29 protein-coding genes and 5 pseudogenes are annotated in these 42,348 nt (G+C 62.3%); 17 read left to right on the forward strand and 17 right to left on the reverse strand.

Annotated elements, in window-relative coordinates; translation table 11 throughout:
- Window positions 1–186 precede the first annotated feature (186 nt).
- The 6 genes from kdpF (at window position 187) to ACTJKL_RS13485 (ending at window position 8,132) form a co-directional block, all read left to right on the forward strand.
- Complete coding sequence (gene kdpF / locus ACTJKL_RS13460; RefSeq protein ID WP_275600300.1) at window positions 187–273, forward strand: K(+)-transporting ATPase subunit F; 87 nt, start codon at window positions 187–189, stop codon at window positions 271–273.
- A gap of 128 nt (window positions 274–401) precedes the next feature.
- Window positions 402–2,111 (forward strand): potassium-transporting ATPase subunit KdpA, encoded by a 1,710-nt coding sequence (gene kdpA, locus ACTJKL_RS13465; protein WP_440853072.1) that lies wholly within the window; start codon window positions 402–404, stop codon window positions 2,109–2,111.
- A gap of 11 nt (window positions 2,112–2,122) precedes the next feature.
- On the forward strand, window positions 2,123–4,162 hold the full coding sequence (gene kdpB / locus ACTJKL_RS13470; RefSeq protein ID WP_275598603.1) for a potassium-transporting ATPase subunit KdpB: 2,040 nt from the start codon (window positions 2,123–2,125) through the stop codon (window positions 4,160–4,162).
- A gap of 2 nt (window positions 4,163–4,164) precedes the next feature.
- Window positions 4,165–4,734 (forward strand): potassium-transporting ATPase subunit KdpC, encoded by a 570-nt coding sequence (gene kdpC / locus ACTJKL_RS13475; RefSeq protein WP_275598602.1) that lies wholly within the window; start codon window positions 4,165–4,167, stop codon window positions 4,732–4,734.
- A gap of 18 nt (window positions 4,735–4,752) precedes the next feature.
- Entirely contained in the window at window positions 4,753–7,443 is a 2,691-nt protein-coding gene (locus ACTJKL_RS13480) for a DUF4118 domain-containing protein (RefSeq protein WP_440853073.1), read from the forward strand.
- The gene (locus tag ACTJKL_RS13485; RefSeq protein WP_100674111.1) at window positions 7,440–8,132 is read left to right on the forward strand and encodes a response regulator; all 693 of its coding nucleotides are present in this window, start codon (window positions 7,440–7,442) and stop codon (window positions 8,130–8,132) included. The genes ACTJKL_RS13480 and ACTJKL_RS13485 overlap by 4 nt, the downstream gene beginning before the upstream one ends.
- Before the next feature lie 106 nt (window positions 8,133–8,238).
- Here ACTJKL_RS13485 and ACTJKL_RS13490 read toward each other — a convergent pair whose 3' ends face one another.
- The 9 genes and pseudogenes from ACTJKL_RS13490 to ACTJKL_RS13530 all read right to left on the reverse strand — a co-directional run bounded on the left by ACTJKL_RS13490 (window position 8,239) and on the right by ACTJKL_RS13530 (window position 19,423).
- Window positions 8,239–8,679: a potassium channel family protein gene (locus tag ACTJKL_RS13490; RefSeq protein ID WP_440853074.1), complete on the reverse strand. Its 441-nt coding sequence runs from the start codon at window positions 8,677–8,679 to the stop codon at window positions 8,239–8,241.
- A 307-nt stretch (window positions 8,680–8,986) separates the two neighbouring features.
- The gene (locus ACTJKL_RS13495) at window positions 8,987–11,050 is read right to left on the reverse strand and encodes an ATP-dependent helicase (RefSeq protein ID WP_275600248.1); all 2,064 of its coding nucleotides are present in this window, start codon (window positions 11,048–11,050) and stop codon (window positions 8,987–8,989) included.
- Window positions 11,051–11,315: 265 nt separating this feature from the next.
- Window positions 11,316–11,966 (reverse strand): glutathione S-transferase family protein, encoded by a 651-nt coding sequence (locus ACTJKL_RS13500; RefSeq protein ID WP_275598600.1) that lies wholly within the window; start codon window positions 11,964–11,966, stop codon window positions 11,316–11,318.
- A 162-nt stretch (window positions 11,967–12,128) separates the two neighbouring features.
- Window positions 12,129–12,904, reverse strand: a pseudogene (locus ACTJKL_RS13505) (aminoglycoside adenylyltransferase family protein).
- A gap of 187 nt (window positions 12,905–13,091) precedes the next feature.
- Entirely contained in the window at window positions 13,092–15,125 is a 2,034-nt protein-coding gene (locus ACTJKL_RS13510) for an aldo/keto reductase (RefSeq protein ID WP_275598599.1), read from the reverse strand.
- Entirely contained in the window at window positions 15,122–16,288 is a 1,167-nt protein-coding gene (locus tag ACTJKL_RS13515) for an ABC transporter ATP-binding protein (protein WP_275598598.1), read from the reverse strand. Before ACTJKL_RS13515 ends, ACTJKL_RS13510 begins: the two co-directional genes overlap by 4 nt.
- Before the next feature lie 56 nt (window positions 16,289–16,344).
- Entirely contained in the window at window positions 16,345–17,196 is an 852-nt protein-coding gene (locus ACTJKL_RS13520) for a carbohydrate ABC transporter permease (protein ID WP_275598597.1), read from the reverse strand.
- Window positions 17,196–18,080, reverse strand: a complete 885-nt coding sequence (locus tag ACTJKL_RS13525) for a carbohydrate ABC transporter permease (protein WP_275598596.1) — start codon at window positions 18,078–18,080, stop codon at window positions 17,196–17,198. Before ACTJKL_RS13525 ends, ACTJKL_RS13520 begins: the two co-directional genes overlap by 1 nt.
- A gap of 74 nt (window positions 18,081–18,154) precedes the next feature.
- Window positions 18,155–19,423, reverse strand: a complete 1,269-nt coding sequence (locus ACTJKL_RS13530) for an ABC transporter substrate-binding protein (protein WP_440853075.1) — start codon at window positions 19,421–19,423, stop codon at window positions 18,155–18,157.
- A gap of 237 nt (window positions 19,424–19,660) precedes the next feature.
- On the opposite strand from ACTJKL_RS13530, the gene ACTJKL_RS13535 reads away from it, so the two are divergent.
- The 3 genes and pseudogenes from ACTJKL_RS13535 to ACTJKL_RS13545 all read left to right on the forward strand — a co-directional run.
- Window positions 19,661–20,830, forward strand: a complete 1,170-nt coding sequence (locus ACTJKL_RS13535; RefSeq protein ID WP_275598595.1) for an ROK family transcriptional regulator — start codon at window positions 19,661–19,663, stop codon at window positions 20,828–20,830.
- A gap of 156 nt (window positions 20,831–20,986) precedes the next feature.
- Window positions 20,987–22,267 (forward strand): GGDEF domain-containing protein, encoded by a 1,281-nt coding sequence (locus tag ACTJKL_RS13540; RefSeq protein ID WP_275598594.1) that lies wholly within the window; start codon window positions 20,987–20,989, stop codon window positions 22,265–22,267.
- Window positions 22,268–22,310: 43 nt separating this feature from the next.
- Window positions 22,311–22,565, forward strand: a pseudogene (locus tag ACTJKL_RS13545) (DUF6969 family protein); the annotation flags it as partial.
- 59 nt (window positions 22,566–22,624) lie between these two features.
- Here the strand turns inward: ACTJKL_RS13545 and ACTJKL_RS13550 are convergent.
- From ACTJKL_RS13550 to ACTJKL_RS13560, 3 genes and pseudogenes are all read right to left on the reverse strand, one after another.
- The gene (locus ACTJKL_RS13550; RefSeq protein WP_275598592.1) at window positions 22,625–23,440 is read right to left on the reverse strand and encodes an SH3 domain-containing protein; all 816 of its coding nucleotides are present in this window, start codon (window positions 23,438–23,440) and stop codon (window positions 22,625–22,627) included.
- Between the two features lie 356 nt (window positions 23,441–23,796).
- Window positions 23,797–25,501, reverse strand: a pseudogene (locus tag ACTJKL_RS13555) (peptidoglycan D,D-transpeptidase FtsI family protein).
- Between the two features lie 32 nt (window positions 25,502–25,533).
- Window positions 25,534–27,968, reverse strand: a pseudogene (locus ACTJKL_RS13560) (penicillin-binding protein 1A).
- Between the two features lie 310 nt (window positions 27,969–28,278).
- Here ACTJKL_RS13560 and ACTJKL_RS13565 point away from each other — a divergent pair.
- The gene (locus ACTJKL_RS13565; RefSeq protein WP_275598588.1) at window positions 28,279–29,163 is read left to right on the forward strand and encodes a LysR family transcriptional regulator; all 885 of its coding nucleotides are present in this window, start codon (window positions 28,279–28,281) and stop codon (window positions 29,161–29,163) included.
- Window positions 29,164–29,209: 46 nt separating this feature from the next.
- Here the strand turns inward: ACTJKL_RS13565 and ACTJKL_RS13570 are convergent, their stop codons facing one another.
- Complete coding sequence (locus tag ACTJKL_RS13570; protein ID WP_440853076.1) at window positions 29,210–30,346, reverse strand: NADH:flavin oxidoreductase; 1,137 nt, start codon at window positions 30,344–30,346, stop codon at window positions 29,210–29,212.
- A gap of 1 nt (window position 30,347) precedes the next feature.
- Window positions 30,348–30,740: a RidA family protein gene (locus ACTJKL_RS13575; RefSeq protein ID WP_440853077.1), complete on the reverse strand. Its 393-nt coding sequence runs from the start codon at window positions 30,738–30,740 to the stop codon at window positions 30,348–30,350.
- 126 nt (window positions 30,741–30,866) lie between these two features.
- Here ACTJKL_RS13575 and ACTJKL_RS13580 point away from each other — a divergent pair, with 126 nt between their 5' ends.
- Window positions 30,867–31,832, forward strand: a complete 966-nt coding sequence (locus ACTJKL_RS13580) for a LysR substrate-binding domain-containing protein (RefSeq protein ID WP_440853078.1) — start codon at window positions 30,867–30,869, stop codon at window positions 31,830–31,832.
- A gap of 19 nt (window positions 31,833–31,851) precedes the next feature.
- On the opposite strand, the gene ACTJKL_RS13585 is transcribed toward ACTJKL_RS13580, so the two are convergent.
- Window positions 31,852–33,156, reverse strand: a complete 1,305-nt coding sequence (locus ACTJKL_RS13585; RefSeq protein ID WP_440853079.1) for a PQQ-dependent sugar dehydrogenase — start codon at window positions 33,154–33,156, stop codon at window positions 31,852–31,854.
- A gap of 248 nt (window positions 33,157–33,404) precedes the next feature.
- Between ACTJKL_RS13585 and ACTJKL_RS13590 the strand changes: the two genes are divergently transcribed.
- Window positions 33,405–34,514 (forward strand): flavodoxin family protein, encoded by a 1,110-nt coding sequence (locus ACTJKL_RS13590; protein WP_440853080.1) that lies wholly within the window; start codon window positions 33,405–33,407, stop codon window positions 34,512–34,514.
- Between the two features lie 78 nt (window positions 34,515–34,592).
- Window positions 34,593–34,961, forward strand: coding sequence for a PRC-barrel domain-containing protein (locus ACTJKL_RS13595; protein ID WP_018096592.1), 369 nt, complete (start codon window positions 34,593–34,595; stop codon window positions 34,959–34,961).
- A gap of 841 nt (window positions 34,962–35,802) precedes the next feature.
- Here the strand turns inward: ACTJKL_RS13595 and ACTJKL_RS13600 are convergent.
- The gene (locus ACTJKL_RS13600; RefSeq protein ID WP_440853081.1) at window positions 35,803–37,041 is read right to left on the reverse strand and encodes a bifunctional alpha/beta hydrolase/OsmC family protein; all 1,239 of its coding nucleotides are present in this window, start codon (window positions 37,039–37,041) and stop codon (window positions 35,803–35,805) included.
- Between the two features lie 165 nt (window positions 37,042–37,206).
- Here ACTJKL_RS13600 and ACTJKL_RS13605 point away from each other — a divergent pair, with 165 nt between their 5' ends.
- Together ACTJKL_RS13605 and ACTJKL_RS13610 are read left to right on the forward strand one after the other, a co-directional pair.
- Window positions 37,207–37,620, forward strand: coding sequence for a hypothetical protein (locus ACTJKL_RS13605; protein WP_437408427.1), 414 nt, complete (start codon window positions 37,207–37,209; stop codon window positions 37,618–37,620).
- Between the two features lie 263 nt (window positions 37,621–37,883).
- Window positions 37,884–38,357, forward strand: coding sequence for a MarR family winged helix-turn-helix transcriptional regulator (locus tag ACTJKL_RS13610; RefSeq protein WP_018096595.1), 474 nt, complete (start codon window positions 37,884–37,886; stop codon window positions 38,355–38,357).
- A 195-nt stretch (window positions 38,358–38,552) separates the two neighbouring features.
- Here ACTJKL_RS13610 and ACTJKL_RS13615 read toward each other — a convergent pair whose 3' ends face one another.
- Complete coding sequence (locus ACTJKL_RS13615) at window positions 38,553–39,602, reverse strand: PRC-barrel domain-containing protein (RefSeq protein ID WP_440853082.1); 1,050 nt, start codon at window positions 39,600–39,602, stop codon at window positions 38,553–38,555.
- 426 nt (window positions 39,603–40,028) lie between these two features.
- On the opposite strand from ACTJKL_RS13615, the gene ACTJKL_RS13620 reads away from it, so the two are divergent.
- A complete protein-coding gene (locus tag ACTJKL_RS13620) occupies window positions 40,029–41,315 on the forward strand; it encodes a DUF2254 domain-containing protein (RefSeq protein ID WP_440853083.1) in 1,287 nt (428 codons plus the stop codon).
- A 190-nt stretch (window positions 41,316–41,505) separates the two neighbouring features.
- Window positions 41,506–42,252, forward strand: a pseudogene (gene istA / locus ACTJKL_RS13625) (IS21 family transposase); the annotation flags it as partial.
- Window positions 42,253–42,348: the final 96 nt, after the last annotated feature.

Here is a 42,348-nt window from a genome sequence, read left to right on the forward strand (position 1 = left end):
TCTTTTCTTTATACGGCTGCCAAACCATCCCAATCGATAATTGACGCGGCGCGGGCGCATCATCCGGATCTTGGATCAATCTGGAGAATGTCCATGTCCGATTTTCTTTTCCTTGCCGCCGGCGTTGGCGGCCTTGCCGCGCTAGCGCTTTATGCGCGCGCCCTGAGCCGGCTTTAGGAGGATCCGATGGTAGAGGCTTTGATCGGGCTCGTCGTCGGCGTCGCGCTCGCAGCCTATTTGATCGTGACGCTTGTCCGGCCGGAGCGTTTCTAGAGCGTTTCCGCTTTTCACCGATTCGCTGAAACGCTCCAGCCTTTCATTTTGCCGCAAATCCGGACGGAAAACCGCTGCGCACTTTTGCTGGAGTTGCCCGAGCGCTCCTTCACCCACGGAGACTTCTCATGTCTGTCATCGGATGGCTGCAGATCAGCCTCCTTTTTCTCGCCGTCCTTATCGTCGTGAAGCCGCTGGGGCTTTACATGGCTGCGGTTCTTTCCGGCGAACGCAATGTCTTTTCGCCAATTCTCGGACCGGTGGAGCGTGGTCTTCATGGTGCCGCCGGCATCGATCCGACACGGGAGCAGGGCTGGCTCGCCTACACGTTCTCCATGCTCGCCTTCAGCATCGCAGGCTTTGCGCTGCTCTATGCGATCCTGAGACTTCAGACATGGTTGCCCTTGAACCCGCAGGGCTTCGGCAACGTGCCGCCGGACCTCGCCTTCAACACCGCCGTCAGTTTCGTCACCAACACCAACTGGCAGAATTACGGCGGCGAGACGACACTCAGTCACTTCAGCCAGGTGATGGGGCTGACCGTGCAGAACTTCGTCTCGGCCGCGACCGGCATTTCGATCGCGCTTGCCGTTACTCGCTCCTTCGCCCGCTCAGCCATACCGACGATCGGTAACTTCTGGGTCGATCTCATCCGTTCGACACTGTACGTCCTGCTGCCGCTCGCCGTGCTGGTGGCGGTCGCCTTCGTGGCAATGGGCCTGCCGCAGACTTTCCGCGCCTCGGTAGAGGCCACGACCCTCGAGGGGGTGAAGCAGACAATCGCTCTGGGCCCGGTTGCCAGCCAGGAAGCGATCAAGCAGCTCGGCACCAACGGGGGCGGCTTCTTCAACGTGAATGCCGCACATCCGTTCGAAAATCCGACTGCGCATTCCAATTATATCAATATCTTCGCGATGCTGTCGGTTTCGGCGGCGCTGCTCTACACATTCGGGCAACTCGTCGGCAATCGCCGGCAGGGCTGGGCCTTCATCGCCGTCACCTATGCATTTCTGATCATCGGGGTCGGGATCGTCTATTGGGCCGAAGCGCAGGGAAATCCGATCCTGTCGCAGCTCGGCCTCGACCCGGCTCTCGGCAACATGGAAGGCAAGGAAGTCCGCTTCGGCCAGGCGATGACTGCGCTTTACGCAACGGTTACGACCGGCCTTTCGAATGGCGGCGTCAACGGCATGCACGGCTCGTTCACCGGCCTCGGAGGTCTCGTTCCGATGTTCCTCATGCAGCTCGGCGAGGTCCTGCCCGGCGGCGTCGGCTCGGGCCTATACGGCATGATCGTCTTCGCGATCCTCGCGGTTTTCGTCGCCGGTCTTATGGTCGGCCGCACTCCGGAACTGCTCGGCAAGAAGATCGAAGCGCGCGAGATGAAATACGCGATGCTCGCCGTGCTCATCCTGCCGCTTTCGATTCTCGGCTTCACAGCGATTTCGGCGGTCTTGCCCTCGGCCGTCGCCCGCATCGGCACGGCCGGACCGCACGGGCTCTCCGAAATCCTCTATGCCTATACGTCGGCCAGCGGCAACAACGGCTCGGCCTTCGGCGGACTTTCGGGCAACACGCCCTGGTACAATACGACGCTCGGCTTTGCGATGCTGCTCGGCCGCTTCGCCTATGCCGTGCCGGTGCTTGCCATTGCCGGCTCGCTCGCCGCCAAGACGCGCGCCTCGGCATCCAAGGGTACGTTCCCGACCGATACGCCGCTTTTCGTCGGTCTCCTTATCGGCATCATCTTCATTCTCGGCGGGCTGCAGTTCTTGCCGGCCCTCGCGCTCGGTCCCATCGTCGAGCATTTCGCCATGCTCTCCGGCCAGACCTTCTGAAGGAACCAGGCATGTCAAACAAACCCATGACCCCGAACCTTTTCGACCCGACGATACTCCTCCCGGCAGCGAAGGCCGCTTTCGTCAAGCTTGATCCGCGCCAGCTCGTCCGCAATCCGGTGATCTTCGTCACCGAAGCCGTGGCGGCATTGGTGACCCTCTTCTTCGTTCTCGATGTTGCAACCGGCGGCAGTCCGCTCTTCTCGGGCCAGATTGCCGCCTGGCTATGGTTTACCGTGCTCTTCGCCACCTTCGCCGAAGCCGTTGCCGAGGGGCGTGGCAAGGCGCAGGCCGACTTCCTCCGCCGTACCAAATCGGAGTTGAGTGCCCGCAAGCTCGTCGCACCCGAGGGCCGGGAGACCAAGGAAATACCTGCGACCATGCTGAAGGTCGGCGATCTCGTCCTCGTAGCGGCCGGCGAATTGATCCCGGGCGACGGCGAGGTCGTCGAAGGGGTCGCCTCGGTCAACGAGAGCGCTATAACGGGCGAATCGGCGCCGGTGATCCGCGAAGCGGGCGGCGATCGCTCCGCCGTCACCGGCGGTACCGAGGTGCTTTCGGACTGGGTGACAGTCCGCATCACGACCGCCCCAGGGTCCACCTTCGTCGACCGCATGATCGCCCTCATCGAGGGGGCGCAACGGCAGAAGACGCCGAACGAGGTCGCACTGTCGATCCTGCTTTCCGGTTTGACGCTGATCTTCCTGATCGCCGTGGTGACGCTCTCGGGCCTTGCCAGCTATTCGGCGACGGTGCTTTCGGTGACCGTGCTTTCCGCCCTCCTTGTCACGCTGATCCCGACGACCATCGGCGGACTGCTTTCGGCGATCGGCATCGCCGGCATGGACCGGCTGGTACGCTTCAACGTCATCGCCACCTCCGGCCGCGCCGTCGAGGCTGCGGGGGACGTGGACACGCTGCTCCTCGACAAGACCGGGACGATCACCTTCGGCAACCGCATGGCAAGCGATTTCCTGCCCGTTCCGGGCATAACCGTGGAGGAACTCGCCGATGCGGCGCTCCTCGCAAGCCTTGCCGACGAGACACCGGAAGGCCGCTCCATCGTGGCGCTCGCCACCGGCGCGTTCGGGCGCCGGGCACCCGAGGCCGGGATTGATGCGGTCGTGCCCTTTGCCGCGGAAACCCGGTTGTCCGGCGTCGACCATGGCGGCCGCCGGCTGCGCAAGGGCGCGGTCGACTCGGTCCTGAGATTTGCCGGCCTGTCCGACAGCGAGATACCCCAGGAATTCCGGCAGGCGGTCGACAAGGTCGCCCGGACCGGCGGCACGCCGCTCGCCGTCGCCAACGGCAACCGGCTGCTCGGCGTGGTCCACCTGAAGGACATCGTCAAGCCCGGGATCAAGGAGCGCTTCTCCGAATTGCGGGCCATGGGCATCCGCACGGTCATGGTGACCGGTGACAATCCGATCACTGCCGCGGCAATCGCCTCGGAGGCCGGCGTCGACGATTTCCTCGCCGAAGCGACGCCGGAAGACAAGCTCGCTTATATCCGCAAGGAACAGAAGGGCGGCCGGCTGATCGCCATGTGCGGCGACGGCACCAATGATGCGCCGGCGCTTGCCCAGGCGGATGTGGGCGTCGCCATGCAGACCGGCACGCAAGCCGCCCGCGAAGCGGCAAACATGGTGGACCTCGATTCGAGCCCGACCAAGCTGATCGAGATCGTCGAGATCGGCAAGCAGTTGCTGATGACGCGCGGGTCTCTGACGACCTTCTCGATCGCCAACGACGTGGCGAAATACTTCGCCATCATCCCGGCGCTCTTCGTCACCACCTATCCGGCGCTCGGCGTGCTGAACGTCATGGGTCTGGCGTCACCACAGTCGGCTATCCTGTCGGCCGTCATCTTCAACGCGCTGATCATCGTGGCGCTCATTCCGCTGGCGTTGAAAGGCGTGAGCTACCGTCCCGTCGGCGCGGCAGCCCTGCTTCGCCGCAATCTCCTCGTCTACGGCCTCGGCGGCCTGGTCCTGCCCTTCGCCGGGATCAAACTGATCGACCTTGCCGTCTCGAACCTCAACCTGGTGTGATCATGCTCAACCAACTCCGTCCCGCACTCGTCCTGACCTTCGCACTTACCCTCATTACCGGGCTCGGCTATCCGCTGCTGATCACCGGCGTGGCGCAAGCACTGATGCCGGCAGAGGCGAATGGCAGCCTCGTCCGCAAGGACGGTGTCCTCGTCGGATCGCAACTCATCGGCCAGAATTTCGCCTCGGAGAGATATTTCTGGCCGCGTCCCTCGGCGACCGGCCCGGAGCCCTACAATGCCGGCGCTTCGAGCGGTTCCAATCTCGGGACGACTTCCGACAAGCTGAAGGAGCGCGTCAGGGTCGATATCGAGAGGCTTCGCGCCGCGGGCATTGGGGGTGAGATCCCCGCCGATGCCGGCATGGCTTCCGGATCGGGTCTCGACCCGCATATCTCGCCCGAATACGCAAGGGTTCAAATCGCTCGGGTTGCGAAAGCACGCGGACTTCCGGAAGCGGAAGTGGGCGCGCTCGTCGACAGGGCAACGCAGGGCCGTCTGTTCGGGATCGTAGGCGAGCCGCGCGTCAATGTGCTAGAACTGAACCTTGCCTTGGACGCGCCGAGGACCTGATCGAGCTCGAGACGTTGCATGCCCGACAATGACCGCGACCTGAAGAGCCGCCCCGATCCGGACGCCCTGCTGGCGCTCGCCGAACAGGGCAGGAGAGGCAAACTAACCGTCTTTCTTGGTGCCGCACCTGGTGTCGGCAAGACCTATGCGATGCTGACGCGTGCGCGGCGCCTCAAGGAAGAAGGCGGCGATATCGTCATCGGGCTCGTCGAAACGCATGGACGCGGCGAGACCGCGGCCCTGCTCGAGGGCCTCGAAGTCCTGCCGCGTCGTCAGGTGCTCCACAACGGACGGACGCTCTACGACTTCGACCTGGACGCGGCGTTGGCGCGCCGCCCGCGCGTCATCCTGGTCGACGAGCTCGCCCATACCAATTTCGGCGAAAGCCGCCACCCCAAGCGCTACCAGGATATAGAGGAACTGGTCGATGCCGGCATAGACGTGTGGACGGCACTCAACATCCAGCACCTGGAAAGCCTCTCGGACGTGGTTGCGCAGATTGCCGGCGTGCCGGTGCGCGAGCGCGTCCCCGACACCGTTCTCAATCGCGCTGACGATGTCCTGCTGGTGGACCTGCCGCCGGCCGAACTGATCGAGCGGTTGAAGGAGGGCAAGGTCTATCTGCCCGACAGTGCCAAGCGCGCCACCGATCGCTTCTTCCGCCTGGGCAATCTGACGGCGCTGCGCGAACTCGCGCTTCGCCGGACGGCCGACCGGGTCGACGACCAGATGGTCGACTATCTCAGGCAGAACGCGATCGAGGGTCCCTGGGGGGCCGCCGAACGGCTTCTCGTCTGCATCGGTCCCGACCCTTTATCCGAAAAGGTGGTGAGGACGGCAAGCCGGCTCGCTTCGGGCCTGAATGCCGACTGGCTCGTCGTTTCGGTCGAGCGTGCGGACGGGGAGGCGGAGAGCAGCGGGGCGATGCGACAGCTCGACGAGACTTTCCGGCTCGCCGAGCAACTGGGCGCCGAGACGCGCCGTATCATCGGCAACGACTTCGTGGAAGAAATTCTGAAGCTCGCAAGGCGGGAACATGCGACGCAAATCGTCATCGGCACGCGCCGCCACCGCTTCCCGCTACGCCTCTTCCGCCGCTCCTTGCCGGATGCGCTTGCCGCGCAGGCGGCCGGTATCGCCATCCACCTCGTCACTGACGGGAGCGCACCCGCCGTAAAACCGGCGGCCAGACGCAGAAGCATGCTTCCGGAAGGGTGGGGCCGGGGGGTTGCCATCGCCGCTGCTACGGCTGCAGCCGCGACAGCACTTGGCCTGCTGATCGAGCAGTTCGTCGTCCTGCAGAATATCTCGCTTCTCTTTCTTCTGGCTGTGCTCGTCTCGGCGACCTACGCGGGCTATGTCGCTGCGATCGCGGCCGCGCTCATTTCGGTTCTCGCCTACAATTTCTGCTTCATCGAACCGGTCGGCACTTTTACGGTTGCCGAACCGCACGAAGTCTTTGCCCTCTTCGTGTTCCTCGCGGCGGCGATGCTTGCCGGGGGGCTCGCCTCCCGCGTTGGCGAGCAGGCGAAGACAGCGCGGCGGCGGGCCGCCGCCACTCAGGCGCTTTACGATTTTTCGCGCAAGCTGTCCGGTACGGCCAATGCCGAGGATGTGCTGTGGGCAGCCGTCACGCAAATCCAGGCGACCCTTCGGCGCAACGCGGCGCTGCTGTTGCCGGAGGACGGAGATGTCCGCTTGATGGCCGCCTGGCCGCCGGATACGGAGCTCGGTATTACCGACACGATGGCGGCCCGCTGGGCTTTCGAGAAGAAGGAGGCTGCCGGCAACGGTACCGGCACGCTGCCGAACAGTCCCTTCCAGTTCAGGCCGCTCATGAGTCCGCATGGGGTCGTCGGCGTCTTCGGTTTCCTGCAGGAAGACACGCCGCTGGAAATAAACGAGGAGCGAGCGCTTGCCGCGATCCTCGATCAGACCGCGATCGCCGTCGACAGAGCGCGCCTCTCGCGCGAGATCCTCGACCAGGCTGCGCAACTTGAGGGCGAGAAGTTCCTCGCCGCGCTGCTTTCGTCCATATCCCACGATCTCAGAACGCCGCTCGCAACGATCACCGGAGCTGTGACAAGTCTGCGGCAACTCGGCGAGCGGATGCCGGAGGAGAGCCGGCACGATCTCCTCAAGTCGATCGAGGAGGAGAGCGGCAGACTCACGCGCTTCGTTGCCAACCTGCTCGACATGACCCGCATTGAAGCCGGAACGGTAAACGCCAAGCGCGATTGGGTCGATGTCGCCGATGTCGTCCATTCGGCTGTGGAGCGTGCGCGGAAGTACTTCCCCGGCCGCGTCTTCGAAACCAGCATCGCTCCGGACTTGCCGTTGATCCGCGGCGATAGCGTATTGCTTGGTCAAGTGATCTTCAACCTGCTCGACAACGCCAACAGGTTTGGCGGTGACGAGCCGGTCAGCGTCTATGGGCGGCGGGAAGAAGATGAGATCGTGCTCTCGGTAACCGACCTCGGTAAAGGCATCGCCCCGGCCGACCTCGACCATGTCTTCGACAAATTCTTCCGCAAGGGAAAGCCGGACGGCCGTTCGCTTGGCACCGGTCTCGGCCTTTCCATCAGCAAGGGCTTCGTCGAGGCGATGGATGGGCGGATAAAGGCGGAGAGCCCGGCGATGAAGCGCCGCGGTACGCGCATTTCCATGCGGTTCCCGGCCGCTGAAACAGTGGAGAAGGAGCGCGGATGACGGCCGAGCGTATCCTCGTCGTGGACGACGAGCCCCAGATCCAGCGCTTCCTGCGCCCCGCGCTCGCAGCCGCCGGCTACGAGGTGATAGAGGCGGTAAACGGCGCACAGGCGCTGAAGGCGGCTGCCACGGTGGCGCCGGACGTCGTGATCCTGGATCTCGGCCTTCCCGACATGGACGGCAAGGACGTCGTGGCCAATATGCGCGCCTGGTCGAAAGTCCCTATCATCATCCTTTCGGCGCGTGACCGTGAAAGCGAGAAGATCGCTGCCCTCGATCTCGGCGCCGACGACTACATAGAGAAGCCCTTCGGAATCGGCGAGCTGACGGCCCGGATCCGCGCGGCGCTGCGCCATCGCATCCAGATGGCAGGGGGCCAGGCGCAGCTTTCGGCGGACGGTCTTTCGATCGACATGGTCAAACGCGTCGTGACGCGTGGCGGCGCGGCGCTCCGACTGACGCCGAAGGAATACGACCTCCTCGTGATGCTCGCACATCACGCCGGCCGCGTGGTCACCCACAGGACGCTGCTTACCTCCGTCTGGGGCGCCGCCCACGGGGAGGACCTGCATTATCTCAGAGTCTTCATCGGTCAGCTGCGTGGCAAGATCGAACGCGATCCCGGCAATCCGAAGATCGTCCGCACCGAACCCGGCGTCGGTTATCGCTTCGTCGGCGACGAGGATTGAGGAGGTTGTGCAACTGACCACATCACCAATTCCCGGCACGTGAATTTTCTGCAGCCTGAAGTCGCACTTCCTGATCTACTTGACGTCCGGGGTTGAGCCCCGGCCGTTACCTCCAGTCGTCGCGCCAGATGCGTTCCACAGCAATGAAAGTAAACGACGCCGACCAGGCAATCAGAACGAGCCCGTTCAACCCTTCCAGACCGGCGAGAATTCGCATGTCGCCTGTTGCGTAGACATCGCCGAAGCCCATTGTACTGTAGCAGGTCAGCGAGAAATAGAAGAAGTCTGTGGCGTTTGAGCCTGCCAGTCCTTCGAGTGAACCGAACTCGGGATGATAATGCATCCACGCAAAGGCCAGAGCGTAAAGGCCGACGCCGAAGAGGTGAGCCATAAAGGCTGACCCAAGAAAAACGACCATTTCAGCTCGTTTGGAAAGCACCTTGCGTCGACGCAGGATCGCTACGCCGGTCATGATTTCAAAATGAGTGGCGCTTGTCACGATGATGAGTGCGGCGGAAAGCAGACAGACCAACACAATCCCTGGCACTATCAACCTCGCCCTGTGCTTGCCGCAGTATGATCGGCGCTTACCTCAAACGCACCAACTCGACTCGGCGATGCTGGTACAACCACCATAGCAGGACATCGTCCGGATTGGGAGTTTCGGTCTGTTCGGCCCGTCCCAATGTGCGGTTGCCGAGGCTGACGGTGTGGACGACCGCGGGAGTACAGGATAATGCGTCTCGGGAATTCGGCGCGGTCCGTCGAGCACTTCCCTTTTTCTCCAATAGGAACCCCTGCGAAGCGCCGCCAAGAGGACAGCCAGTGCGATGACGATCACGCATTGCTGAACTCTACCGCCACATGGTGCGCATGCGGGCTGCGACATCGATACGGATCTGCTTTGCGCTACGCTCGGAGGTATTGGGGCTGGCGACGGGCCAGGTTGCACTCTCGAAGAACTGAAGCAATGTCGCGGGAATAAAGCGTGTGCGGCTCGCGTAGACATGGCGGTCACCCTGCGCGTGCTGACCGCCGGTGAAGAAGCGTTGCGGCACCATCAGCGTCAAACTGTCCTTAGCGCGCGTCATGCCGACATAGAGAAGCCGCCGCTCCTCCTCCAGCTCATGGCTCGTACCAGTGGCCAGGTCTGACGGAATGCAGCCGTCGACGACGTTGAGCATGAAGACGGAGCGCCATTCCTGCCCCTTGGCCGAATGGATGGTCGACAGGATAAGATAGTCCTCGTCGAGCAGCGGTACGCCGGCCTGGTCGCTCGTCGCGTCCGGCGGATCGAGCGTCAGCTCGGTGAGGAAGCGCTCGCGGCTCTGATAGCCTGCGGCGATCTGCTCGAGTTGCACGAGGTCGGCCCGGCGCGTTTCGGCATCCTCGTGTATTCGTTCGAGATGCGGTTCGTACCATATCCGCGCCATCTCGATTTCCGTCGGCCATGCGGGTTTGCGCAGGGCATGCAGGAGTTCGACGAGGGACAGCCAGTCCGAGCCGCTCTTCGGCGGAGCTGGGATTTCGCCAAGCGCCATCAATGGCTCGGGGTCGGCTGCGATCGTATCCAGGATCTTGCCCGCGGTCTGCGGGCCGATGCCCGGCAGCATCTGCAGGAGCCGGAAGCCTGCGACGCGGTCACGGGGGTTCTGTGCAAAGCGCAGCACAGCCAGCATGTCCTTCACGTGAGCGCTGTCGAGGAACTTCAGGCCTCCGAACTTTACGAAGGGAATGTTGTGGCGGGTCAGTTCCACCTCGAGGGGGCCGCTGTGGCTCGAGGTGCGGAACAGTACGGCCTGCTGTTTCAGAAGCATCCCGGATTCACGATTGGCAAGCACCTGCTCGACGATGCAGTTCGCCTGATCGGCCTCGTCTTTCACTGTCAGCAGCTTAGGACGTTCAGCCGACTCGCGATCCGTCCAGAGGTTTTTGGTGAACCGTTCCCGCGCCAGATCGATAACCCCGTTGGCGGCAGCGAGGATCGGCTGGGTCGAACGGTAGTTGCGGTCGAGCGTGACGATCTCGGCCGCCGGCGAGAATTGCTTCGGAAAGTCGAGGATGTTGCGGACAGTCGCCGCCCGGAACGAGTAGATCGACTGCGCGTCGTCGCCGACGACCGTCAGGCCGCGCCCGCCGGGCTTCAGAGCCAACAGCACCGAAGACTGGAGTTTGTTGGTATCCTGATATTCGTCGACGAGGACATAGTCGAACCGTTTGCCGATTTCGTCGGCCACGGAGGGCTCGCTAACCATCTGCGCCCAATAGAGAAGCAGGTCGTCGTAGTCGAGGACGTTCTGCGCCTGCTTGGCCTCGACGTAGCCGGCAAACAGCTCCTTCAACTGCTGTTCCCAGCCGGACACCCACGGGTACCAAGTGCGGAGCACTTCAGTCAGCGGCATTTCCGCATTCACGGCCCGCGAATAGATCGCCAGACACGTGCCCTTGGTCGGAAATCGGCTTTCCATCTTCGAGAAGCCGAGCTCGTGCCGCATCAGGTTCATCAAATCGGCGCTGTCCTCGCGGTCGTGAATAGTGAACTCCGCATTCAGTCCGATCTGTTCGGCATAGATTCTCAGCAGCCGTGCGCCGATACCGTGAAAGGTGCCCGCCCATGACAGGGCGTCCTTCATCATTCCGGAATTGGGGCCGAGCACCTGTGCGCAGATACGCTCGACGCGGCGCGACATCTCAGCCGCGGCCCTTCGCGAGAAGGTCATCAGGAGAATGCGGCGCGGATCGGCCCCGTTGACGATCAGGTGTGCAACGCGATGGGCCAAGGTGTTGGTCTTTCCGGAGCCCGCGCCCGCAATGATCAACAGCGGGCCCGCTTGGGCGCCTTCTTTTGCTCCGATGCCATATTCGACTGCGCAGCGCTGCCTCTCGTTCAGTTTCTCAAGATGGGCCGCCGTCGCCATTCACTTTACCTCGATGATGTCTTTGATGTCCGGCCGCGGCCTCTAGAACGGAGAGGGAACATACAAGCCCGAGAGGCCGTTGGAAAGTGGGGACGTTCCGGTTTCAAAGATGGCACGATGTATCGCCTGCGCAGATCCAGGCTATGACGACGTGTGGCGGCGCACTTCATGCCAAGCAGTACCTCCGCACCCAATGCAAGAGCCGGACGATCACTGACCGCTCGGACATTGCCGCTTGTAATCAATTGGCCGGCGCGGACCTTTGTCAGCCGGTCGATGCGGCGGTGAAAACCGCCAGTTGAGCGTCGAAAGCACGCTTGTATGCGGGCCGCACTTTGCCGCGGGCGACATAGGCGGAGAGGTTCGGATATTCGTCAAGGATGACCGATCCTTCCAATCTGCGCAGCACCGTCACCATTAGGAGGTCACCGGCGCTGAAAGCGCCGTCGAGCCAGTCGGCGTTGCCAAGTCGGCGGGAAAGTTCGCCCAGCCGCGTTCGGATGCGTTCGTCTATGAAGGGCAGGCGCTGCTCGTACCAGGTCTCGTCGCCTTCGAGGTACTCGGCGACCTCGCGATCAACGATCGGCGGCTCCACCGTGTTGAGCGCGGCAAACATCCATGTGATCGCGCGCGCGCGGGCATTCGCATCGTCCGGCAGCAGGCCCGCATGGCGCTCAGCGATATGGAACACGATCGCCCCCGACTCGAATAAAGCGAGATCGCCTTCTTCATAGGTCGGAATCTGCCCGAATGGATGAAGCGCGAGATGCGCGGGTTCCTTCATCGCCTTGAACGAAAGAAGACGAACGTCGTAAGGCTTGCCCACTTCTTCGAGCGCCCAGCGAACGCGCATGTCACGCGCCATACCCTGGCCGGCATCGGGCGACCGCTCAAAGGCGGTAATGGTAATAGTCATGCTGCTCTCCATCGCTTGTCCGTCTTGAAGACGACCGGCTGAACGCGATTCCGACACCCCATGCGCGAGATAATCCTCGCGGCCGATTCAAATACAGCACGATGGTGCGTTCCTGCCGCTGCTAAGCGGAAGAGGCTTCCTGGCAGCTTCCGCCCCAAAGCGTCATAGGAGTTCCGAGACCCGCTGGCGCAGAAATGCTGCCGTCCGCTCGGAAGCAGTCTGCCGATCTTGCCAGTCGTCCTTGACCTTGCCCAGATAGGCCTCACGCGCGTAGATCAGCATATCAGCTTCCTCGTCCGGCATCTGGCTTGCTGCCCATGTCGCTGCAGCATCCTTGGTGATGAAGTCACCGGTGGCCGATGTACGCCACATGCGCGCAAGGGTTAGCAACACGTTCCGCTCGTCCCCCTGTAAACTGTCGCCCAATGAGGGGAGTGCATCGCGCATTGCGCGGCGAATTTGTTCCGGCGGAAGCGGGGCAGAAGCTCCTTTGCATCGGGGCCGAACAGTGGAACGGCCTCTTGTCGCGCCCGGGCCAGCACAAGCGTGTTTTCCGGGTCGGACACAGGTAGGGGGAGACCTCCGCATTCAAAGGTGTCCCGCAGCCATTCGCCATAGATGAATTCAGCCCGAGCAGGAAAATTCGGTGCGGCGATATCTGCCCGCAGAAACACCATCAGTTCGATGCAGCGGGGCGCCCCGACCAGACGGGGATGGCGGCCGGACATTCGCAGCAAAGCCGCCAGAAGAACGCGACGCTGTTCGTCAGCCATGGGGCAGTCGACGATCGCGAGGAGGTCGACGTCACTCTGCGGTCGCAAGCCACCCGAAACTGCCGATCCATGCAGATAAACCGCAAGGAGCGCGTCTCGAAGGATGCTGCGGATGGTTTCTGTCGCTGCCAGTGCCTCGTCAATCTGTTGTCTGTCCGCTCGCATGGCTCGGCTCGATTTGCATGAGTACTACCAGGAGAAAGTGCGTACCGGCTTCCCGTGCGGAAATGCGCAGTTTCAGAGTGTTAGAGCGTTTCACTGGTCCAATGAACAGTGAAACGCGCTAGAATATTGCAACGAGCGTATCAAGCTCTTGAACCGATACAAGGCAGCTTTTAGTGCGAGCGGACCTTCAGGCAGCGCTCGACTGGCCCGGGTCGCCATCTCGCAGCCACCGGACGTCACCTGGGGAAAGCGCAATTGAGAAAGCGTCGAGGCTGTGGTTGAGCTCGGAAAGCGAGCGCGGGCCGATCAGCGGGATGACACGGCCCTTCTGCGCCAGAACATAGGCGAGCGCTATTTGAATCGGGTCCTTGCCGAGCTTGCGCCCGAGTGCGATCGCCCGGTCCCGCCGAGCGAAGTTGCTTTCGGAATACCAGGAGCGGGCAAGTTCCGAATCGTCCCGCTTGCCGCGGCCCGCGCGGTCGGTGAAGAAGCCGCGCGCCTGGCTCGACCAAGCGAGATTGGTGACGCCTTTCTCCTCCAGCCAGTGCATCCAGGCGTCGTCCGAAGACGAAATGCAGCCGGCCCAGACCGGCTCGACCATCTCGGCCAGTGAGAAATTGTTGGAAAGCACGCTCGGTTTCGTCTTGCCGGTACGCTCGGCATAGGCGATTGCCTCATCGAAGCGTTCGCGCGTCCAGTTCGAGCCGCCGAAGGGACCTCGGATCCGTTCGGCCTTCACCTCCGCGTCCATGGCGTCGACGAACTCGCCCACGGGGATGTCCGGACTGTCGCGGTGCATGAAATAGATGTCGACATAATCGGTGCCCATGCGCTCGAGACTGGTTGTCAGTTGCTTGCCGATCACGTCCGGATAGCAGAGCGGACTGTGCGCACCCTTGGCGATGACGACCGTTTCCTGGCGCACACCGCGGCTGCGCATCCACTCGCCGACGAGCCGGTCCTGCAGGCCATTGCCGTAGAGAAACGCAGTATCGACCAGGTTGCCGCCCGCCTCGAAAAAGGCGTCGAGTACCATGGCAGCGGATGAGAAGGTCGAAAACTCCATGAGGCCGAGCGCAGCAAGCGATATCTCCTTCTGCAGGCCGTCGATGCGGCCGCTCCGCACATGGCTGGTCTTGCGGGAAAGCTTGTCGCCGCGCACCGTTCGGGTCCGCACGGTGTGTTTCTCGCCTTCGTATTCCAGGCCGATCGCCGCACGCCACTTGTCCATGACACGCAGATTCCCGAGTGTGTCGGCCCGGCTCATGCCCGGATAGGCAAATTCCGTGCGACCTGCGCGGATCGCGTCGCCGGCGGCCTCGACCTCGAAGCTGTAGAGATGGCGTGGCTCGGCGACCGGGACTTCCTCCTGGCGGCCGTCGGCGTGGATTACGCGGATGATGTTGGTGCCTCCCCGCTTACCGCCGGCGAACCAGAAGTGACCGACCTCGATGCGGCCATTCGTGCCGAGGATCCGCAGCACGTTTTCCTGTACGAGAGAGACCGAGCAGGAAAGCTCGGCGATGATGCCGTTCGGGAAGGACAGGAGGGCAGAGGTCCACTCGTCGACGCCCGTCCGACCAAGATGGCCGAGGGCGGTCACCTCGGTCGGCTCCATCACGCCCGACGATGTGCCGATGCCCGCGATGAGGCGCGCCATGGAGGTGGTGTAGCCGCCCACGTCCAGTATGCCGCCGCCCGCCATTTCATTGGAAAAGAGCCGATGCCCCTCATCGAAGGGCAGCTTTGCAAAACCGAAACTCGACTGGATCTTGCGCACCTCGCCGACCATCCCGCTTTTCACGAGCTGGACGATCTTGGCGGTCAGCGGGTGAAGCCGGTACATGTAGGCTTCGGCCATGAAGGTGCCCGCCTTGCGGGCAGCCTCGAACATGGCGTCCGCTTCCGCCGCCGACAGACCCATCGGCTTCTCGCAGAGCACGTGCTTGCCCTTTTCGGCGGCCTTGATTGCGTATTCCGCGTGAAGCGGATGGACCGTCGCGATGTAGACCGCATCGATTTCCGGGTCGTCGAGCAGTGCATCGTAACCGGCGACGATGCGCGTGCCCGGAAAATCGTCCGCAAGGCCGGGCTTTGCCGGATTGCGGGCGCCGATTGCGACGACCTTTCCGTTGGCGGATTGCAGCGCGCCGGCGAAGAAGTCCTTCGCGATGTTGCCGGGGCCGAGAATGCCCCAGCGGATCCTGGTCAGTTCGTTCATATCGTGCCTACTTTGGTTTGGTTTGAATGGATGGCCTTGCGGACCGTCACGGTCCGCTCGCCGTCGCCGGCGAAGAGATAGGCGTCGTGCGGATCGATCGAGAGCGATACCAGGCTATCGGCGGCTATCGGCGTCACCTGGCCGATCTGCACCGTGATGTTGCCCGTGCCGCTCTCCGAACTGACGCATTGCAGGGCGCCGGCGTCGACATAGAGGATCGTTTCGCGGCCGAGATGCTCGACGAGGCGTACCTTGCCGGAGATCGCCGCCCGGGTGGCATCGCCAGCGGCGAGGCGGATGTTCTCGGGCCGGATACCGAGCGTGGCCCTGTCGCCCGATTTCAGTACTGTACCCTCGGCGAGCGATACGGCCAGGGGTGCAAGACCGGGCGCCGAGATCCCGGCCATCGCCCCGGAAACCTCGTCGATCGTCACGTCGAAGAAATTCATGCGCGGCGCGCCCAGAAACCCCGCGACAAAGAGGTTGCCGGGGTTGCGATAGAGTTCGAGCGGCGAACCGACCTGTTCGATCGCACCGCGATTCAGCACGACGATGCGGCTCGCCATCGTCATCGCCTCGACCTGGTCGTGCGTGACGTAGATCATGGTCGCGCCGAGTTCAGCATGGAGGCTCGAAAGCTCCACGCGCATCTGCGTCCGCAACGCCGCATCGAGGTTCGACAGCGGTTCGTCGAACAGGAAGACGTCCGGCGAGCGCGTGATTGCGCGTCCGATCGCGACGCGTTGGCGCTGGCCGCCGGAGAGCTGCTTTGGCCGTTTGTCGAGCTGGTCCGTGATCCGGAGGATCTTCGCTGCGCGTGCGACGGCGGCGTCAATTTCCTCCTTCGGACGCTTGGCCATGCGAAGCCCGAAGCCCATATTCTCTGCGACCGTCATGTGGGGATAGAGCGCGTAGGATTGAAAGACCATGGCGATGCCGCGATCGCCCGGTTCTTCCTTCGTCACATCCCGCCCGCTGATCAGGATCCGCCCCGAGGAGATCGTCTCGAGCCCGGCGATCGTCTTCAGGAGGGTGGACTTGCCGCAGCCGGACGGTCCGACCATGACGATGAACTCGCCGTCCTCGACGGAAAGGTCTATTCCGCGAAGGGCGTGGTAGGCGCCGTAGCTCTTCTCGATCCGGTGAAGTTCAAGGCTTTTCATGGTGTTCCGCTCGCTACGGTTCCTGGACTTGGCAAAGATCGGCGAGGAAGCTGCAGTCATCCCTTCACCGCTCCCATGGTAAGTCCTGAGATGAAGTGTTTTTGCATGAGGAAGAACATGACGACCGGCGGCACGGCGACGATGATCGTGCCGGCCGAGATCAGGTTCCAGGCGGAGACCCATTCGCCGCGCAGGTTCGCAAGTCCTGCCGTCACCGGCTTGACATTGTCGCTCACCGTCAAGACCACCGCCCAGAAGTAGTCGTTCCAGATGAAGGTGAAGAGCAGGATGGCGAGCGCCGCCAGCGCCGGCCGGACGAGGGGTACGACGACATGGTTCAGGGTCTGGAAGGGTGTCGCACCCTCGGCACGCGCGGCCTGGAACAGTTCGTCGGGCAACGCGGCGATGAAGTTGCGCATGAAGAGCGTCGCGAAGCCGGTCTGGAAGGCGACGTGAAAGATGATAAGCGCCGTGGTTGTGTCATAGAGGTTCAGCCTCACCATGAGATCGCGCACCGGGATCATCATGATCTGGTGCGGCAGGAAATTGCCGCCGACGAAGAGCGCGAAGATCAGCATATTGCCCGGGAAGCGGTACCGCGCCAGCACGAAGCCCGCCAGCGTCGAAAGGATCAGCACGCCGATCACCGAGGGAATGGTGATGACGAGGCTGTTGAGGAAATAGCGCGCCATCGGAGTCTGCGTGAAGACGGCCGTGTAGTTCTCGACGACGGCGATTTCCGTCGGCCAGCCCCAGAGATTGCCGCTCATCACGTCCGCCATCGAGCGGAACGAGGTTAGGATCACGGCGAAGAGCGGCGCAAGCCAGATGATGAGGATCGCTCCGACGAGCGTCATGTAGAGCCTGCGGCTCGCATGCGCAGTTTCGGGTATGGGACGGGGATACATCAGGCGCCCCTTTCTTCCGCGCGGATAATGCGCGTGAGATACCAGACGATGAAGACAGCCATGATCACGAAGAGCACCGAGGCGATCGCCGCGCCATAGCCGAAGCGGTAGGAAAAGATCGACTGTTCGAACATCTGGTAGGCCAGCACGGACGACGAGCCGAAGGGGCCGCCCCGCGTCATGACCGAGATCATGTCGAAAGAGCGCAGCGCACCCACCACCGTCACGGCGATTGCGATGAAGGTGACTTGCGTCAATTGCGGCAGCACGATGTGGCGCAACATGTTCCACCCGCGCGCGCCGTCGACGCGGCCGGCACCGATCAGCTCCTCGCTCAGGTTGTTGAGCCCGGCGAGGTAGAGAACCATGCAAAAGGCGATCTGCGACCAGAGGGCGGCGACGACGATGGCAAAAGTGACGAAGTGTTCGTCCGACAGCAGCGCCGGAGCGTTCGCCCCGAATGCGCGGAAGATGAGCGCCAGTAGCCCGAACTCAGGCGTGTAGACCCAGGTAAAGACCACGCCGACGGCGACCGAGGCGAGCACCAGCGGTATGAAGAACATCGATTTGATGAGGCGCATACCCTTTATCTTCTGGTTGACCAGCAGCGCGATCGCGAGCCCTATCGGCGGCGCGAGCATGAACATGACGAGCCAGATGACGTTGTTCTTGAGCGAGACGTAGAATTGTGGATCGTCCATCAACTCGCGGTAGTTACCCAGGCCGATCCAGACCATGGGACCGAAGCCGTCCCAGTCGTGCAAGCTGATCCACAAGCTTTGGATGGAGGATGCCAGGACAACCACGGCGAAGAGGATCGCGCCAGGCAGGATCAGGAGTGTCGGGGTCAGCCACCAGCGGTGGCGGCGCCAAAGGCTCGTCATGCGTGGAAGTCCCTGTGTGGGTAAGGGAAGGGCGGGACCGCAGCAGCCCAGCCCCGAGGTTATTGAGGAAGGTCTCAGAGCTTGAAGATCCGCCGGCGAGTTCCCTCCAGCCGCTGCAGGATGGCGTCCCGGCGCTCCGGTCGGGCCATGAACTCCTGGAAGCCGACAAGACCAGCCTGAGCCATGTCAGGATCTGTGTCCCGATCGTAAAATTGCGACGTGCCGGCAACTGCCTTGAGACTCTCTACGGCGGCGTTGACGAGCGGATCCTTGCTTGGCGGTAGGTCGTTGCGCGGCGGAACATTGCCGCCCGGCTCCAGATAGGCGGCCAGATTCTCCGGCTTGTAGAAATGGGTCAGGAATTCGCGCGCACCCGACTTGTTTTTGGCGTTTGTCGGAATGTGCACGGAGTTCAGCGAGAATTCCTCATACCGGCCGAGGCCATCGTCGATCACCGGGAAGGGAGCGAAGGTGAGTTGCGGCAAGTCTTGTTCGGGGAAAGCCGCCCGGACAAACGCACCGAGGTTCATTATTCCGGCCCGCTTCTGAGCGAGGAAGGCGCCTGCCTCCTGCCACCCGAAGGAGGTATGATCCGGCGTGAAGAAGCCCTGCTTTATCAATTCTTCCCAATGTTTAAAGACCGGCTTCAGCGTCTCATCCGTATAGGCCATCTCCCCGTTCATCAGTGCGAAGTGTTTGTCGAGACCATTGATACGGAGGTTCATCTGGTCGAACCATCCGGCCGCCGGCCAGAGGTCCTTCGTTCCCATGGCGACCGGCGTCAGGCTCGCACTTTTGCACTTCTCGCCGAACGCAAGGAAATCTTCCCAGGAAGCGGGGACCTTCAGCCCGTGCTCGTCGAAGACGTCCTTGCGGTAGAACATGCCCCAGAGGGTGCCGCCTGTCGGCAGGCCGTACTGCTTGCCCTCGACCGTCACCGAGCCGGCGGTAGCGCCCAGCACATCGGCATATTTCTCCTTTTGGAAGAGGTCGGAGATGTCGTCGAACAGGCCGCGTGTCACGAAGGCGCGCATGCGGTTGCCCGAAAACCAGAAGCAGACGTCCGGCGCACCGGCGACGAGATAATTGCGGATCGCCGTCTTATGGGCCTCGTGGTCCATATTGTTGACGACGACCTTGGTGCCGGCCGCCTCTTCGAAATCCGCAGCAATGCGCCGCAGGACCTCTGCCGTATTGGCGTTGCTCTCGGCGGAGATGATCGTCACCTCGCTCGATTGGGCGAGAGCGGGAATTGGAAACCCGCTCAAGGCGGTAGAAACTCCGGCGGTGCCCTTGAGGAACGTACGTCGGGACAGGCTGCGCTCAATCCAATTGAAAGTCACTCGATAATCCTCCCTGGAATGGCTCGATTAAGGCGCTTCGCCCCGTCTCCTCCCAGGGCTGGCTGCCGGCAAAAGGATCCCCGTGCCGGCAACGCATTGCGTCGCCTGCTTTCGCTGCGGGATTTCTGCATTTCAGCCGGTCGCGGATCAGGGTTGACCCGCTTGATCGGCGCGCTCAGTTATGCATAGTCGCGGAGACGAGGCAATATTAATTTACAAAATAAAATAAGGACAGACGTGAAGACGAAGGGTGACCAAAGCACGACGCGTGCGATGAACCGCCGGCTTATCCTCAACCTGCTCCGACGCGAGGGCCCCAAGAGCCGTGCCGAAATAGCCGCCACCACGGGCCTTAGTCCCGCGGCCGTTACCTTTGTGGTGGGCGACCTCATCGAGGAGGGGTTGCTCATCGAAGGTCAATCCGTTGCCGGCGCACAGGGGCGGCGTCCGATCCCGGTCGCCATCGACTATGCCGGCGGTGTGGCGCTAGGCTTCAAGCTGATGGCAGGCAGCGTCGAGTGCGTCGTCACTGATCTAGAGACGACACCGCTCGCTTCCCTGCGGCTGCCGCTGCCGGCGCATGATCCCGATACGATTGCCGATGCCCTCGCGGGAGCGGTGCCGAAGCTGATTGCACTCGCCAACCGGCCGGCCACCCGGCTCGCCGGGATTGGCATCGCCATGCCCGGGGTCATCGACAATCAGCGGGCGGTCTGTATTCGGAGCAACCGGTACGGTTGGGACAATGTACCACTGGGTGATCTCGTGGCGCGCCGAATCGGGGTACCCGTCTGGCTGGAAGACGACACCAATGCCTATGCGATCGCCCAGCAGCTTTTCGGCCTCGGACGGCATTACAAGACCATGGGTGTTCTTGCGATTGGGGTGGGGGTAGCCTGTTCTTTGGTGCTGGATGGTAAGCTTTATCGCGGCGCGCACGGCGCGGCCGGCAAGTTCGGCCATTTCCCACATGTGGAGGGCGGCAGACCCTGCGAATGCGGCAAGCGCGGCTGCCTTATGTCTTACTTCTCAGAGCCGGCAATGCTTCAAACCTGGCACGAACGCAGCGGCCGACCGGAGACGGACGGACGGGCCGAAATGGTCGCCGCGATTGCCGCCGGCGACAAGGCCGCTCATTCGGTCATGCGCGAAGCGGGTGAAACTTTGGGCCGGCACCTCGCCGGTCTGATGAACGTGATCGACCCGGAGGTAATCGTGGTCGGCGGCGAAGCAGTCGCCTACGGAGACGCGCTCTTCGGACCCTTGCGAGCGACCCTTGAACGCTTTGCATTCCGTCAAGCACCGCCTGTTCTACTAGATTGGGAGGACGATTCCTGGGCGCGGGGTGCAGCGGCGCTCGTGACTCAAAAGCTATTCGACTTCGAGACAACGGCGGGCAATGCCTGAGCGCGCCTGACCCGGAAGTCGCGACATTGCACCGCAGCCGCCACGCCTTCCAACGCTCGCGCCAACCGCCGCCACGATTTGCCGTATGGACTGCAACTCGCGAGTTCATACGCCGGTGATCTTGCCAGCAGGAGGTGCTCCCCTAGATGGGCAAGGATGGAGCTTCAGGAAAGCGCAGTTGGTGCCGGTCGCGTGAGCGCCTCTCCGGAAATGCGGTATCAGCCGCGCAATCCGGCTGTCATGGCCGAAGTCGAGCGCCTTCTCACGGGCCGCACGCGTGACATTCGTCTAAGAGGTGAGCTCGGTCGCCTGTTCCAGGAGCGTTCGTGGTCGCGTACGGCCAAGATCATTCGCGCGTGGATGATATGGGTGACCTTGCTGGACGTGCTGACGCTGGGTCTCAACGCGATCCTGCTTCCGAAGGCGGTCGTGCTCTCGATGCTTCCGCCGGCCTGCATTCTGCCGCCCGCGGCGCTGGCCACCGCCTATGTCTGGCGAAAACCGCGCGGTGTGCGGCTGCAAAGGATGTCCCTGCTTGCGGGCCTGTTCCTCATCCTCCTTTCGGTTGCGCTGGTGGGCGTGAGCGCCGGTGGGGAATTCCATGAGCGGCACCTGAACATCATGCTGTTCGTCGCCATCACCGCCATCATCATTTTCGCAGTTCCTTTGGCTTGGACGGTGGCAGTCGCCTCTTTCGCGCTCGGCCTCTACCTGATCTTTCAGTTGCAGAATCCGATGCTGGAGAGGGGCAGTGCCGTGGCTGGAACGCTGTTTTTTGCGAGCGGTATTGTTGCGACCGTCGTTGCCCGACGCACGATAACGATCCTGGCCCAGAAGACCTTCCTTCTCGAACTTCGCGACATGCGGCGGGTAGCGGAGCTGGCCGACGCCAATGCCCGGCTGGAGCGCCTCGCAAAGACCGATCCCTTGACCGGGATCGCTAACAGGCGCTGGATGATGGAAACCCTCAGCCGCCTCTGGAGCGCAGGCGCGGAGCGGCGGCCAGGCACCGCCATGCTGATGTGCGACATCGACGATTTCAAGAACCTGAATGATCGGCTCGGTCATGCCGAGGGCGATCGCTGCCTCGTCAAAGTTGCCGGGATCATTCAGAGCAGCGTCAGGCGAAACCGCGACCATGTAGCCCGTTATGGCGGTGAGGAGTTTCTCGTCGTGCTTCCGGGCGCAGATGAAGAAGCGGCGCTGGCTACGGCTGAACGAATCAGGGCGAGCGTCGAAGCTGCCTCCCTTCCTAACCCCGCATCCCGCGTATCGCCTTACGTCACTCTCAGCATTGGCGTGGCGGCGCAGGCGCCAGGTGAAGAGATCATCGCGCCGGAGAAGCTTCAGAACCAGGCTGACGCTGCACTCTACCTGGCGAAACAAGCGGGCCGTAACCGGGTGGTCCTCTATCAGCCTGACCTGCCGACCGTATAGCGCCGCGGGAGCCTGCGCCGCGGCGGCACCCAAGCTCGCGCTGGTGGTCGGCGATGACTGGCTCGGCGCGGAAGGCACGATCGCTCTTTTGCAGCGCTTCGACGTGCAGATGCCGCGGCCGTCTTATCTCGTGGACCGTTGGCTGACGGCGATTTTCACCGCCTATGAGCGCGAGATAACCGAACTGATCCGTGAGCGCGACCGCGCCTTGCTCACACACCGCCAGCCTGTAGGCGTCGAAGCGCGCCAGGACCGTGCGCTGGAGGTCACTTCAGAACCTCGAGCCCTCAGATTGTAGGTGTAGCCGACCCTTGCGGCCGATGCGCGGTGGCGGCATTTCTGCCGCCCCGGGCCACATTAGTTCGGGCAACCCGGATCGCCCGGTTGGCAGACACGTCGCTGCGGCCTGCGGCGGTCATCGTCACCACCGCTCCGGTTGCGGTTGTCGTCGCCGCGGCGGATGACGCGATTGCCATCATTGCCCCCACGTTCGAAGTTCCGGCGGTTGCGATCGCGATCGTTGCGCAGTTCACGGTCAGAGTCCCGCCGCCGATCCACATCGGGCCTGCGGTTGGGCACGCGCTCGACATCCGGAAGGCGATCTGGGCGATCGTCGAAGTCCCGGCGTCTTTCAGAGCTGCGACTAGAATCGGGCCTCCGCTCCAATCTCCGGTCAAATTCCGGACGCTGAGCCGGCCTCCGCTCGAAATCAGGTCTGCGGCTGGGCGGGCGGTCGGGTTCCACACGGCGATCCGGGCCGCGATAGAAGTCGGGCCCGCGGCGCCAGCGATCGCGGTCGCGATAAAAGTCACGGTCGCGGTAGTGACGATCCCAATAGCTGCCGAAGCTGAAGACGACGACAGGAATACCGAGGCGGCGATAATATTGAGGGCCCACATAAACCCGGCGCTGTTGATAAAGTGCCTGGATATATCGCCCGTGCACCCATCCACGGCCGTCGTAGAACTCCACGTCGCACCATGGCACGTCGGCAAGACAGCCGTAGATTTCGATAGATTCGCCAGCCGGTATTACGGTAATCGCCGGATATGCTGTGCTTGGGCCGGCGCGCATATTGACGTTCGCCGTTGCGAAGCCTTCTGCCGCCTGAGCGATCGACGGAGCAAGCAAAAGCATACCGGTCGCGGCAATTTTCAAAAGCGTGGATTTCATGTTTTCAACTCCCTGGAGGCCTGCGTCCTGCCACCGCATCCGGAACTTGCTGTACTTCGGGCTTTTCCGGTCCCGGGCATGGTCGGAGCGCTCGACAGCTTGCGTCAGGCGGCCACCATCCTCTTGTCTTTCAATGGTTTATAGCGCCTTTTGCATGAACGCAGCTTGAACACTTAGGCCGTGAGCCCCTTCCAGTCTCTTCAGCACCTGTGCCTGGCAGAAATGGGCTCTGAGCGCTCCGAGCCCTGCCAGAAGTCCAGGGGCCATCGGTAACACGCGCCTAGCGCCCATCAGTGAGGGCGGGCACGAAACCGCAGCCGCAACCAAACGACGACCGTCCCGCGATCATTCACGCGTTAATCGCTTGAGGGATCTACAGACGGTTCTCCCATCGCCACAGGAACAGCTTCGGCGCCTGGCAGCGATGGGAAAACGGGCGTGAGGAGCATCGGGAGGATGCGATGCAGAAGGGCGCCGCCGAGCGGCACGGCATTCCATCCGGAGGTGCGGTTGCCATGGGTTTCCGCCAGGCCGCGGGGCTCGTCCAGCAAGGTGAGCAGCAGGTACCGAGGATCGTCCGCCGGTACGATGCCCATGAAGGATGTGACGTTGAGAACCTTGGAATAGCGGCCCTGGACCACCTTTTCCGCCGTACCGGTCTTGCCGCCGATCACGTAGCCGGGGACAACGGCCTTCGTGGCTGAGCCGACGGCGGTGTTGAGGCGCAGGAGGTGGCGTATCGCCTCACTGGTGTTCGCGGACACGAGGTTTTCCGCCATGGTTCGTTCGGACACGGGGCTGTCCTTTATGAAGGTGGGCCTGATCAGCTTTCCGCCATTCGCCAAAGCGGCGACGGCCATGCTGGCTTGCAGGGGCGTCACGGCGACCCCGTGGCCGAAGGAAACCGTTGCCGTGGTTACCTCGCTCCAGGAGGAGGGCCGCAGCGGTGCGGCGCTCTCCGGCAGCTCGGTCGCAAGCTGAGACAAAACGCCGAAACGTCCGAGAAAAGTCCGCAACGCTTCGGGGCCGAGCGCCAACGCCATTTTCGCCATGACGATGTTCGAGGAGTGAATGAAAGCTTCCGGAATGGTGAGCGGCCTGTATTTCCCGCGATAGTCGTGGATGCGCTGCCGTCCAAAGCGCAACGGTCTGCTCGCATCCACGACGGATTGCAGATCGAACCGGCCCGACTCCAGCGCCATTGCCGTGGTCAGAGCCTTGAACGTCGATCCCATCTCGAAAACGCCGGCGGTGACGCGGTTTATCCGGTCGGGCTTGAAGGCGTCCACCGGATTGTTCGGGTCAAAGGCCGGATAGGAGGCGAGCGCCAGTATTTCGCCATTCGTGACGTCGAGCAGGAGCCCGGCACCCGCGGCAGCTGCGAATTTCGTGACGGCTTTACCGAGTTCCTGCTCCATGGCGTACTGAACGCGCAGGTCGATTGAAAGCTCGACCGGCTGGAGCTCACGCCCCTTAAGTTCGATGCCGGTGCCGCGCAGGTCCGCAAGCCAATTCGCGTCGATCCATTTTTTCGATGCCGGCGATGCCGAAATTGTCGATGTCCACGGCCCCAAGGACATGGGCAGCCAACGGACCGTTGGGATAGAGCCGTTGATTTTCGGGCCGAAAGCCGACCGCCGCCAGTCCGGAATCGATGACCGCCTGCTGTTTGTCCGGTGGTATCTGCCGCTTGATCCACGTGAAGGCATCCTTGCGTCGGAGACGGGTATGGAGTTCGCGTGCGTCGAGTTCGGGGAAGATCGAAGTGAGTTTCTCGACCACCTCGTCCAGATCGGGAATAGACCGCGGCTCGACGTAGAGTGACGCGGTCGGAATGTCGGTCGCGAGCAGCTGTCCGTTCCTGTCGACGATTGCAGGTCGTCCACCGGGAGCCCTGTCATAGGTGAGGCGGGTTTCGCGGCCAGCCTCTTCCTGCATGCCGAGTTGCACAAGTCGTATGAACGCGCCGGCGAAAATGGCGGCGAACGCTGCCATGATGCAGACGATGCGTAACCGCCTGCTGCGTGCCCTGCTCCGCAGGGCGAAGGCGTGCTTCCTCATTTCGATCCCTCGACGAGATAAGAGGCAATGGCTCAATAGAGGCCTTGGGGGGCTGCCAGAAGCTGCTCGCGCAACGCGGCAGGGAGTTCGGCTCCCTCCGCGCCGAACCCGTCTATGACGGGACAGTCCGTCAAGCACGGCCCGGTTCCCGGTTTGAAGACCTCGACAGCCGAACCGGGGTCTCCTGAAGCGGCCCGCCTGCCCGTGCGGCGGTTCACGCTCGCGAAGGTCAGGCCGTGCGGAACGGGGAAGTCCACGGCAGGTTTGCCACGCATTGCCACCTTCATGAAGTCGATGAAGATCGGGGCCGCGAGTCCGCCGCCCGTTTCGCCGTAGCCCATGGGTTTCGGTGCGTCGTATCCCATGAAGATGCCGGTCACCAGCGTCGGGGTGTAGCCGACGAACCAGACATCCTTCTCGTCGTTCGTGGTCCCGGTCTTGCCGGCGACCGGTGCGCCGAGCTGCGCCACCCGGTGCGCCGTTCCACGCTCGACCACGCCGCGCAGCATCGATGTCACCTGATAGGCCGTCATCGGATCGAGCACCTGCTTGCGGGTGTCGCGAAGCACCGGCTCTTCCTGATGCTGCCAGGTTGCGGCGTTGCATCGATCGCAGGCGCGATCGTCGTGACGGAAGATCGTACGACCGTGACGATCCTGGATGCGGTCGATCATCGAGGGCTTAACGGCGTGTCCGCCATTGGCGAGGACCGCATAGGCCGAAACGAGCCGCGTCAGCGTGGTTTCGCCGGCTCCGAGCGACATCGGCAAGTAGGGGGCGAGCTTGTCGTAGAGGCCGAAGGCGCGGCCATATTCGGCAACGACGTCCATGCCCAGATGCCGGGCGAGGCGCACCGTCATCAGGTTGCGGCTTTTCTCAAGGCCGGTGCGCAGAGTGGAAGGACCGCCGAATTTGCCGTCGTAGTTCTTCGGTTTCCAAAGACGACCCGCCCCGTCCGGCATCGAAAAGGGTGCGTCCATGACCAGCGCCGCCGGCGTGTAGCCGGTATCCAGGGCGGCGGCGTAAACGAAGGGCTTGAAGGCCGAGCCGGGCTGGCGCAAAGCCTGCGTCGCGCGATTGAAGCGTGACTGTGCAAAGGAAAAACCGCCAATGCTCGCCAGCACGCGACCCGTATTCGGGTCCATCGACACGATCGCGCCCTGCACTTCGGGTATTTGTCGCAGGAGGTAACCGTCTTCCGCCTTCTCGACATGAACAACGTCCCCCGGCGAGAGGACCTTGTCGATGGAGTCGACCTGCCTGATCCTGCCTCCGGCAGAAAGCTTCAGCGCCCACTGCATGGTATTGCTGCCGATAAAGCCCGTTTCGGGGCCGGACGGCGAGTGCTCGGGACCGGGCTTTGCACTGCGAAGTCCGATGCGTATACCCGCATCGGAACGGGAGAGCACTACGGCGATCTGCCACTCCTTCACATCCGTCAAAGTCTTCTGCTCAGCCAAGGCGGCCGTCCAGTCGGAGACATCGATATGTGCGACCGGCCCCCGAAAACCCCGCGCCTGGTCGTACTCGACGAGGCCGGCCCGAAGCGCCTTCAGCGCAGCCGCCTGAAGGGTTGGATCAAGCGTCGTGCGCACCGAAAGCCCGGCATTATAGAGAGCCGCCTCGCCATATTGCCCGGCGACTTCCCGGCGCACTTCCTCGGCGAAATAGTTTGCCTCCGCCATCAAGGGGGTTTCCGCCCGAGGCTTAACGCCGAGAGGTCTCGCCATCATGCTGCTTGCCTCCGCGGCGCTGACGAAGCCGTTGCGTTGCATCTGGCCGATCACCCAGTTGCGCCGGCTGACCGCGCGTTCGGGATGCCGGTGCGGGTTGTAGTTGTTGGGTCCCTTCGGCAGAGCAGCGAGATACGCTGCCTCGGCAACGGTCAATTCGCTGACGGACTTGTCGAAATAGGTCAGCGCACCGGCGGCAATGCCGTAGGCCCCGAGCCCCAGGTAGATGTCGTTCAGATAGAGTTCGAGAATTCTGTCTTTGCTGAGCGAGTGCTCGATGCGGATCGAAAGCACCGCCTCCTTGATCTTGCGTTCAAGGGTGCGATCCGAAGAAAGCAGAAAGTTCTTGGCAAGTTGCTGGGTGATCGTCGAGGCTCCGATCATCCGTTGCCGGAGCCCAGATTCACGGCATTGGACCAGGCAGCCTTGACGATGCTCAAGGCATCGATTCCGGAATGGGTATAGAAGCTCTTGTCTTCCGCCGAGACAAAGGCTGCCTTCACGCGCTGCGGGATCGCGGCGATAGGCAGATACAGACGCCTTTCCTTGGCGTATTCGGCAATCGGCGTTCCGTCATACGCGTAAAACCGCGTCATGAGCGCCGGCTCCCATTCTGCAAGCTTGCGGTGATCCGGCAGATCCTTCGCGATTCCCGACAGATAAACGGCGCCCGTGCCGAAGATAGCCAGCAATGCAGCCGAGGCGATGCCGAATATATAACCGATGACCTTCATGCCGATACCAGTGGCTCCGACCAGACAAAAACTTGACACAGGAGTAGATGCCGCCTGTGGCGGATGCCGCGACGGTCGTGATTGAATGCCTGGAGCGGGATGAGGAAAGTGTGTGCGGCTTTCCGCCCGCATCCCTCTCTAACTTGTTGGAATCGTTCACGTTCGTGATTTTTGGTCGACTCGACCAGAAATCGTCGTGATCTTGTACTGCCTTGAACTGCGGGGAGAATGGCAGAAGCAAGAGCACTCGACAAACGAGCAATCTTGCGGGTAGGCATGAATCAAACTTGGTCTAAACGAAGCTGATTCCATGGAACTCCCAAAACTGCCCCTCAATGCATTGCGTGCCTTCGAGGCATCGGCGCGCCACTGCAGCTTTACCCGTGCCGGACTGGAGCTACGGGTTTCGCAGACCGCGATCAGCCATCAAGTGAAGTCGCTCGAGGATCTGCTTGGCGTCAAGTTGTTCCGGCGGCTGCCGAGGGGCCTCGCCCTTACCGATGAGGGGTCGGCGCTTGCGCCGGTGATGAGCGACGTGTTCAAGCGCATGTGTGCGACCATAAGCCGTTTCGAAGAAGGAAACTTCCAGGAAGTCGTGACCGTTGGCGTCGTCGGCACCTTTGCGATCGGCTGGCTGATGCAGCGCTTGCCGGATTTTCATGATGCACATCCGAACCTGGACCTCCGCATCCTGAGCAATAACAACCGCGTCGATCTGGCCGGCGACGGCCTCGACTTCGCGATCCGGTTCGGGGACGGGTCATGGCATGGCACGGACGCAATGCATCTGTCGGTCGCACCGCTATCGCCGGTCTGCTCGCCTCGGATTGCTGCTCGGCTCAAGGAACCGGTCGACCTCGCCGGAATCGAGCTGTTGCGTTCGTACCGATCCGATGAGTGGGCCCAATGGTTCCGGGCAGCGGGCGCCCAGCCTCCCATCCTGCGCGGCATGGTTTTCGATACCTCGCTGGCGCTGGCAGAGGCGGCCGCCCGGGGCTCAGGCGCAGCCCTCCTGCCGATCACCATGTTCGAGCATTATATCGAGAGCGGGCGGCTGGTGCAGCCTTTCGACATCACGGTGGCAGCGGGTGACTATTGGCTGACATGGCTGAAGTCACGCCAGTTCACCAGGGGCATGACCGCGTTCAAGTCGTGGCTGAAGCAACAATTGCCCAACCCTGCCGGCGTGCCATAGGCGGCAGGTTAGCTGCCGGGGCACGCCCGCCCCGGCATACCTGGCTTCAACCTGGTCGCCGCGCCCTCATGTCAAGGGCGAGTTCGCTGTCCTTGATTTCGCTGGTCGGCGCGAGCATCGAAAGTTCGAACGGCCGCAATGCGCTGCTTTCGGCCATGCGATGCGGCCAATCAGGATTGACGAGCGCGCCGCGTCCGAGCGCGATCATGTCCGCTCCGGCTTCCATCACCTGCTCAGCGCGCGCAAGATCGTGCAGGCTGCCATTGGCGATGAGGAAGAGACGCGGAGCGTGACGACGGGCAAGCGACACGAGAGAGATGTCGCCGCCTTCGAAGGCCGGTTGCCAGGCTTCGAACTCCGTCACGTGAGCGAAATCGGCCGGGCTCGCGGCCAGCGCCTCGAACACCCTCGCCGCCCCCTGTTCCCGTTCCGCCCATTTGTGCCGGAAGTCGTTGACCTTCCCCTGGGAGAGGCGCAGGCCGAGCGGCACGGATTGGCCGATGGCCGCGCGCACGGCCTTCAGCACTTCCAGGGACAGGCCCAGGCGAGCGATGATGTCGCCGCCCCAACGATCCTTGCGATGGTTGGTGTAGTCGGTGAAGAACTGATCCAGGAGATAGCCGTTGGCGCCGTGGATCTCGATGCCGTCGAAACCGGCGACCTCGATCGCCAGGCGCGCGGCACCGGCGAAGCCCTCTATCGCGGCGGCGATCTCTGCTTCGCTGATCTCGCGCGGCACGGCATAGGGGCCGTCGCCGCGGTAGCCGGTCATCTGGCTGCCTTTGGGGCGGATGGCCGATGGGCCGACTGTACCGGAACGGTGAGGATTTGCTTGAGACAGCGCGCCGCCATGCATGAGTTGCGCGAAGATCCTGCCGCCGGCCGCATGGACCGCATCGACGACGCGGCGCCAGGCGTCCGCCTGTTCCCGGTCGGTCAGACCGGGCTGGCCCGAATAGGTCTGCGCATAGACCTTGTCTGTGTAGATCCCTTCTGTCGTCACCAGGCCGAAGCCGCCGCGTGCGAAGCGCTGATAGTAGTGCACCATGCGTCCGCCCGGCACACCGGCGGACGAGGCGCTGATGCGTGTCATCGGAGCGACCGACAGGCGGTTGGCGAAATCGAGACCTTTGAGGCTGGTACCGGTGAAGACCGGTGAGGGGATGATCGCCGGCGCGTTCATGTCAGCGGTTCCCGTCGAGCGCGATTGCCTCGATCTCGATCAGCGCCTTTGGCGAATAGAGCGAGGAAACCTCGATGATGCTGTCGGCCGGATAGGGCGCGGAAAACCATCTGCGGCGCAGTTCTACGATCTTTGCGAAATTTTCCATGGAGCGCAGGAAAATCGTAACCTTGACGACCTTGTCGAGCCCGGAACCGGCGGCCTTGAGGGCGCGATCGAGATTGCCGAAAGCCTGCTCGGCCTGGCGGTCGAAGTCGCCCTCGCCGACGATCTCGCCATCGTCGCCGATCGCCGCCTGACCCGAAACGAAGACGAAGCCATTGGCCTTGATTGCCTGCGAAAGCAGGAACGGCGCATAGGGATCCGGCTTCGTGACGACCTGTTCGAGAAACATGTGGTGTCCTTTCATGATTGAGTTTTGCTCAGCTCGGCACTGTCGCCTTGCTCGTCGAGGGCAATATGTTGGTCCCTTCGCGCATTGACAAAGGAGCATTTCTCAGTCGATAGATGAGTTGAACTCATGCGTGGGGAAGTGATGAGAAAGCTGCCGCCACTTGGCGCATTGCGGGTCTTCGAGGCTGCTGCCCGCCGGCTTAGCTTCAAGGACGCAGCCGAGGAACTCAACGTTTCGGCGACCGCCGTCAGCCACCAGATCCGCCAGTTGGAGGAGACGCTGAATGTCAGGCTCTTCGATCGCGCAACGCGACAGGTGCATCTGACCGCCGCGGGAAAGACGCTGTATCCGGTGCTGCGAGACGGCCTGGACCGCTTCGAACAGGCGATCGCAGACGTGCGCCGCCAGCAGGCGGGACAGGTGGCGCGGCTCACGTCCACCGTCGCCTTCGTCGCGAAGCGGCTGGCGCCGCTCGCAGGCTCGTTTCGCGAGGCGTATCCGGATTGGACGTTGCGGCTCGACGCCTCCAACCGGCCCGTCGATCTGGAGGCGGATGCGGATGCCGCCATCCGTTTCGGCGGCGGCAACTATCCGGGGCTTGTCACGGAGCCGCTGTTTGCGGATCGCTTCGCGCCGGTCTGCGCGCCGCGCCTGGTTCGAACCAGCGCTGCCGATCTCCGGCATGCGACGCTCATCCATTTCGATTGGGGTCCGGCACGGCGCGACGATCCGCGCGCGCCCGTGTGGCGGCAATGGCTGGCACGGGCCGGCGTCGCCGACATCGACGCGAGCGCGGGAATTTCATTCACCGACGAAATCCACGCGGTCCAGGCCGTGGTGGCCGGGCAGGGGATCGGGTTGCTGAGCCTCACCCTGGTCGCGGAAGAGCTCGCCTCCGGCCTCCTCGTCCAGCCATTCGAACTGTCGCTCGAAGGCGACCGCTGCGATCTCGTCTACAGCCCGAGCATGGCCGACCGGCCCGCGACGCGCGTGCTGCGCGAGTGGGTGTTTTCGCAATTCGGCGGTACGGAGCATCGATTCGGCCGGCGGTCACTTGCCCAGCCTCGCCAACATGACCGCTCCCCGACATAAATGCGCACCCATTGGACGCTCACGCCGCCTCGCCCGTCACCCGCCAGATCACGTCGCCGACATCGTCCGCCACCAGCAAGGAACCGTCCGGGCCGAGGCTGACTCCGACCGGCCGTCCATAGGACGCCCGCTCGTCGGGCGAAAGGAAGCCGGTCAGAATGTCGCGCGGAGGGCCGGCGGGGCGTCCGTTTGCGAACGGTATGAAGACAACCTTGTAGCCGCTCAGCGAGCTGCGGTTCCAGGAACCATGCTGACCGATCACCATTCCATCCGGAAAGCCGGGCAGAGTGCCTGCGGGAAGCCAGCAAAGACCGAGCGATGCAGTGTGTCCACCCAGGGCATAGTCCGGCGTCAAAGCGGTTGCGAGCAAGGCCCGATCCTGCGGCACCCGGTGGTCCACGATCTGCCCCCAGTAGCAATAGGGCCATCCATAAAAACCACCGTCGCGAACGGATGTCAGATAGTCGGGAGGCGTCTCGTCGCCCAGCCCGTCGCGTTCATTGACGACCGTCCAGAGTGCACCTGTCGTTGGCTCCCATGCCATGCCTACCGGGTTCCGCAAACCGGAGGCAAAAATGCGGCGTTCACCACTCTCGAGGTCAAGCTCGTGAATGGCCGCCCGTCCTTCCTCGGCCGCCATGCCGCGCTCGCCTATGTTGCTGAGCGACCCGACGCCGATGAAGAGCTTTCGTCCATCGCGACTGGCAAGCAGGCTGCGTGTCCAGTGCCCGCCGCCCTCGAAGTCTGCCAGCTTTCGCCCTGTCGCGCGGATGCTGGTATCGCCCGTTTCATAGGGGAACGCGACCACCCCGTCCGTGTTGCCGACATATAAGGTATCGCCCAGCAACGTCATGCCGAAGGGCTGATTGAGCCCGTCGAGAAATACGGTGCGTATTTCGGCCACGCCGTCGCCGTCCGCATCACGCAAAAGCGAGATGCGGTTCGGACTGGCGCCGACTGCAGCGGCGCGTTTCATTGTGGTGAACATGGCGTAGTCGAAGGCAGATTTTATGCCCCCCGGTTCGCTGAGCGCCTCGGCGACCAGTACGTCGCCATTCGGCAACACCTCAATCCAGCGGGGATGTTTGAGCCCGGCCGCGAATGCGTTCACCTTCAGCCCAGCCGCCGCAGTCGGCACTTGCCCATCGGTCCATCCCCTGGCCGTAGGCATTTTCAGGGTGGGAATGCCTTGCGGTTTGGCTTCCGGGATCTTCGGGACGCTACCATAGGCGGGTTCCGGAGAAGCGCCGTTCTGGCGGCGAACAAGGATTGCTGCGGCACCGATCAGTGCGACCAATCGACCAAAAACGTCTGACAGGCCCATGTGTCCTCCTAGCCTTTTGCGAAAGCTAGCCGAAGCGCCCGCGGGTGGATACCCTCAAACTGCATTGTTCTGTGGCTGGGAAAAGTCTCCTGTTGCCGATTGCCTGATCCGCCAGCGCTGCTATCGCGGTCGCGCGCGTCTCCTCGCACGCGTCGGAGGGGGTGCGCTGAGGGGGACCAAAGTCGCCCAATCGGAACAATCGGCGTCGTGGTCGATTACAATGGAGCTTGCCAGCTACGTTGGATGGGATGGCGAAGATCCCCGGGACGCAATCTCTCCCGCCAGTGCTTGAGCCGCGAACGGGAACGCCGAGCCCCAGGCTGGCCGAGAACGAATTTCGCCGCCGCTTCCTCAGCCGTTTCCAAGACCCGGTTTTCAGTGGTCTTCGATCGGAACTGGATAAGATCGCCGCAGCGGCTTGGGATGCTTATTCCAACGAGCGAAAGGCACCTATCACGCGCAAGGCGGGCACTGCCTTCAAGGACCCCGATTACGACCTGTCCGTCGATTGGCTCGCGGCGCGCGACGCAATTCATGCTGCGCAGGAGCGTCATTCGGACCGTCGGGGTCCCGCGCGCATCCTGTTGATCAGCGGGTCATCGCGCAGCGAACACACTTGTCCCGGCGAAATGTCGAAATCCTATCGGCTGACGCGGATCGCGCAGGAAACGATCGATCAAACGTCGGGGGTGAAGACCAGCATACTCGAGCTGCACCGCCTTACTTCGGAATATGGGCGAACGATCCACCCGTGCAAAGCCTGCTTTTCCACCTCGCCGGCCCTCTGCCACTGGCCGTGCTCCCGCTATCCCAACTACTCGCTTGGCCAGGTCGACGACTGGATGAACGACATCTATCCGATGTGGGTAGAGGCGCACGGCATCATGATCGTCACGCCTGTGAACTGGTATCAGGTCTCGTCGCCGGTAAAGCTGATGATGGATCGGCTGGTTTGCGCGGATGGCGGCAATCCGGACCCCACCCTCACACAGGGCAAGGATGCGAAGCTCGCAAAGGCGCTTGAACTCCAAGGCTGGAACTATCCTCGGCATCTCGCCGGGCGGCTCTTCTCCGTCATCGTTCACGGGGACGTGGAGGGGGCCGAGAACGTTCGACGCAGCCTGTCCGACTGGCTGTGCTACATGCATCTCGAGCCGGCGGGGCCCTTGGCGGAGATGGATCGCTATATCGGCTACTGGAAGCCATACGCGCTCAGTCGCCAGGAGCTTGATGCGGATGAGGCCGTGCAGGAAGAGGTCCGCAATGCGGCGCGAACATTGGTCGAGGCGGTGATGCTCAAACGCGCCGGCAAGCTCGTTTCGGCCGGAGGCGAGCTCCCGGCCTCACGGCAGAAATAGTCAAGTTCTGGCCCTTGCGAAGCGATCCGAGGAACAACTCATATCCAGGAGCGTTGGGCCACCACAGGAGGAATAACGATGGCCGACCCAAATCTGCATCAATCGCATGACCTCATCGCCAGCGACATGGTCGTGGGCACCACTGTCTACGACATGAACGGCAATCAGGTAGGCTCAATAGAGAGAATCATCCTGGAAAAGCGCGGTGGACGCGTCGCCTATGCCGTGATGAGCTTCGGTGGCTTTCTCGGGGTTGGACATGAACACTATCCGCTTCCCTGGGAAATGCTGGACTACAATACGGATCTCGGCGGGTTCCAGGTGAACATCACAAAGGAACAGGTCGAAGGAGCCCCGCGCTATCCCGCAGACCGGGAATATGACTGGGGGCCCGAAAGCGGCCGTAAAGTCTACGACTATTATGGCATTCCACCGTACTGGGTATGAATTCGCAAATGCTCAGCGCTCCCCGTCCGCGTTGCTCGGGGAGTGCTGTCCATTGCCGCTTCGCTGCCATCGCGGAGCGCCTTGGCGGCAAGCGCCAACAGACATGATCTTTCCGCCTGAATCGGGACTACTCCGAAAGTGCGCTGCTAAGTACTCTCCCGCGCTGCTCGCGTGGCTCTCCAGGTCTCGTGTCCGTGCGCCCCCGGAGGGGCACCTCGCGCAGTTTCGGCTGCGTCATCAGCGGCTCGTTGACGGGTGAGACGGCCGGCCGCATACCCAGCTTCAAATGCTTCGCGTGTTCGTGCCATGTCACGGTTGCACCGGGCAACATGTCCCAGCCCTCGCCACCATTCTTCCCAAGCGTCCGTTACTTGCATCTGAACCTCCCTGGCGCAGCCGGGACCGCTTCGTGTGGAACTTGAGCCGACCGGGTCGTCGGCCGCATTGCTGGCGAGGTCGTCCGAGGTGACACTATTCAGCAGCAATACACTTCGCGAGCCCGCCGTTTGCCCTTTGGAACTACGTCGCGCGCATTCCCGGCTGAGTGCCAACCAATATATATCATAGCATGATATACGCAAAGAATGTATTCGGTGCCTTTCGGCGCACATGGCACCGTTCGGCTCGTCAAGCGTTGATTGTCATGCTTCTGTCCTATGGGCTTCTTGCAAACCTCAGCACGATTGCTCGCCTCTCGCGAACGCGGATTCAAGTTGCCTCCACGAGAGGTCATTCGCACCCGGCGCGGTGGGCGTTCTGGTGTCAGACCCGGTTAGTCGACTATTCAACATCAACTGCTCAGCGTTCCCTGAAAACGGAAGGCCGATTCGGGCGAATGGAGCTAATGTGATCCTGGTTTCACGGTCGTCCTGATCTTCGCCACTGCCTCGAGCGTGCGGTGGACCGGGCACTTGTCGGCAATTTCGGCGATCTTGCCGCGAAGCTCCTCCGAGACCCCGCCATCAATGGAAATGACGCGTTCGAAACGATCGATCCTGCCGCTGCCGCTGCGTTCCGGTTCGGTGCACTCCTCGCAATCCTTTGCATGGATCTTCGCGTGCGAGACGTCGACGCCGATGCGTCCGAGCGACAGCTGCTTATGGTCGGCATAGAGGCGCAGCGTCATCGAGGTGCAGGCGCCAAGTGCAATGGACAGGAAGTCATAGGGCGATGGTCCGGAATCGAGCCCACCCACGCTCTCGGGTTCATCGGCGAACAGCCGATGACCGCCAGCCTGAATCGCGTTCTGAAACTTGCCTTCGCCCGTTTCCATCACACGCACATGTTCAATCGGTCCGGTGCCCTGCGGCGTATCGGCGGCAAGATAGCGCGTCAGCCATGACGAAATGATCCGTCCGGCAAAGGCCGCATCCTCAGGGTCGGTGAGCAGGTGATCGGCACTGTCGAGCGAAACAAAACTTTTCGGATGCCTCGCCGCGCTGAAGATCTCAGTAGCGTTCTCGATTCCGACCGTCTGGTCCAACGGCGCGTGAAGAATGAGAAGCGGTTTTCTCAGGCTCGCAACAGAGTCTTTTATGCGCTGTGCACGCGCGTCCTCGACAAATTGCTTTCTGATGAGGAACCTGCGCCCGGCAAGATCAACTTCGGCTGACCCGGTCTTCTCGATCTCCTCGAGACTCGCTCCGAAGTTCTTCAAGACGTGGCCGACATCGGCCGGCGCACCGATCGTAGCAACGGCGCGGACCTCAGGAATGTCCCCGGCGACGGCCAGGACGGCGGCGCCGCCGAGCGAGTGGCCGATCAGCACCGCGGGTGCCTGATAATGGTGGCGTAAATAGTCCGCGGCTGAGAGCAGGTCGGCAACATTGGAGGAGAAATTGGTCGAGCCGAACTCACCTTCGCTCGACCCCAAACCCGTGAAATCGAAACGCAGGACAGCGATGCCTTCGCGCGCCAGCTCTGCTGCAACGCGGCGCGCTCCCGCGAGATCCTTGGAACAGGTGAAGCAATGGGCAAAAAGCGCGTAGGCGCGCAATGGCCCGTTGGGTAGATCAAGGCGCGCGGCGAGCGTCGCGCCGGAATGGCCGGAAAATTGGAGCCGTTGCGAGTTGAAAGACATGGTGACTTCTCCGCTGCAAGGAAATCATCATTCTACATCCGCAAGGCCATGCGGCGAGACAGAATGGCGCCGGCGCGCTCGCCGCCTTTGAACTCGGGCCCGCTTCAACAGTTTGCTTGAACAGAAATTGTATCATGCTATGATATAAAACGGAGGAGGAGAGACATGGCCGAAACGAATGACAGCGGTTGGGCGGCGTACCGACCTTCCAAGGGTGTATGGTTCTGGTCGGTTGTCGGCTCATCGATACTGACTATGGTCGTCGGTTTCACATGGGGCGGTTGGACGACAGCAGGGCGTGCCGGAACCATGGCCGATCTCGCGGTCCGGCAGGCTCGTGCAGAGCTCATTTCAAACGTTTGCGTGCACAATTTCGTGTCCGCCCCCGACGCGGCACAAAAGCTTGTGGAACTCAAGTCGAAGTCCAGTTGGGAACAAGACAATTTCATCGAGGAGGGGGGCTGGGCGGTCGTTGCCGGTCTGTCGAAGCCGGTTCCAGATGCGGCCGATACCTGTGCCGATGCGCTTGTAAGCTTGGAGGAACTTCCATCGCTCTCGGAAGTCGAGACGAGCAGCTGAACGGCGTCTTTCGACGAATGGCTGTGGCGGCTGGGGCGAGGGAAGGGGCAGCCTGAAATGATTTCAGGCTGCCCCTTCGGCATTTGATTTATACCTCAGCTTGCCAAAGACATGCCCTCGCAATGACAGCATTTGGCGATATAGTTCGCGAGCGCGGCACTTGCGGCATTCGCCGTTCAGATAAGTGGGCGCGCTCGCGCCTCCTCCCTCCTGAGGTGCAACCAGTATATATCATAACGTGATGTAAACAAAGGATGTTACGAATGCCCTCCGGCGCAGGTTCTCGCTCCCGCACACAAGTCCCTGAGATTGCCGATGAGGAGGCGCTTGATCCGGGGGTGTTCGAGGGGCTGGCCGGAGTCAGGCTGGCCATGCGTCGCTTCCTCTCCTTCAGCGAGGCGGTCCTTTCCGAGGCGGGCGTGACTTCGCAACAATATCAAGCACTGCTGGTACTCAAAGTTGCTCCCCAAAGCCGAATCATGCTCCGACAACTCGCCGAAGAGATGCTGATACAACATCACGGCGCGGTTCAGCTCGTTGACCGGCTGGTGGCGGCTGGACTGGCACTGCGAATCCCATCGGCCGACGACAAGCGCCGCGTCCTTGTCGGCCTCACCGATTATGGCGAACGGGTTCTGAACTTCCTGGCCAAAAGACATCTGGGTGCGATGCTCGATAACGAGCCGTTGCTGATTGAATCTCTCTCGCGTCTCCGCGCATTGGCTCGGACCGGGTAACCCCGGTCCAGTCCGCTGGTCACGTGGCGAACTGCCCAAACTACCCGATCCGGATCACCGACTCGGAGATGAATTCGAGGTCGGATACCACAAGGTTCTCAGAGCGGGCCCCCTTACGGAGGCGACCCCGCTGTGTCGTAGTCCGATCAGTGACAAGGACCACGCTGGAGCGCCGAACCGTCGGAGGCGCATTCATCACTGGGCGGTCGAGCTGCCCGGCGCATTGTCGGTACTGGACTTTGCGGTGTGTTCTGTCGGCCCCTTGTACAGCATCCGGCTATAGTCGAAGTTCTCCAGCTGCCTGACCTCAGCGACGCCGTAACTGAGTTCGTAGCGTCCGCTACCGCTGGCCCACGCCGCAGGCCCCGCGTAGGGGAATGCGCGATAGCCGCGACCGTATATTCTTGTGTCCGCGACCACGGCCGCGAGCCGGCCATCCTTGACGAGAATGTCGCTGATATAGCCATAACGTTCAGCATTGTTCAGGAAGGCGGTGTCTCCGATGATGTCCGTGGCCTTGATCAGCTGCGGCCCGGTCGCCAGGTCCTCCTCCACGGTCGCAACTTGGCCCGCCTCCTTCTTGTGAAGAGCGCCGGGTGGTTGGGCGGCTGCCGCCGAATAGTCGTCGACAGTGTCCTCCGTTATCGGCACCGTTATGCGAGATCCGTCCTTTGAGAACTTCAGATCGTTCCAGGGAATGCTGACATGTGTGTCGCCCACCTCCCAAAGGCCGCCCACCTCGGCAATAAGCGAGAGAACTTCGCCGTCGCGGTCGAAGACGATATTCTCGACGTCGCCGATCTCTTCACCTTCGCGGCCTAGCACGACGGCGTCGTCGAAGACCTGGTCGACGCTCCACCCGGAGGTGTAAAGCGGTTGATAGCTCCAATTGGAAAGAACGACCCTTCCTGCGGCGGGGTTCGTCGTTCCGGTCTGCGGCGGCGCGTCCGCGCCACTTTGTTGTGCGGGCAGGTCTCCCGGACGAATCAAACGAGATTTGCCCACATCTGGCGCCGGCTCGACCAATTCGCTGTCGCCCACCTTTGGCGGCTTAATCACGCCATTGCAGTCATCGAGCGTCTGGCTGAGTGACTTCTGGTCGCCGTCGGGCGGAATGCGGCAGGGGATCTCGGTGTTTTGCGCAAATGCCTGCGGCAACACAGGCGTTGCTATCAGGGCTGCGAATGCGAGCAACGGGGGCGCAAAAAGTAGTCTGCTCTGTTTCATCGGATTGGTCCCTTCCATCAGCCCCGCCGGAACGGCCGCACTTCCGTAAGGGCACCCTCGAATCGGTACCGTTCTCAAGGCCAACTGTTGCCGCATGCATTGGTTCCAGGGATCGCCCAGGTAATGATGCCTCGCTGGCCACATGGCAACTCAGGCGTCTGACGCGAAGTGTTTTGGTCCGTTCGCCCTGGCCGAAGCGCAGCGTCCGCTGTGGAGGACGGCTTGGGACGTGTTATGCTGTTGGTGACCGCGATCTCCCAACTCCTGAACGAGCGGACGGATCGGATCGACGGCGGCAGCCAGGGACGGTTAGACGGCGGATGCTGGCAACTATCCGCGTTGCATTAACGTTCTACAGGCTGCCGAAGCCTTGGCTCTAGGCGGATGGCTCTGTTCCACAGTGATTCAGGCGGAGGTGAGAGCATGCCGCGTTGGCGATGGTTGATGGCGCAGCTGACGCGCCGGCTCTGGGTGCACGCTACACTGATCGGCGCCCTGGGGGTGCTCGCCGCGATCTTCGCGGCGGTCGTCGATCGCTACATTCCCTGGATGATGCCAGGGAGGATTGGCGCCGATGCCGTCGACAGCATTCTTACCATCATCGCTTCCAGCATGCTGGCTGTGACCACTTTCTCGCTCAACATCATGGTTTCAGCCTATGGATCGGCTACCAGCAACGTCACCCCGCGTGCCACCAAGCTGCTTATCGAAGACCGCCTGACGCAGACGGTTCTCTCGACCTTTATCGGTTCCTTTCTGTTTAGCATCGTCGGCTTGGTCGTGCTCAAAACGGGCGCCTATGGCGAGCGCGGGCGTGTCGTTCTGTTCGTCTTCACAATCGTGGTCATCACGCTCGTGGTCGTGTCGTTGCTGCGTTGGATCGACCATCTGACCCGCCTCGGCCGAGTCGGCGAAACGACCGTACGAGTGGAGGAGGCGGCCAGGAAGGCCATTGAGGTACGGCTTGCGGAGCCCTATCTCGGCGGCAGGGCCTTGTCGGACCGGGCGAGCAGCATCCCGGAAACGGTAGCCGCGGTAACGGGCGACGCAATCGGTTATGTTCAGAACGTCGATATGCCGGCCCTGTCCCGACTCTGCGACAAGCACGATACCCAGATATACCTCAACGTTATCCCCGGAACGTTCGTCTACGCCGACACGCCGATCGCCTGCATTGGAGCAAGTGATGGTGATACTGACCTGGGGGCGCTCCGCAAGGCGGTGCGTGCGGCGTTCTCGATCGACGACGAAAGGTCATTCGATCAGGACCCGCGTTTCGGCCTCGCCGTAATGAGTGAGATCGCCTGTCGAGCCCTCTCCCCAGCGGTCAATGATCCAGGTACTGCGATCGATGTCATTGGCCGCTCGACTCGGCTATTAAGCATCTGGGCGCACGGGCGGGCCAATGGATCGCATCAGGATGAGCCGAAGCATCCAAATGTCCATGTGCCACCGCTCGCTACCGCGGACCTGTTCGAGGACGCATTCATGGCCGTGGCGCGCGACGGCGCAGGCCTGATCGAGGTGCAACTGCGGATCCAAAAGGCACTCCTGGTTCTCGCCCGCATGGGTGATGCTGACTCCAACGCTGCCGCTCTGCGTCAGTCGCGCATAGCCTTTGATCGCGCGGCCTCCTCTCTCCCCTTGGAGGCAGATAGGGCTCGGCTGCACGAGCTGGCTGTCGAATTCGGTACAGCAGCGGAATATAGGGGCGGCCACAAGCCGTTGTGAGATCCGGTCTGGGAAATTGGGGTAGGGCTTAGCAAACGATCTATTCAGAGGTGTCTCCGGTGACGGCGATCCCAATTTTCCGCCCCTCGCCATCGGCGTGTCGGGCGACATGCACAATTGACCCCCTAGCGACATAAAGAACTGACCCCTCTCGTTAGAGAGGAGGAATAGATGTCGATTTGAGAATTCGATGAATCCTGCATTGCCGAGAGGGATGCGGGGAGATGCGATGCTTGAACCTGACGAAGTGATGTCGATGGTGCGTCTGCATAAGAGTGGCTGGGGAGCCAAACGGATAGCGAAGGAATTCAAGTGCGCCCGCAATACGGTTCGCCGTTATCTCCGGGAAGGCGGGACTATTGCTTACAAAGGACGCCCGCGCGCGTCGGCGCTGGATGGTCTGGATGAGTGGTTGCGGGAGCGCTTCTTCCGCCACGAAGGCAACGCGGACGTCATTCGCCAGGAGCTGGAAAGCGAGCACGGGATCGCCATCAGCCTACGGCAGGTGGAGCGCCGGGTTCGGGAATGGCGGCGTGAACTGAAAGCGCAGAAGCGGGCGACGGTGCGCTATGAGACGGCGCCTGGCCATCAGATGCAGATCGATTTCGGCGACACGCGGGTCTGGATCGGCGGCGAGCGGGTGCGGATTCATGTGTTTGTCGCCACGCTCGGCTATTCGCGCCGGCTGCATATCCGGGCTTCGCAGCGGCAGCGGCAGACGGACTGGTTCGAGGGGATGGAGGGCGCTTTCCTGCGCTTTGGCGGCGTTCCCGCGGAAGTGCTGATCGACAATGCGAAGGCGCTGGTCGAGCACCATGATGCGGTGACACGCGAGGTCAGGTTCAATGCCCGGCTCCACGCCTTTGCCCGTTACTGGGGCTTCAGGCCGCGCGCCTGCGCTCCGTATCGGGCGCGCACGAAGGAGCAGACATCACGATGCACCTTGTTGGATTTGTTGAGCGTCCATTAACCGGGGTTGGCGGCTACCATAGCGGCCGCCGACGCCTTTTGCGAGTCTGACGTTGCCCGGTGG

This window comes from Sinorhizobium sp. 22678, assembly GCF_052044265.1.
GTDB lineage: Bacteria > Pseudomonadota > Alphaproteobacteria > Rhizobiales > Rhizobiaceae > Sinorhizobium > Sinorhizobium meliloti_A.

Excerpts from the sequence above, each read along its gene's own strand:
- ACTJKL_RS13595 (WP_018096592.1), top strand. The coding sequence starts at position 34,593 with ATGGCCGACCCAAATCTGCATCAATCGCATGACCTCATCGCCAGCGAC.
- ACTJKL_RS13510 (WP_275598599.1), bottom strand. The coding sequence starts at position 15,125 with ATGAACGAACTGACCAGGATCCGCTGGGGCATTCTCGGCCCCGGCAAC.
- ACTJKL_RS13480 (WP_440853073.1), top strand. The coding sequence starts at position 4,753 with ATGCCCGACAATGACCGCGACCTGAAGAGCCGCCCCGATCCGGACGCC.
- ACTJKL_RS13515 (WP_275598598.1), bottom strand. The coding sequence starts at position 16,288 with ATGAAAAGCCTTGAACTTCACCGGATCGAGAAGAGCTACGGCGCCTAC.
- kdpF (WP_275600300.1), top strand. The coding sequence starts at position 187 with ATGGTAGAGGCTTTGATCGGGCTCGTCGTCGGCGTCGCGCTCGCAGCC.
- ACTJKL_RS13590 (WP_440853080.1), top strand. The coding sequence starts at position 33,405 with ATGGCGAAGATCCCCGGGACGCAATCTCTCCCGCCAGTGCTTGAGCCG.
- ACTJKL_RS13605 (WP_437408427.1), top strand. The coding sequence starts at position 37,207 with ATGGCCGAAACGAATGACAGCGGTTGGGCGGCGTACCGACCTTCCAAG.
- ACTJKL_RS13495 (WP_275600248.1), bottom strand. The coding sequence starts at position 11,050 with ATGGCGACGGCGGCCCATCTTGAGAAACTGAACGAGAGGCAGCGCTGC.
- ACTJKL_RS13520 (WP_275598597.1), bottom strand. The coding sequence starts at position 17,196 with ATGTATCCCCGTCCCATACCCGAAACTGCGCATGCGAGCCGCAGGCTC.
- ACTJKL_RS13485 (WP_100674111.1), top strand. The coding sequence starts at position 7,440 with ATGACGGCCGAGCGTATCCTCGTCGTGGACGACGAGCCCCAGATCCAG.
- ACTJKL_RS13575 (WP_440853077.1), bottom strand. The coding sequence starts at position 30,740 with ATGTTTCTCGAACAGGTCGTCACGAAGCCGGATCCCTATGCGCCGTTC.
- ACTJKL_RS13540 (WP_275598594.1), top strand. The coding sequence starts at position 20,987 with ATGGAGCTTCAGGAAAGCGCAGTTGGTGCCGGTCGCGTGAGCGCCTCT.
- kdpB (WP_275598603.1), top strand. The coding sequence starts at position 2,123 with ATGTCAAACAAACCCATGACCCCGAACCTTTTCGACCCGACGATACTC.
- ACTJKL_RS13525 (WP_275598596.1), bottom strand. The coding sequence starts at position 18,080 with ATGACGAGCCTTTGGCGCCGCCACCGCTGGTGGCTGACCCCGACACTC.
- ACTJKL_RS13500 (WP_275598600.1), bottom strand. The coding sequence starts at position 11,966 with ATGACTATTACCATTACCGCCTTTGAGCGGTCGCCCGATGCCGGCCAG.
- ACTJKL_RS13615 (WP_440853082.1), bottom strand. The coding sequence starts at position 39,602 with ATGGAAGGGACCAATCCGATGAAACAGAGCAGACTACTTTTTGCGCCC.
- ACTJKL_RS13620 (WP_440853083.1), top strand. The coding sequence starts at position 40,029 with ATGGCGCAGCTGACGCGCCGGCTCTGGGTGCACGCTACACTGATCGGC.
- ACTJKL_RS13600 (WP_440853081.1), bottom strand. The coding sequence starts at position 37,041 with ATGTCTTTCAACTCGCAACGGCTCCAATTTTCCGGCCATTCCGGCGCG.
- kdpC (WP_275598602.1), top strand. The coding sequence starts at position 4,165 with ATGCTCAACCAACTCCGTCCCGCACTCGTCCTGACCTTCGCACTTACC.
- ACTJKL_RS13610 (WP_018096595.1), top strand. The coding sequence starts at position 37,884 with ATGCCCTCCGGCGCAGGTTCTCGCTCCCGCACACAAGTCCCTGAGATT.
- ACTJKL_RS13550 (WP_275598592.1), bottom strand. The coding sequence starts at position 23,440 with ATGAAATCCACGCTTTTGAAAATTGCCGCGACCGGTATGCTTTTGCTT.
- ACTJKL_RS13585 (WP_440853079.1), bottom strand. The coding sequence starts at position 33,156 with ATGGGCCTGTCAGACGTTTTTGGTCGATTGGTCGCACTGATCGGTGCC.
- ACTJKL_RS13565 (WP_275598588.1), top strand. The coding sequence starts at position 28,279 with ATGGAACTCCCAAAACTGCCCCTCAATGCATTGCGTGCCTTCGAGGCA.
- kdpA (WP_440853072.1), top strand. The coding sequence starts at position 402 with ATGTCTGTCATCGGATGGCTGCAGATCAGCCTCCTTTTTCTCGCCGTC.
- ACTJKL_RS13570 (WP_440853076.1), bottom strand. The coding sequence starts at position 30,346 with ATGAACGCGCCGGCGATCATCCCCTCACCGGTCTTCACCGGTACCAGC.
- ACTJKL_RS13580 (WP_440853078.1), top strand. The coding sequence starts at position 30,867 with ATGCGTGGGGAAGTGATGAGAAAGCTGCCGCCACTTGGCGCATTGCGG.